This window comes from Geodermatophilus saharensis (assembly GCF_900188205.1).
In the GTDB taxonomy this organism is placed as follows: domain Bacteria; phylum Actinomycetota; class Actinomycetes; order Mycobacteriales; family Geodermatophilaceae; genus Geodermatophilus; species Geodermatophilus saharensis.
In genome coordinates this window covers 57,506-112,202 of record NZ_FZOH01000002.1, presented here as the reverse complement: position 1 = coordinate 112,202, position 54,697 = coordinate 57,506, and the positions used below count along the sequence as shown (strand labels likewise).

The window sequence follows — 54,697 nt, the reverse complement described above, 5'->3', positions numbered from 1 at the left end:
CCCGCCGGCGCTGCTCGGCCGGGTGTCGAGCCTCGACTTCTTCGTGTCGCTGGCGTTCATGCCGCTGTCGATGGCGCTGGCCGGCCCGGTCAGCGGCGTGGTCGGGCTCACCGGCACCTTCCTGCTCGCCGGGCTGCTGCCACCGGTGCTCGGCGTCGTCGCGGTGCTGGCCTGGCGGCTGCACGTCGACGAGCTGGCCCACCCGCTCGACGTGCCCGCCGAGGATCCGGCCGTCGCCGACCCGGACGAGGCGGTCAGCGGGACGGTCGCAGCACTCGGGCCTCCCAGGGCCTGAGCACCGCGGGGTCGTCCTCGGCCAGGTTCCCGAGGACGACCCCGGCGGCGACCGCCTCGGGCAGCAGGTCGGCCAGCGGCTGCGCGGTGCCACTGAGGTTGCAGACGACGAGCAGCGTGTCCCCGTCGAGGCAGCGGGTGAACGCGTACACCTCGTCGTGGTCGGGCAGCAGCATGGTGAAGTCCCCGAGCGCCACCACCGGGTCCTCGTGCCGCAGCGCGACGAGCCGCCGGTGGTGGGCGAGCACCGACGCCGGCTCCTCGAGCTGGGCCGCCACGTTCCACTCGGCGTGGTCGGGGTTGACCGCGATCCACGGCGTGCCGGTGGTGAAGCCGGCGTTCGGCGAGCCGTCCCACTGCACCGGCGTGCGCGCGTTGTCGCGGCTCATCCGGCGCATCGCGGCGAGCACCTCGTCGGCGTCGGCGCCGTGCGCGACGGCCTGCACGTGGTGGTTGAGCGACTCGACGTCGCGGAACTGCGCGAGGTCGGTGAACGGGAAGTTCGCCATCCCGATCTCCTCGCCCTGGTAGACGTAGGGCGTCCCGCGGTGCAGGTGCAGCAGCGTGGCCAGGCAGGTCGCCGAGTCGCGGCGGAACCGCGGCGAGTCGTCGCCGAAGCGGGACACCGCCCGCGGCTGGTCGTGGTTGTCCCAGTAGAGGGAGTTCCAGCCGACGTCGGCCAGCCCGGCCTGCCAGCGGCCGAGGGATGCCTTGAGGTCGCGCATCCGCAGCGGCCGCGGGTGCCACTTGTCGCCGTCGAGGTCGAGCTGCACGTGCTCGAACTGGAACACCATGTCCACCTCGGCCCGCGCCGGGTCGGTGTAGAGCCGCGCCTGCTCCGGCGTGACGCCGGGCATCTCCCCGACCAGCAGCAGCGACTCCCGGCGGCCGTCGAACACCTCGCGGTGCATCTCCTGCAGGTACTCGTGGATCCGCGGGCCGTTGGAGAAGTGCGGCGTCCCGTCGCCGTAGGGCAGGCCGGGCAGTGGCGGCCCGTCGGGCAGCGACCCGTCCGGCCCGACCGCCTTGCTGATCATGTTGATGACGTCCATGCGGAAGCCGTCGACCCCGCGGTCGAGCCACCAGCGCATCATCGCGTAGACCGCCTGCCGGACCTCGGGGTTCTCCCAGTTCAGGTCGGGCTGCTTGCGGTCGAACAGGTGCAGGTAGTACTCGCCGCTGGCCTCGTCGTACTGCCAGGCCGAGCCGGAGAAGTGCGAGTGCCAGTTGGTCGGCTCGGCACCGGGCTGCCCCGCCGTCATCCCCTCCCGCGGCGGCCGCCACCAGTACCAGTCGCGCGTGGGGGAGTCCGTCGACGACCGGCTCTCGACGAACCAGGGGTGCTCGTCGCTGGTGTGGTTGACCACCAGGTCCATGACCAGCCGGATGCCGCGGTCGTGCAACGCGGCGATGAGCTCGTCGAGCTGCGCCAGGGTGCCGAACGCCGGGTCGACGTCCTGGTAGTCGCTGATGTCGTACCCGTTGTCGGCCTGCGGGGACCGGTAGACCGGCGAGAGCCAGACGACGTCGACGCCGAGGTCGGCGAGGTGGTCGATGCGCTGCAGGATCCCGCCGAGGTCGCCGACGCCGTCGCCGTCGGAGTCCTGGAAGGAACGCGGGTAGACCTGGTAGACGACGGCACGGGTCCACCACGGCGCCTGCTCGGGGGTCACCGGACCACCCCAGCACGGCCACCGACGCCGCGCACCCGCGCCGGCCCGGGTCCGTATGGTCGGCACCCGCCGGGACCGTCCCGGCACCGACCCGAGGAGCACCGATGTCCCAGCCCACCCGCCCCGACGTCGAGCCGCCCACCGGCCCCGCGCCCGACGACCTGGTGATCGAGGACATCGCGGTCGGCGACGGTCCTGAGGCGAAGGCCGGCGACCTGGTCAGCGCGCACTACGTCGGGGTCACCCACGACGGCGGCGAGCAGTTCGACGCGTCCTGGGACCGCGGCGACCCGCTGGAGTTCCGCCTCGGCGTCGGCATGGTCATCCAGGGCTGGGACGAGGGCATCCAGGGCATGCGGGTCGGTGGCCGGCGGCGGCTGACCATCCCCGCGCACAAGGCCTACGGCGACCGTGGCGCCGGCGGCGTGATCCGGCCCGGCGCGACCCTGGTCTTCGTGGTCGACCTCGTCGGCATCCGCTGATCCGCGGGGGGCGTCGATGACCGGGTGACCTGGTCGTCGCCCACCCGGTGGTTGTGTCCGGCAACGGTGGGGCACCGGTGGGGCCATGAGCGAGCCGGTGCCCACCCGCGACCACGCCCTGGCCCAGGCGGGCACCGAGGAGGCCGGCGGCGAGTCCACCGGCACCGTGGTCGTCGCCGGCCTCGCCAACCTCGGCATCGCCGTCGCCAAGCTGGTCGGCGGGCTGATCAGCCACTCGTCGGCGATGCTGTCCGAGGCCGCGCACTCCCTGGCCGACACCATCACCGAGGTGCTGCTGTTCGTCGCGCTCAAGCGCGGGGACAAGGCGCCCGACGCCCGCCATCCCATCGGCTACGGCCGGGAGACCTACTTCTGGGCGCTGCTGGCCTGCCTGGCGACCTTCACCCTCGGCGCGGGGTTCTCCTTCTACCAGGGCGTCGAGACCATCCTGGAGGGCGAGGAGCAGGGCTCCCCCACGGTCGCCTACGTCGTCCTCGCCGTCTCCTTCGTCCTCGAGGGCGCCTCCTGGCTCAAGGCAGTGCGCCAGGTCCGCGGTGCGGCCCGCCGGTGGGGGACCACGCCCCGGCGCTACCTCGCCGAGACCACCGACACCACCGTCAAGGCCGTCACCTTCGAGGACAGCGCCGCCCTGGTGGGGCTGGTGCTGGCCGCGCTGGGGCTGTTCCTGGAGCAGGTCACCGGCGACCCGGTGTGGGACGGGATCGCCGCACTGCTCATCGGCGTGCTGCTGCTGGTGGTGGCCGGCGCGCTGGCCCGGGCCAACGTCTCCCTGCTCATCGGCCAGTCGATCCCGACCCGGCTGCAGGACCAGCTGCGGCAGGAGATCGCCGGGCTGCCGCAGGTCGACGACGTCCCGGTGCTGCTCACCACGGTCATCGGTCCCGGGCAGCTGGCCGTGATGGCCAAGGTCGACTTCGCCGACACCGCGACCGTCGCCGACATCGAGCGGGCCTCCGACGAGGCCGAGCGCCGGCTGGTGGCCCGGCACGAGGGCGTCCGGTTCGTCTTCCTCGACCCGACCCCCGGCGACGGCCGCGCGCGGGCGGGGGTCCACCGTCCGGAATGACGGCCGCCGGGGTGCGGTTGACCGGGCCGTGCGCATCGAGGTCTGGTCCGACGTCGTCTGTCCGTGGTGCTACATCGGCAAGCGCCGGCTGGAGGCCGCGCTCGCGCGGTTCCCGCACCGCGACTCCGTCGAGGTGGTGTGGCGGTCCTTCCAGCTCGACCCGTCGGTGCCCGAGGGCGAGACCCACCCGACGCTGCCGGCGCTGGCCGCCAAGTACGGCCGCCCGGTCGAGGAGATGCGGGCGATGATGCGGCACGTCGAGGAGACCGCCGCCGGCGAGGGCCTGCGGTACCGCCTCGAGGACGGCGTCGGTGGCAACACGCTGCTCGCTCACGAGCTGCTGCACCTGGCCGCCGACCGCGGGGTGCAGGGCGAGGTGAAGGAGCGCCTGCTGCACGCCTACTTCGAGGAGGCGCGCCCGGTCTTCGACGTCGACTCGCTGGCCGCGCTGGCCGTCGAGGCCGGGCTGGACGAGGCGGAGGTGCGCGCCGCGCTGGCCGACCACCGGTACCGGCCCGCCGTGCTCGAGGACGCCCGCACCGCCCAGGCGCTGGGCGCCACCGGGGTCCCGTTCTTCGTCGTCGACCGCCGCTACGGCGCCGCGGGCGCCCAGCCGGCCGACCTGCTGCTGCAGCTGCTCGAGCGGGCCTGGGCCGACGCCCACCCGCTGGCCACCGTCCCCGCCGCCGAGGGCTGCGAGGGCGACAGCTGCGTCGTCTGCTGAAGGACCCCCTCCTCCCCACCCCTCGCACGCTCGGGGCGGTGCCCTGGAGGGGGCCGAACGGCAGGAGGCCCCCCACCCGCGCGGGTGGGGGGCCTCCGCCGTCTCACTTCGTGGCCGGGCCGCCCTGGTCGGTGCCGGAGATGTTCCGGAGCAGCTCGTGGCAGCGCCGCGCCCGGGCGGAGTCCTGCTCCATGACCTCGCGGAAGAAGGCGGCGACGTCGTCCAGGCCGGCGTTCTCGGCGTCCCGGACGTACTGGCCGTAGTCGTGCCCGGCCTTGAGCGAGTGGTACTGCACGGAGATCAGGTCGAAGGTGACGTCCTCGAAGCCGGTCTCACCGGTGGCCATCGGGTCCTCCTCGTCGTCGGGGGCTGGGCGTCCGGACGGGTTCCCCGCTCCTCCGGCATGAAACGAGCCCGTCCGTCACGGCGCGTTCGAGAACGCCCCTCCCGTGACGTCCCCGCCGCCGGCGTCGTCGGCCAGGGTCTGCCCGGCCGTCGTCTCCGGGTCGTCGGCGCCGAGCTCGTCCTCGCCGGCCGACACGGGGTCGTCGCCGGCCGAGGCCAGGTCGGCCCCCTGGCCGACGGTGCCGGGATCGGCCTGCGTCGTCCGGGGGTCGTTCAGCGGGTCCGGGGCGTCGGGGTCGGTGACGGTCATGCGCCGTCCCTGCCCGCCGTGTCCCGGCGGCAACCGCTGGCCCAACGCGTAACGCTTGTGTTACACATCCCGGGTGGAGGCGCTCGCGGCACTCGCCGACCCCACCCGGCGGCGGCTCCTGGCGCTGCTGCGGGACGGGGAGCTGCCCGCCGGTGAGCTGGCCGGCCGGTTCGCGGTCAGCCGCCCGGCGATCAGCCGGCACCTGCGCGTGCTGCGCGAGGCCGGCCTGGTCCGCAGCCGGGTGGAGGGGCGCCGGCGGCTGTACGCGCTCGACCCGCGCCCGCTGCGGGAGCTCGACGACTGGCTGGGGTTCTACCGCGACCTCTGGGCCCAGCGGCTCGACGCCCTCGACACCGAGATCGCCCGCGGCCGCCGGGCCCGGGCCCACCGACCGACGGACGGAGACCTGCCGTGACCCAGCCCGAGACCCCCGCCGACCCCCCGACCGGCCGACGCGGCGTGGTGACCGAGCTCCCCGACGGCCGCCTGCGGCTGGAGTTCCGCCGCTCCTGGCCCGAGGGCCCCGACGACGTCTGGGCGGCGCTCACCGAGCCCGACCGGCTGGCCCGCTGGTTCGGCCGCTACGAGGGCGAGCGCGCCCCCGGCGGCCGCGGGACGCTGACGATGACGCACGAGGCCGAGCCGGTCGGTGAGCCGGTGACCGTCGTGGAGTGCGACCCGCCGCGCCGGCTCGTGGTCGAGTGGGTCGACCAGGCCGACTGGCGGGTGGAGCTGGCGCTCGCCGTGGAGAGCGGCCGCACCACCCTGCACTTCGTGCAGGTCTTCGCCGCCGGCACCGACGTCGTCGACTTCGCCCTCGGCTGGCACTGGTACCTCGACAAGCTCGACGCCGAGGCCGGCGGTCGCCCGGCGCCCGGGGACTGGGACTCCTTCCTCGCCGCGACCGGCCCGGACTACGGGCGCACCCCGGAGGCCTGAGCCCTCAGCGGCGCCGGCCGAGCACGACCATCGCCGCGGCCAGGCCCAGGCCGCCGGCGACGACGGCCGTCTCCAGCGGCTGCGTCCCGCCGGGGGTCAGCCGCTGCCGGACCAGGCGCTCCAGCAGGTAACCGGGCACCATGCCGGCACCGAGCAGCCGCAGCACCGGCCGGGCCCGCTCGTCGCCCGCGGCCAGCCGGGCGACGGCCCAGCCCTGCAACCCGAGCATCCAGGCCGGCGCGCTGAGCGCGGTGCCGGCCCACAGCGACTCCCGGCCCACGGCCGCCGGGTCCCCGGCGGCGAGCGGGATCTCGAAGGCGTGCCGCCGGCGCAGCGCGAGGGCCTGCCCGGTGAGCCCGGCGGCCAGCTGCAGGGCGGAGACGGCGAGGAGTCCGGGGCGGGAGGTCATGGCCCGCGGACGGTACGCGGACGCCGTCGCCACGGGAGTGAGGCTCGTCACGTCGGACCGCCGGCGCCGTGCTGACCTGCGCGTCTCCGGGTCGCGCTGTGCCCGCCCCCTAGACGTCCTAGACGTAACATCTCTCACGGTTACAGGCAGGTGTCCCCGCTTGTACGCTGACGCGACCCGGACGGCCGGACTCGTTCCGCCGGACCCGGGACGCAGCACACCGGCGCCGGTGTTCTCCCACCCGGCGTGCGCCGCACAGGATGGAGACGCCGTGACTTCCGTGGCCACCCCCGGTCTCGAGAACGCCCCCACCACGCACGCCCGGCTGCTGGCCTGGGTGCAGGAGATGGCGGAGCTGACCACCCCGGACCGGGTCGTGTGGGTCGACGGCAGTGACGAGGAGTGGGAGCGCCTCACCCAGCGGCTGGTCGACGCCGGCACGTTCACCCGGCTGGAGAAGAAGCCCAACTCGTTCTGGTGCGCCTCCGACCCCAGCGACGTCGCTCGCGTCGAGGACCGCACCTTCATCTGCTCGGTCGACGAGGCCGACGCGGGGCCCACCAACAACTGGATGGCCCCCGACGAGATGAAGTCGGTGATGACCGAGTTGTACCGCGGCTCGATGCGCGGCCGGACGATGTACGTCATCCCGTTCTGCATGGGCCCGGTCGAGGCCGAGAACCCGATGTTCGGCGTCGAGCTCACCGACTCGGAGTACGTCGTCGTCTCCATGCGGGTCATGGCCCGCATCGGCAGCCGCATCCTCGAGGCGATGGGCACCGACCGGCCGTTCGTGCCGGCCATGCACTCCCTCGGCGCGCCGCTGGAGCCGGGCCAGGAGGACGTCCCCTGGCCCTGCAGCCAGACGAAGTACATCGTGCACTTCCCCGAGGAGCGGGCCATCTGGTCCTACGGCTCGGGGTACGGCGGCAACGCGCTGCTGGGCAAGAAGTGCTACTCGCTGCGGATCGCCTCGGTCATGGCCCGCGACGAGGGCTGGCTCGCCGAGCACATGCTGATCCTCAAGCTGACCAGCCCGCAGCAGAAGACGTACTACATCGCCGCCGCCTTCCCCAGCGCCTGCGGCAAGACCAACCTGGCGATGCTCGAGCCGACCATCCCCGGCTGGCAGGTCGAGACCCTCGGCGACGACATCGCCTGGATGCGCTTCGGCGAGGACGGCCAGCTCTACGCGCTCAACCCCGAGTACGGCCTGTTCGGCGTCGCGCCCGGCACCGGCTGGGACACCAACCCGAACGCGATGCGCACGATCGACAAGGGCAACTCGGTGTTCACCAACGTCGCGCTCACCGACGACGGCGACGTCTGGTGGGAGGGCATGACCGAGGAGCCCCCCGCCCACCTGACCAGCTGGAAGAAGCAGGACTGGACGCCGGACTCCGACGAGCCCTCGTCACACCCGAACTCGCGGTTCTGCACCCCGATCACCCAGTGCCCGATCCTCGCGCCCGAGTACGACGACCCGAGGGGCGTGCCGATCTCGGCGATCCTCTTCGGCGGCCGCCGCAAGACCACCGTCCCGCTGGTCACCGAGGCCCGGGACTGGAACCACGGAGTCTTCATGGGCGCCACGCTGTCCTCGGAGACGACGGCCGCGGCCACCGGCGCCGTCGGTGTGGTGCGCCGCGACCCCTTCGCCATGCTGCCGTTCATCGGCTACAACGCCGGCGACTACTTCCGGCACTGGGTCGAGACCGGCAAGGCGCACGACGCCGTCAAGCTGCCGAGGATCTTCTACGTGAACTGGTTCCGCCGGGACGAGGACGGCGGCTTCCTGTGGCCGGGCTTCGGCGAGAACAGCCGGGTGCTCAAGTGGGTCGTCGAGCGCATCGAGGGCACTGCGGCCGCGGAGGAGACGCCGGTGGGGCACGTCCCGACGCCGGACTCGCTCGACGTCTCGGGCCTGGACATGACCGAGGACCAGGTGCGCCAGGCGCTCGCCGTCGACCGCGACGAGTGGCGCGCGGAGATCCCGCAGATCACCGAGTGGTTCGAGAAGTTCGGGGACAAGCTGCCCAGCACCATGTGGGACGAGCTCGCCATCCTCGAGAGCCGCCTCGCCTGAGGGAGGACCTCCTCGCCCCCCACCGCTCGCACGCTCACGGCGGGTCCCTGCGAGGAGGCCACCACGACTCCCGTCGCGTTCGCACGCGATGGGTCCGCGCGGGCTCCGCGCCGGACAGCGTCGTCCGGGGCGGAGCCCGTGTTCGTCCGGACACGGAACGCAAGCCATCGCCTGCCCGCCGTGCCGACGTCGGTTAGCGTGGGTGAACCCGCGTCCCCCTGACGACAGGTCCCCCTCGTTGCTCACTCCCTACCTGCACGTGCTGCGCACGCCGCACGCACTGCCCATGGTGCTCGCCGCCTTCGTCGGGCGGCTCCCGCTGTCGATGGTGGGCCTGGGGTGCGTGCTGCTGGTGGCCTCGGAGACCGGCTCCTACGGGCTCGGCGGCACCGTGGCGGCCGCCGGCGCGATCACCACCGCGCTCGTCGGCCCGGTGCTGGGGCGGCTGGCCGACACCTTCGGGCAGCGCCGCGTGCTCCTGCCGGTGACCGCGGTCTTCGCCGCCGCCGGCGCGGCGTTCCTGGCCGCGGTCAAGGACGACTGGCCGCGCTGGACGCTGTTCGTCACCGCGGGCATCGCCGGCGCGTGCATCCCGCCGGTCGCCTCGATGATCCGCGTGCGCTGGACGCACCTGCTGCGGGGGACCAGGCGGTTGCCGGCGGCCCTGGCCATGGAGTCGGTGGTCGACGAGCTGGTGTTCATCGTCGGGCCGGTGCTGGTCACCTTCCTGTCCACCACCGGGCACGCGACCTCCGGCGTCGTCACCGCCTTCACCCTCGCCGTCGTCGGGGCGCTGCTGTTCGCTGCGCAGGGCCGCACCGAGCCGCCGCCGCACGGCCACGAGGCGCGCCGCGGGCCCTCGGCCATCCGCACGCCGGGCCTGCGGGTGCTCTTCGTCGTCGGCGCCGCCGTCGGCTCGGTGCTCGGCACGCTGGAGATCGCGCTGGTCGCCTTCGCCGACGAGGTCGACGCCATGGGCCTGTCCGGCGTGCTCATCGCCGGCCTCGCGGTCGGCTCGATGATCAGCGGGATCGGCTGGGGCGCGGTGCACTGGCACCACCCGCTGCGGCACCGGCTGCTGGTCGTCCTCGTGGTGCTCGCCGCGCTCACGGTGCCGCTGACCCTCGTCGACGACATCTGGGTGATGATCCCGTTCGTCGTCGTGGCCGGGGTGGCGGTGTCGCCGTCGCTGATCAGCTCGTTCACCCTCGCCGAGCTCATCGTGCCGCGGACCGCCGTCACCGAGGCCTTCACCTGGATCGGCACCGCGCTGGGGCTGGGGGTCGCCGTCGGCACGTCGGTCGCCGGCAAGATCGTCGACACCGTGGGCGCCAACGCCGCCTTCCTCGTCGCCACCGTGTCGGCCGGCCTGGCCGCGCTGGTGGTCGCAGCCGCCCAGCGGCTGCTGCACGTCCCCGCCGAGAACATCGCCGAGCCGGTCCTGGCCGGTGAGGTGACCGGCTGAGCCGGTGACCCGCCCCCGGCCGGCGGCCGGCGGCGGCCGCGTCCTCGGCGTCGCCCCGGAGCGGCTGGGCCGCTGGCTGGACGGCGTCGCCGCCCGGCACGGGACCTTCGCCGAGGTGACCCGCACCGACGACGGCGGGGTGGCCGTGACCTGCGACGACGGCACCACGCTGACCCTGCGCCCGCCGTTCGCGTGGACGCCGGGGCCGGCGCTGCTGACCTCCCTCACCGCCGCGGCCCGGCGGCCCCGGCGCGCCGCCGTCCTGCTCGTGCGCCGCGGCCGCTGGGCGACCGGGGTCTTCGACGGCGCCGACCTCGTCGTCTCCAAGGTCGACACGCGGCTGGTGCAGGGGCGCAGCGCGGCCGGCGGCTGGAGCCAGCAGCGCTTCGCCCGCCGCCGCGCGAACCAGGCCGACGCGGTCGTCGGGGCCGCCGTCGAGACCGCCGTCCGGGTGCTGCTCCCGCACGCCGCCGGCGTCGAGGCGCTGTTCACCGGCGGCGACCGGGCCATGGTCGACGCCGTGCTCGCCGACCCCCGCCTGGCCCGGCTCGCCGCGCTGCGCCGCGAGCCGGCGCTGGAGGTCGGCGAGCCGACGAAGGAGGTCCTGCTGGCCACCCCGGCGCAGTTCCGGGCGGTGCGGGTCCACCTCGTCGAACCCGGCGACCGGAGCCATTAGCGCGACAAAGGCACCCGCGGGCCGGGCACTTCCGCGGAAGTGCACCCGCGGGCCGGGCACTTCCGCGGAAGTGCACGGAGGCGGGAAGGGGCGTGACGTGACGCACGGACCGGCGTAGCGTCCACCGACCGTGTCCGCGACACCGACCGACACGACCGCCACGACCACCACCCACACCTCCACCGATCCCGTGCTCGCCGCCGAGCGCGCGCACCTGGTCCTCGCCGCTGACTGCCTGGCCGGGATGCGGGCCGCCGCGAGCGCCGTCGTCGACGCCGTCGTCGACGCCGGGGTCGACGCCTGGGCCTCCGAGCGTCTCGGCGCCGCCCGCGCCGAGCGGCTGCGCGCCCTCGCCGCCGACCCCGGCGTGCCGCCGTTCTTCGGCCGCACCGACACCGGCGCACCCCACGGCGCCGGAGAGACCTTCCACATCGGCCGCCGGCACGTCCGCGACGCCGCCGGCCGGCCGGTGGTCATCGACTGGCGCGCGCCGATGAGCCGGCCGTTCTACCGCGCCACCGCCGCCGATCCGCAGGGCCTGGTGCGCCGCCGCCGGTTCGGGTTCTCCGGCGGCGAGCTGACCAGCTACGAGGACGAGCTGCTGGCGGCCGGCCAGGAGGGCGACGGCGCGCTGCTGCGGGCCGAGATCGAGCGCCCGCGCAGCGGTCCCATGCGCGACATCGTGGCCACGATCCAGCCGGAGCAGGACGAGATCGTGCGCGCCCCGCTGGCCGAGTCGGTGTGCGTGCAGGGGGCGCCCGGCACCGGCAAGACCGCCGTCGGCCTGCACCGCGCGGCCTACCTGCTGTACACGCACGGCGGTCAGCTGGCCCGCACCGGTGTCCTCGTCGTCGGCCCGAACCGGGCGTTCCTGCGCTACATCGAGCAGGTGCTGCCCACGCTCGGCGAGGTCGACGTCGACCAGACGACGGTCGCCGAGCTCACCGCGCACGTTCCCGTCCGCGCGCAGGACGCCCCCGACGTCGCCGTCCTGAAGGGCGACGCCCGCATGGCGCAGGTGCTCGAGCGGGCGCTGTGGGGCGCGATCGCCAAGCCCGCCGACGACGTCCTGGTCCCGCTGGCCGGCCGGCGGTACCGGGTGCCGGTCGAGCGGCTCAAGCGCCACGTCGACGACCTGCGCCGCCGCGGCCGCGTCGCCGACGACCAGCAGCGGCTCCACTACGCCGCCGGGCGCGAGCGGCTGGCGCTGCTGCTGGCCGAGGACGCCCGCCGGCAGAAGGAGGAGTCCGGCGGCAGCCCGACCGACGCCGAGACCCGCCGCGCCGCCCGCAGCGCCGAGGTCCGCGCCTTCTGCGACGTCGTCTGGCCCGCCCGCGACCCCGCCGCACTGGTCGCCGCGCTGCTCAGCGACCCCGCCGTCCTCGCCCGGGCCGCCCGTGGCGTGCTCGACGACGACGAGCAGGCGCTGCTGCTGCGCCTCCCGGCCCGCTCGGTCCGCGCCACCGCCTGGACCGCCGCCGACGCCGTCCTCGTCGACGAGGCCGCCGGGCTCGTCGAGCGCACCGCCGGCTACGGGCACGTGGTCGTCGACGAGGCGCAGGACCTCTCGCCGATGCAGTGCCGGGCGATCGCCCGCCGGCTGGCCGCCGGGTCGCTCACCGTGCTCGGCGACCTGGCCCAGGCCACCAGCCCCTGGTCACCGGCCGAGTGGGCGCCGACGCTCGCGGGCCTGGGCCGCCCGCAGACCGCCGTCCGGCCGCTGACCCGCGGGTACCGGGTGCCGGGGGAGGTGCTCGACTACGCCAACCGGCTGCTGCCGCTCATCGCCCCCGGGCTGCACCCGGCCACCGCGGTGCGCCGCGACCCCGGCGCGCTCGAGGTCCGGCCGGTCGCCGACCTCGCCGGTCCGCTGGCCGAGGTGGTGGGCGCGCTGGCCGCGGCGCCGGGGTCGGTGGGCGTGGTCTGCGCCGACGACGCGGTGGCCCGGGTGGCGCGGCTGCTGGCCGACGCCGGGCTGCCCGCCGCGGTGCTCTCCGACGACGGCGCGCCGGCCGACCGCGTCGCCGTCGTCCCCGCGTCGCTGGTCAAGGGCCTGGAGTTCGACGCCGTCGTCGTCGCCGACCCGGCGGCGATCGTGGCGGCCGAGCCGCGCGGGCTCAACCGGCTCTACGTGGTGCTCACCCGCGCGGTGAGCACCCTCGTCGTCCTGCACCGCGACGACCTGCCCGTGCCGCTGACCGGCTGATCACACCCGGCTCGCCCGCCCCCGGGCGGGACCCGCACCCGGCGCGGGTGGTTGTGGCCGGCGCACATCTCTGTTGCAGTGAGCGGCCGAGGAGGGAGCTCATGGACCGGATGGGTCCGGCTGGGACGCTGCTGCGTCTGGCAGCCACCGTGGTGGTCGCCGGGGCGCTGGTGGCGGGTCTCCTCATCCCGTGGATCGGCGGTCCGACGGTGGCCGCCCAGCGGTCCACCGGCCTGCTCGGGGACCTCCCCACCGAGTTCACCGCGGAGACCCCGCCGGGCAACACCGTGCTGCTGGCCGCCAACGGTGAGCCGATCACGTACTTCTACCGGGAGAACCGCCAGCCGGTGGCGCCCGAGCGGATCGCCGACGTCATGAAGCAGGCGATGGTGGCCATCGAGGACGCCCGTTTCTACGAGCACAACGGGCTCGACGTGCAGGGGACGCTGCGCGCGCTGGCCACCAACATCGCCGCCGGCGGGGTGGCCGAGGGCGGCTCGACGATCACCCAGCAGCTGGTCAAGCAGACGCTGCTGCAGGCCGCCGACACCCCGGAGGAGCGGGCGGCGGCCACCGAGCAGACGGTGGGCCGCAAGCTGCGCGAGGCCCGCCTGGCCCTGGCGATCGAGGACGAGCAGACCAAGGACGAGATCCTCACCCGCTACCTCAACACCGTCTACTTCGGCTCCAACGCCTACGGCGTGCAGCCCGCCGCCCGCGCGTTCTTCGGCGTCGACGCCGCCGCGCTCACCCTGCCGCAGGCCGCGCTGCTGGCGGGCCTGGTGCAGAGCCCCACCGAGGACGACCCGTTCACCGACCCCGAGGCCGCCACCGCCCGCCGCGACGAGGTCCTCTCGCGGATGGCCGAGCAGGGGCGGATCACCCCGGAGGAGGCCGCCGCCGCGCAGGCCGAGCCGCTGGGGCTCGCGCCGGGGCCGGCTCCTCCCCGGGGCTGCGTCGAGGCCAGCGTCGGGCCGTTCGTCTGCGACTTCGTGCAGCGCTACCTGATCCAGGAGCTGGGGCTGACCCAGGAGCAGCTCGACGGCGGCGGCTACGTCGTGCAGACGACGCTGGACGTCGAGCTGCAGCGGGCGGGCGACGCCGCGGTGCTGCGCACCCTGCCGCGCGAGGACTCGCTGGCCGGCATGTTCACCGCCGTCGAGCCCGGCACCGGCCACCTGCTGGCGATGAGCGTCAACCGGACCTTCGGCTACGACCGGACCGACCCGACGCAGGAGTCCTTCAACCTCAACGTCGCCGCCAGCCAGGGCTCGGGCTCGACCTACAAGGTCTTCGTGGCCGCCGCCGCGCTGGCCCGCGGCTACTCGTCCCACTACACGCTCAACGCCCCCGACCCCTACGTCTCGCGGGTCTACAGCGGCCCCTGCCAGGGCCGCGACACCGACGGCCGGTACTGCGTGCGCAACGCCGGCCGGTACCGCTCGACGCTGGACCTGACGACGGCGCTGTACCAGTCCTCCAACACCTACTTCCTCGCCCTCGAGGACGCCCTCGGCAGCGTCGAGGAGCCGGTGCGGATGGCCGAGGCGGCGGGCCTGTTCCAGTTCAGCCCGCCGGAGCTGCCGCAGCAGATCATCGACGAGAACCGCGGCTCGTTCACCTTCGGCGCCGAGGCCACCAGCCCGTTGGCGCTGGCGAGCGCGTACTCCACGTTCGCCGCGAACGGCACCCAGTGCGACGTCGTCCCGGTGACCGCCGTCCTGGACGCCACCGGGCAGCCGGCCGTCGGCGCCGACGGCGAGCCGCTGCCGGTGGGTGACCGGTGCACGCCCGAGGCCATCCCGCCGGGCGTGGCCACGACGATGAACCAGATGCTGCGCCGGGACGTCGAGCCCGGGAACCCGGGGCAGACCGGGTCGCGGGCCTACGTCCGCGGGCACCAGATCGCCGGCAAGACCGGCACGTCGCAGGACAACTACTCCGTGGCCTTCGTCGGCTACACGCCCGAGATCACCGCCAGCGTCATGGTGCTCAACCCCAAGCAGAACGAGGACGTCGGCGGGTTCGGCGGCGGCAAGGGCGCCACGATCTGGCACGACGCGATGGAGCCGATCCTCACCGCCCGGGGCAGCGGGGAGTTCCCGCCGGCCGACGAGACGGTGCAGAACGGCAACACCCGCCCGGTGCCCGGCTGCGGGGGCGTGCGCGCCTGCGAGCGGGCCCTGCGCGAGGCCGGCTTCACCCCGCAGACGCTGCGGGTCGACAGCGACGAGGCGGCCGGCGCCTTCCTCGGCACCAGCCCGCCGCGCGGTGCCCGGGCGGTGCCCGGCCAGGTCGTGTCGATCCTGGTGAGCAACGGCAGTGACTACGTCGAGCCGGAGCCCGACCCGGCTCCGGCGCCGGCGCCGGACCCCGCGCCCGCTCCCGAGCCGGAGCCGGCACCCGAACCGGCCCCGGAGCCGGAGGCGCCGGCTCCCGAGCCCGAGGCCCCGACGGAGCCCGCCCCGCCCGCGCCCGAGGTGCCCCCCACGGCGCCCGCGGAGCCCGCACCCGCGGCGCCGCCTCCACCCGTCGAGCCCCAGGTCCCCCCGGAGTGGGGCGGCGCGCCGGCCGCGTGACGGCGGCCGAGCCGCTCGTCGAGTGACTGGGTGAGCAGCCACCCGGCCAGCAGCACCAGGTGCAGCAGGAACAGCCACAGGCCGACGGCGACCACGGCCCCGACGACGACCAGGCCGCCGAAGGGCGCGCCCAGGTCCAGCGGCAGGGACAGGAACACCACGAAGCCCTGCAGGAAGCCCGACAGGCAGGCCGCGGTGAACAGTGCCCCGCTGGTGAGCGCGCCCCAGCGCAGCTGGCCGCCCGAGACCACGCCGAACCCCCACAGCACCGGCACGGTGAGGACGAACAGCACGGTGTAGTAGCCGACGGCGAAGCGGCCCAGTGCCGCCCCGGCGCCGTCCTCACGGGCCAGGTCGGCCATCACCCGGGCGGCCAGCAGCACCGGGTAGAGCAGCAGCGGCGTGGCGACGACCAGCGGCAGGGTGAGCAGCCGGCCGCGCCAGCCGGTCAGGTTCTCCCGGCGCTGGCTGAAGCGCAGCAGCGCGCGGCGCAGCCCCTCGCCGTAGAAGGTCAGCGGGACCAGCGCCAGCACGAAGCCCAGCAGGTCCAGGTGGGTGCCCGCCTCGACCAGCCGCTCGACCGCCTCCGGTGCGCCCAGCGGCGTGGGCAGCAGCTCGGTCAGCCGCGCGGTGAGCGCGCGCACCTCCTCCGCCGAGGTCACCAGCGCGGTCAGCCGCACCGCGACCAGCAGCAGCGGCACCACCGCGATGCCCGCGTAGAAGGTCAGGCCGGCGGAGATCAGGGCGAGGTCGCGGCCGCGCAGCAGCCGCTGGGCGCCGCGCAGCAGGGTGAGCGCCTCGGCGCGCAGGCGGGCCGCGGTCCACCTGCGTTCCGAGGTCACCCGACCATGGCACCAGTCCCCGCGGGCGCGCGCCCGTCGGGGCGGGCCGGTGCGGTGCTCAGTCCTCGGAGGTGTCGTCGGTGGTCGGCGCGTCGTTGCCGGGGTTCGGGCCGGTCTCCTGGCAGCTGGCGTCGTTCTCGTTGCTGGCGTTCTCGCTGCTGGCGTCGCAGTTGGTGGGCCCGCGGGAGAAGTCCGTGTTGTCGCCGCAGGCGGTGAGGGAGCCGAACAGCGCGAGCACGACGAGCGGCCGGGCCAGGCGCATCCGCGTGGAGGAGGACATGCCCTGACTCCTACACGCCCCGGCGGCCGGTCAAACGGGCGGGGCCCCGCGTGTCCGTAGCCGCACCAATACGGAATGTCACCGATGTGACTACACCACGGTGATTGTCACGGGCCCGTCACGCCCCTTACTGTGTGTACGTCCAACGGGGCGCTCCGTCACTGACCTGGGTGACACCCCGAGGACGCCGTCGAGCCGGTGTGCCCCTCGGGTGCGCCGGGCCGGGGACCCACCGCAGTCCTGGGGTGCAGCGCGTGTCCGCACGCGCCGGGCGAGTCCACGCCCGAACCCGTCAGCTAACCCGGTAGGCGGCCTGGGAAGAGGAGAACCACCGCGTGGCGTCCCTGCGCACGTCCGTCCCCGGCGCGACCGGCCGCCCGCAGCGTCGGCCCGGCCGCCGCGCCGCCCTCGTCCTCGCCGGGGCCCTCGGTCTCGGCGTGGCCGTCGGGGTCGTCCCGTCCGCCGCCCTGGCCGAGGAGCCCACCACGGCGGCCGAGGCCGCGCAGCTGGTGGCCGCCCGCGGGCACGACCTCGAGGTCGTCACCGAGCAGTTCAACGAGGCCCGTGAGGCGCTGGCCGCCCAGCAGGCCGCGGCCGCGGCCGCCGCCGCGTCCCTCGCCCAGGCGCAGGCCGAGGTCGACACCGCCCGCCGGCAGGTCGTGGGCATCGCCCGATCGGCCTACACCGGCGACGGCATGGGCTCGTTCCAGGCGCTCATGACCAGCGAGGACGCCGACGAGTTCGTCAACCGCGTCAGCCTCCTGCAGGGCGTCGCCGGCTACCAGGGCGAGCTGCTCGGCCAGGCCGTCGCGGCCACCGAGACCGCCACCGCCGCGCAGACCGCGGCCGCCGAGGCCGCCGCCGAGGCCCAGCGCCAGTACGACGCCGTCGCCGCCCAGCAGGCCGACCTGGAGGGGCAGATCGCCGCCTACCAGGCCGACTTCGCGCGGCTCAGCGCCGAGGAGCAGCGCGCCGCGCTGGAGGCCGCCGCGGCCGCGCACGCCGCCGGCGACCAGCGGGCCAGCCGTGACGAGGACCGGGAGGAGCCCGCCGCCGAGGAGGCCCCCGTCGCGTCCTCCGCGCCGGCCGCGGCCCCGGCTCCGGCGAGCGGTGTCGCCGGCACCGTCGTGGCCACCGCCATGGCCCAGCGCGGCGACCCCTACGTGTGGGCCGCCGCGGGCCCGGACTCCTTCGACTGCTCGGGCCTGACCCAGTACGCCTTCAAGGCCGCCGGGATCAGCCTCCCGCACTCCAGCAAGATGCAGTCGCAGATGGGCACCGCGGTCGCGAAGTCGGACCTGCAGCCCGGTGACCTGGTCTTCTTCTACAGCCCGGTCAGCCACGTGGGCATCTACATCGGCAACGGCCAGATGGTGCACGCGCCGACCTCCGGCGACGTCGTCAAGGTGGCCGGCATCGACTCGATGGGCAGCTACTCCGGAGCCCGCCGCATCGGCTGAGGAAGGCCCACCCTCGTCCCCACGCCTCGCTCCCGCTCGGCGCGGGCCCCTGGAGGGCGGCCGTTCCACGACGTCACCGGGGTCACACCGGGACGGGGAGACCGGGGACGGGGTGCCGCGTTGGTCCCCGCGGAGCTGCCGCCGACGCCTGAGGACCGCGCACCGATGAACCCCCGCACCGTCGCCACCGCCTTCCGCGCCGTCGCCGTCGCCGAGGCGCTGTCGTGGGTGGGCCTGCTCGCCGGCATGTACGTCAAGTACGTGCCCGAGACCTCCGAGGTCGGCGTGCAGGTGTTCGGGCCGGTCCACGGCGCGGTGTTCGTCGCCTACGTCGTCGTCGCGCTGGTCGCGTCCCGGGTGCTGCGCTGGTCGCCGTGGACGACGCTGCTCGCGCTGGCCGCATCCGTCCCGCCGCTGGCCACCGTGGTGTTCGAGCGCTGGGCCGGCCGGACCGGGAGGCTCGCGGCACCCGCGCGGGCCTGACCTACCGTTCCGGGCATGCCCGAGCCCGTGCTGCCCGCCACCGCCCGCACCCTGCTGGCCCGCACCGCCCGCGTGCAGCGCGACGGCCGGGCGCCGAGCCTGGTCGCCGGCGTCGTCCGCGACGGCGGGCTCGCCTGGTCGGCCGGCCGCGGCGACGTCGACGAGCCGCACACCGACGTCCAGTACCGCCTGGGCTCGATCAGCAAGACGGTCACCGCGGTCGTGGTGCTGCGGCTGCGCGACGAGGGCCGGCTCGGTCTGGACGACCCGCTGGACCGGCACGTCCCGGGCACGCCGCTGGGCGACCGGTCGATCGGGCAGCTGCTGTCGCACCTGGCCGGCGCGTCGGCCGAGAGCCCCGGCGGCTGGTGGGAGCGGGTGCCCGGCGGCTCGCTGGCCGACCTCGCGCTCACCGGCGGCGACGTCGTCCTGGGCGAGGCCCGGCGCTTCCACTACTCCAACCTCGGCTTCGGCCTCCTCGGCGAGCTCGTGGCCCGGCTGCGCGGCCGGCCGTGGGACGACGTCGTCACCGCCGAGGTGCTGGCCCCGCTGGGCATGACCCGGACGACGCCGCGCCCGTCGGGCCGCGCCGCGCAGGGGTACGCCGTGCACCCGTGGGCCGACGTCGTCCTGCCCGAGCCCGAGCACCACGCCGGGGTCATGGCCGCCGCCGGGCAGCTGTGGGCCACCCTCGCCGACCTCGGCCGCTTCGCCGCCTTCCTGCTCGGCGACACCGGCGACGTGCTGTCACCGGCGACGCTGGAGGAGATGGCGGTGCCGGCCGGCGTCGACCCGTCGTCGCCGGCCTGGTCGGCGTACGGGCTGGGGCTGCAGGTGCTGCGGGTCGACGGCCGCACGCTCACCGGCCACGGCGGCTCGATGCCGGGGTTCCTCGCCGGGGTCTTCGTCGACCGCGAGGAGGGCACCGGCGGGGTCTCCCTGGCCAACACCACCAGCGGGCTGGACTCGGCGCTGGTCCCGGGCCTGCTCGCCGACCTGCGGGCCGCCGAGCCGCGGGTGGTCGAGCCGTGGCGCCCGGCCGGATCCCCGGTGCCGCTCGAGCAGCTCGGCGTCTGGTACTGGGGGCCGTCGCCGCTGGCCCTCCGGGCGGTGGCCGGCGGGCTGCTGCACCTCGGGCCGCTGCCGGGACGGGCCGGGCGGTCCAGCCGGTTCCGGCGCCGCGACGACGGCACGTGGGTCGGGCTGGACGGCTACTACGCCGGCGAGACGCTGCGGATCGCCGCCGACCACCTCGACCTGGGCACGTTCGTGTTCACCCGCGAGCCCTACGACCCCGCCGCGCCCGTGCCCGGCGGCGTCGACCCCCGCGGCTGGGCGGTCCCCTGAGCGGGCACTTCCGCGGAAGTGCACGGGTCTACGGGCGGTCGAAGGCGTCCATGGTGGTCTTGACGACGGCGCCGTAGGCCAGGTGCGGCACCACGTCGGCGGCCCAGTCGGCCGCCGACCAGGTGCGCGGGTCGGTGACGCCCAGCACCGTCATGGGCCCGTTGGCGGCCACCAGCACCGCGAGCGTGGTGAGCAGCGTGCCCACCAGCGGCTGCGACCGGAACCCCGACGCCCGCAGCAGCCCGACGCCGACCCCGACCCCGACCCCGGCGACCAGACCCGTGATCGGGCCCAGGCCCTGCACCCGGTTCTGCCGGTGCTCCTCGTCGCCCGGGATGGGCACGTGCGCCTTCTCGGCGAGCCTCTCCACCGTCTGCTCGGGCGTGGAGCTGGTGCCGCGCCCGCGGACGGTCATGTCGAGGTAGGTGACGGCGTTGAGCGCGGTCGACCCCGCCGCCCCCGCCGCCGCGCCGCGCAGCGCCCAGCCGAGGGTGCTGATGCCCCGCTTGCCCTTGCCGAACGTCCCCACGGGGGTGCGCTTCGCCATGGGCGGCGCCCTACCCGTCGCGCTCACCAGCGCAAACGGGCGCATGCTGGAGAGGTGGACGACGTCGGCGCGGCCCTCGAGCGGGCGATCGGCGCGCTGCTCGACGTCCGCGCGCCCGGCGCCACGATCTGCCCGTCGGAGGCCGCGCGCGCCGTGGACCCGGAGGGCTGGCGGGAGCTCGTGCCGCGGGCGCGCGATGTCGCCGGGCGGCTCGCCGAGCGGGGCGAGGTCGAGGTGACCCAGCGCGGCGCGGTGGTCGACGTCGCCACCGCCCGCGGCCCGGTCCGGATCCGGCGGGTCAGCCGCTGACCGGCAGCGGCCGGGCCAGGAACGCCGCGAGCAGCCGGGCGGTGCGGTCGACGGTGCAAGAGTGGAGCGGCTCGAGCTCGCGCCGGACGACGTCGCGCACCGACTCCTCCTGCCCGCCGGGGCCGTAGGTGCGCAGCGGCTCGTCGAGCAGGACGGGCAGCGGGGTCGGGGCCTCGGAGGTCACCCGGGCCCCTCCTACCCGGACGCCGGCTCCTCTCCCGCCGCACGCCGCAGCAGCGGGTCGACCCGGTGGTCGACGTAGCGGCGCAGCGCCAGGGCGGTGTCGGTGCGCTCCACCCCGGGCAGCGCGAGCACCTGCTCGGTCAGCCGCCACAGGTCGTCGGCGTCGACGGCGACCACGCGCACCAGCAGGTCCGCCGCGCCGGACAGCGCGGTCACCTCCAGCACCTCGGGCATCGCGGCCAGCGCGGCGGCGACCTCCTCGAGGCCGCGCTGCACGACCTGCACCGTCACGTAGGCGCTGAGCCGGTAGCCGAGGGCCTCCGGGCGCACGCGCGAGGCGAAGGGGGCGAGCAGCCCGCCGGACTCCAGCCGGGCCAGCCGCGCCTGGACGGTGTTGCGGGCCAGCCCGAGCTGCTGGGAGAGCGCCAGCACCGTGGCCCGCGGGTCGGCGTCCAGCGCCTGCACCAGCCGGGCGTCGGTGGCGTCGAGGCGCTCGGGACCGGCAGGCACGGCGCCAGTCTGGCACGTGCCGGCCGCCCGGGAAACGCATCCTGCTCAATCCACCGTGGCGGCCTTGCGCATCCCGATCGGGGGGTGGTGTGCTCCCTACCGGCGGGGGACGTGTCACGATGTGTGAGTGGAGCCACAACCCCGGCGCCACAGGACGTCCAGCACCGCGACCGGCCGGTGACCCCGGCAGCGCGGACGACGGCGAGGAGCAGCGCGTGAGCGTGTCGAGCGCGACCACCGAGATGGTCGACCCCGTACCCGGGGCGGCCGCGCCCCACCTTCCGCAGCAGCCCGACCTGGTGCAGCTGCTGACCCCCGAGGGCGAGCGGGTCGAGCACCCCGACTACCCGCTCGACGTCTCCGCCGAGGAGCTGCGCGGCCTCTACCGCGACCTCGTGCTGGTCCGCCGCTGGGACGTCGAGGCCACCGCGCTGCAGCGCCAGGGCGAGCTGGGCATCTGGGCCTCGCTGCTGGGCCAGGAGGCGGCCCAGATCGGCGCCGGCCGGGCGATGGCCGACGGCGACATGGCCTTCCCCACCTACCGCGAGCACGGCGTGGCCTGGACCCGCGGGGTCGACCCGCTGCACGTCATCAGCCTCTTCCGCGGCGTGGACAACGGCGGCTGGGACCCGATCGCCACCGGCTTCAACCTCTACACCGTCGTCATCGGCGCGCAGTGCCTGCACGCCACCGGCTACGCCATGGGCCTGCAGCGCGACGGCGCCGAGACCGCGACGCTGGCCTTCCTCGGCGACGGCGCCACCAGCCAGGGCGAGGTCAACGAGTCCTTCATCTGGGCGGCGAGCTTCTCCGCCCCGGTCGTGTTCTTCTGCCAGAACAACCAGTACGCGATCAGCGTGCCGCTGGAGCGGCAGTCGCGGGTGCCGCTGTACCAGCGCGCGGCCGGCTTCGGCTTCCCCGGCGTCCGGGTCGACGGCAACGACGTCCTCGCCGTCCTCGCCGTCACCCGGGCCGCCCTCACCGCCGCCCGCGAGGGCCAGGGCCCCACGTTCATCGAGGCCTTCACCTACCGGATGGGCGCGCACACCACCTCCGACGACCCCACCCGCTACCGGCTGGCCAGCGAGCTGGAGGAGTGGAAGCTGCGCGACCCCATCGCGCGGGTGAAGGCCCACCTCTCGCGCACCGGCATCGCCGACGCCGACTTCTTCGACGCCGTCGAGGCCGAGGCCGACGAGCTGGCGCAGCGCATCCGCTCGGGCACCACCGAGATGACCGACCCGCCGGGGACGGCCATGTTCGACCAGGTCTACGCCGAGCAGACGCCGCTCGTGGCCGCGCAGCAGGCGCAGTTCGAGGCCTACCAGGCCTCCTTCGAGGGGAGCGAGCACTGATGGCCGAGACGCTCACCATCGGCAAGGCCCTCAACCTCGGCCTGCGCCGCGCGCTCGAGGACGACGCGAAGGTCGTCCTCATGGGCGAGGACATCGGCCGCCTGGGCGGGGTCTTCCGGATCACCGACGGCCTGCAGAAGGACTTCGGCGAGGACCGCGTCGTCGACACCCCGCTCGCCGAGGCCGGCATCCTCGGCACCGCCGTCGGGCTGGCCATGCGCGGCTACCGGCCGGTCTGCGAGATCCAGTTCGACGGGTTCGTCTTCCCCGCCTACAACCAGATCGTCACGCAGGTCGCCAAGATCCACGCCCGCTCCCGCGGCCGGCTGCCGATGCCGATCGTCATCCGGATCCCCTTCGGCGGCGGCATCGGCGCGGTCGAGCACCACAGCGAGAGCCCGGAGGCGTACTTCGCGCACACCCCGGGGCTGAAGGTGGTCGCCGTCAGCAACCCGGCCGACGCCTACTGGGGCATCCAGCAGGCCATCGCCTCCCCCGACCCGATCGTCTTCCTCGAGCCCAAGCGGCGGTACTGGGAGAAGGCGGAGGTCGACACCGAGGCCACGCCCGGCCCGCTGTTCGCCTCGCGGGTGGTCCGCGGCGGCGACGACGTCACCGTGCTGGCCTACGGCCCGATGGTGAAGACGGCGCTGCAGGCCGCCGAGGCCGCCGCCGAGGAGGGCCGCTCGCTGGAGGTCGTCGACCTGCGCACCCTCTCGCCGCTCGACCTCGACCCGGTGTTCGACTCGGTGCGGCGCACCGGGCGCTGCGTCGTCGTCCACGAGGCGCCGGTGACCCTGGGCCTGGGCTCGGAGATCGCCGCCCGGGTGACCGAGACCTGCTTCCACTCCCTGGAGGCGCCGGTGCTGCGGGTGGGCGGCTACGACACCCCGTACCCGCCGTCGAAGCTCGAGGAGGAGTACCTCCCCGACCTCGACCGTGTCCTCGACGCCGTCGACCGCGCGATGGAGTTCTGACCGATGGCACTGCGCCAGTTCAAGCTGCCCGACGTCGGGGAGGGCCTCACCGACGGCGAGATCCTCCAGTGGCTGGTCTCGGTCGGCGACTCCGTGACGGTCAACCAGCCGCTGTGCGAGGTCGAGACCGCCAAGGCCGCCGTCGAGCTGCCCTCCCCCTACGCCGGCACGGTGACCGAGCTGCTGTTCGAGCCGGGCACCACCGTCGACGTCGGCACGCCGATCATCACGATCGACACCGGCGGGGACGCGCCGGCGCCCGCGCCGGCCGGGGACGGCGCCGCGCCGGCGGCGGAGTCCGCCGAGCCCGCCGCCGGGCTGATCGGCGGGGCGGCCCCGGGCGGGCGGACGGCGGTGCTCGTGGGCTACGGCCCGCGGAACACCGAGGCCCGCCGCCGGCCGCGCCGGGCGGTGCACGACGCGCCGGCCCCCGTCGGGGCCGACTACGGCTCCGGCGGTCAGGACCGGCCGCCGCTGCTGGCCACCGCGCCCGACGCCACCGTCAAGCCGGTGCGGCACGGCGGGCTCGAGGTGGGCCGGCAGGCCGAGGCGCACGCCCGCGCCGAGGCGGCCGCCCCCTCCCGGCCCGTCTCGCCCGGCCACGGGCGGGTGCGCCCGCTGGCCAAGCCGCCGGTGCGCAAGCTGGCCCGCGACCTCGGTGTCGACCTGGCCGCGCTGACCGGCAGCGGCGCCGGCGGGGTCATCACCCGCGAGGACGTCACCGCCGCGGCCGCCGGCCCGCGGACCGCCCCCGCGCAGGTCGAGGAGCAGGCGCCCGAGCAGGTCCTCGAGCAGGTCCCCGACCTCGCGGCGGTCCCGACGCCGGCCGCCGCCCCGGTCGCCGGCGAGCGGGTGCCGGTCAAGGGCGTGCGCAAGGCGACGGCGGCGGCGATGGTGGCCAGCGCCTTCACCGCGCCGCACGTCACCGAGTTCCTCACCGTCGACGTCACGCGGATGATGAAGCTGCGGTCGGAGATCGCCGCCCGGCCGCAGTTCGCCGGGGTGAAGGTCAGCCCGCTGCTGTTCGTCGCCAAGGCGCTGCTGCTGGCCGCGCGCCGGCACCCGATGGTCAACAGCTCCTGGGACGAGCAGGCGCAGGAGATCGTCGTCCACGGGCAGGTGAACCTCGGCATCGCCGCGGCCACCCCGCGCGGGCTGATCGTGCCCAACGTCAAGGGCGCCGACCGGCTGTCGATGGCCGAGCTGGCCGCGGCGCTCACCGAGCTGACCGAGACCGCCCGCGCCGGGCGCACCGCGCCGGCCGACATGACCGGCGGGACGATCACGATCACCAACGTCGGCGTGTTCGGCGTCGACACCGGCACGCCGATCCTCAACCCCGGCGAGTCGGCGATCCTCGCCTTCGGCGCCGTCCGCGAGATGCCGTGGGTGCACAAGGGCAAGGTGCGGGTGCGGCAGGTGACCCAGCTCGCGCTGTCGTTCGACCACCGGGTCATCGACGGCGAGCTCGGCAGCCGGTTCCTCGCCGACGTGGGCGCCCTGCTCTCCGACCCCCGGACCGCGCTGGCCTACTGAGCGCACGACCAGCGGGCCCTGCCGGATCTCCCGGCAGGGCCCGCTGGCGTTCCCGGAGGGGTCAGGCCCGGCGGTCGAGCTGCCCGCGCAGCAGCAGCCAGCCGACGACGGCCAGGTAGGCGCCCACGGGCACCCCGCCGCCGGTCTGGGACAGGAACAGGAAGACCGGCGTCACCAGCGGCAGCAGCGCGACGAGCGGGCGCGACACCCGCCGCGAGCGCCACAGCGCGACCGCCAGGGCCAGCGAGCCGAGGAACCACAGGGCGTTGGCGACGAGGGCCACGGCGGGGAAGAAGGACAGGTCCTCGCCGTTGACCGCGCTCGAGAGCATGCCGCCGCTGAGCAGCACGGTGCCGGCCGAGGCGGCGACGGCCGGCCAGCGGGTGCCGGCCAGCGCGGCCAGCCGCAGGTAGAGCACCGGCAGCGCCCAGAGCATCAGGCTCGTGGCGACGAGCAGGGCGGCGGTGCGCGGGTCGATCGCCGGGTCGGTGTCCTGCGGGTACAGCACCTGGGTGACGCCGACGGCGACGGAGATCCCCGCGGCGACGAGGGCCGCGGCGCCGGCCCGGGAGTCGGGCGGGGAGCCGGCCGGGGCGGTGGCGGGGGTGGGCAGCGTGGTGGTCACGAGAGCTCCTCGGGTGCAGGGAGTCGCCTGGTCAGGCGGTCGCCGAGGACGCTAGGGACGGCGGGGACCGGCCGGCATCGGCCTGCGGTCCACATCCGCGCCGCGGCCGGTCGCGACCGCGGTGTCGACCATCGTCGAACCCCGTGTCGCCCCGGGGTGGACGCGCGACCGCGCCGGTGACCCGTAGGTTCGGCGGCCGTGACCACGACCGCCGGGGCCGCCCGGCACCCCGCCGTCGCGGCGGCGTCGGTGCCCCGCTGGACCAGCGGGCTGGACCTCGCGGTCGCGGCCGGGCTCGCGCTGTGGGGACTGGTGGAGGTCGCCCTCTCCCCGGGGCTGGCCCCCGTCCCCGGCGCGCTGTTCGTCCTGGCCGCGACCCTCCCGCTGGCGCTGCGCCGCCGTTTCCCCGGGACGGTCACCGCGGTGGTCGCGGCCGCGCTCGTCGTGCACGCGGCGACCGCGGAGCCGGCGGCGACCTTCACGCCCTTCCCGAGCCTGCTGCTGGCCGCCTTCACCGTCGCGGTGCACGTCCGCTCCCTCCCGGCGGCCGTGGGGCTGGGTGTGCTTCCGGTGGCCGCGATGGGGGTGGCCGGGCAGCTCGGCTACTTCGGCGTCGAGGCCGCCCGGCCGCGCTCGCTGGTGCTGCTGCTCTTCTTCGTCGCCGGCGCCTGGACCGGCGGGCGCGTCGTCCACCACCGGGCGCTGGCGGCGCTGCGGGCCGAGGAGGACTCCGCCGCCGCGGCCGGCGAGGCCGTCGCGCTCGAGCGCGCCCGCATCGCCCGCGAGCTGCACGACGTCGTCGCCCACTCGGTCTCCGTCGTCGTGCTGCAGACCGGCGCCGCGGAGGCGTTCGTCGTCCGCGACCCCGACCGCGCCCTGGCGCACCTGGGCATGGCGCGGCGCACGGCCGCCGAGGCGATGCGCGAGATGCGCCACCTGCTCGACGTGCTGCGCGAGGGCCATCCCGACTACGCCCCGCAGCCGGGGATCCCGCGGCTGGCCGACCTCGTCCGCGACGCCCGCGACGCCGGCCTGGACGCCGAGCTGACCGTGGACGGCGACGTCGACGCGGTGCCCGACGGGCCCTCGCTGGCGGTCTACCGGCTGGTGCAGGAGTCCCTGACCAACGTGCTCAAGCACGCCCCGGCCGCCCGTGTCCGCGTGCAGGTGGCCGCCGACCCGCAGGAGGTGCGGCTGGTGGTGCGCGACGACGGCGGGCACCGCGACCGCGGGGTGCCCGCCGCCCCGGGCGGTGACCTCGCCGACGGCGGCGGCGGGCACGGCCTGCCGGGGATGCGCGAGCGGGTGCGGGTCTACGGCGGGTCGCTGACCGCGGGCGCGGTCGAGCCGGCCGGCTGGGAGGTCCGCGCGGTGCTGCCGCTGGTGGGGCCGTGAGCGCGCCGGGCCCGCTGCGGGTGGTCGTGGCCGACGACCACGCCCTGGTCCGGTCGGGGATCGCCGGCGTGCTGGAGGGCGCGGGGCTGGAGGTGGTGGCCGAGGCCGCCGACGGCCAGGAGGCCGTGGAGCAGGCGCTCGCCCACCGGCCCGACGTCGTCGTCATGGACGTGCGGATGCCGCGGACCGACGGCATCGAGGGCACCCGGCGGCTGCGCCGTCTCGCCGAGCCCCCGCAGGTGCTGGTGCTGACCACCTTCGACCTCGACGAGTACGTGTTCCGCGCGCTGGAGGCCGGCGCCGCCGGGTTCCTGCTCAAGGACGCCCCGCCGGAGCGGCTGGTCGAGGCGGTGCGGGTCGTGGCCGCGGGGGAGGCGCTGCTGGCGCCGGTGGTGACCCGGCGGCTCATCGAGCGCTACCTGGCCTCGCCGCCGCCCACGGCGGGGCCCGACCCGGCCGCCGACCTCAGCCCGCGCGAGCGCGAGGTGTGGCTGCTGCTGGCGCAGGGCCTGTCCAACACCGAGATCGCCGCCGCGCTCGTCGTCACCGAGGCGACGGTGAAGGCCCACGTCACCCGGCTCCTGGCCAAGCTCGGGGTGCGCGACCGGGTGCAGGCGGTGGTCCGCGCCTACGAGAGTGGCCTGGTGCGCCCCGGGCGCCCAGGATGACCGGGTGACCGACCTGGACCGGCTGCTGGCCTTCGCCGCGCGCTCGCGGCTGCCCGGCGGTGGCTTCGGCTACCTCGGCTCGGACGGCACGGTCGAGCCCGGCCGGCCGCAGGAGACCTGGATCGTCGCCCGGATGACCCACGTCTTCGGGCTCGCCGCCCTGCTGGGCCGGCCCGGCGCGGAGGAGCAGGCGGCCGCCGGGGTGGCCGCGCTGCGCGGGGGGCCGCTGCACGACGGCGCGCACGGCGGCTGGCACAGCACCGAGGACGACGACACGAAGGCGGCCTACGTGCACGCCTTCGCCGTCCTGGCCGGGGCGACGGCCACCACCGTCGGGGTCGAGGGCGGGCGCGCGCTGCTCGACGAGGCGCTCCACGTGTGGGACCGGCGGTTCTGGGACGACGCCGAGGGGCTCGCCGTCGAGGAGTGGACCGCGGACTGGTCCCGGCTGTCGGACTACCGCGGCGCCAACGCCAACATGCACGGCGTCGAGGCCACCCTCGCCGCGGCCGACGCGCTGGGCGGCGCGGGGGCCGACCGGTTGCGGCAGCGGGCGTTGCGCAGCCTCGAGCGGGTGGTGCACGGGTGGGCGCGGGAGCGGGACTGGCGGCTGCCGGAGCACTTCACCGTCGACTGGACGCCGCTGCCCGGCTTCAACCGCGACCGGCCGGCCGACCCGTTCCGGCCCTACGGCGTCACCGTCGGCCACCAGTTCGAGTGGGCACGGCTGGCCCTGCACGCCCGTGCGGTCCTCGACGACCCGCCGGCCTGGCTGCTCGAGGACGCCGTCGCGCTGTTCGACGCCGCCGCGGTGCGGGGCTGGGCGGCCGACGGCGCGCCGGGTTTCCCGTACACGCTCGACTGGGACGACCGCCCGGTGGTGGCCGCGCGGATGCACTGGGTGCTGTGCGAGGCGGTCGCGGCCGCGACCGTGCTGGCCGCCGTCACCGGGGAGACGCGCTACGGCGAGCTGGCCAGCACCTGGCGGGCGCACGGCGAGGAGCGGTTCGCCGACCCCGCCACCGGCAGCTGGCACCACGAGCTGACGCCGTCGGGGGAGGTGGCCACGGGGACCTGGACCGGCCAGCCCGACGCCTACCACCTGGCGCAGATGCTGCTGCTCGACGGCCGGCCGGTGCGGGGGAGCGTGGCCGCCGCGCTGCGGTGAGCGGTGTGTCCGCTCCCGCGGGGAGGGGTAGGGCGAGGTCACCGCAACGACATCCCGAGCAGCGAGGAGCGTTCCCGTGGCCAGCGTGCAGGAATCCGTCGACGTCGACGTCCCGATCCGTGTCGCCTACGACCAGTGGACGCAGTTCGAGTCGTTCCCGCAGTTCATGGGCGGCGTCGAGCGCATCACCCAGGTCGACGACACGCACACCCACTGGATCACCAACATCGACGGCGTCAAGCGCGAGTTCGACGCGGAGATCACCGAGCAGCACCCCGAGGAGCGGGTCGCGTGGGCGAGCACGGGCGGTGACGCCAAGCACGCCGGGGTGGTCACCTTCCACCGCCTCGCCGACGACAGGACCCGCGTGATGATCCAGATCGACTGGGAGCCGACCGGCGTCGTCGAGAAGGTCGGCGCCGCGCTCGGCTTCGACGACCGGCAGGTCAAGGCCGACGCCAAGCGGTTCAAGGAGTTCATCGAGAGCCGCGGCGGCGAGACCGGTGCCTGGCGGGGCGACGTCCCGCGCCCCGACCAGCGCTGAGCGCGCCGGCGCGATGACCAGGTGAGCTGATCGTCGCGCGGTGTGGACCCCGGACGGACGACGGCGCCCGCCCCTCTCTCGCGGAGGGGCGGGCGCCGTCGGTGTGCGGGCTGCGCTACTCGGCGTCGAGGTCGGCGGCCACCATGCCGGCGATCTGCTCGACGACGGCCTGGTCGTCGCTGGTGACGGTGACCTCGGCGCCCTTCTGGGCGCCCAGCGTCATGATCATCAGCGGCGAGCCGGCGTCGACGGGGTTGCCGCCGGGGGTGGCCAGGGTGACCGGGACGCCGGCCTTGCCCACGGCCTCGGCGATGAGCGCGGCCGGGCGGGCGTGCAGGCCGACCCGGGAGCCGACGGTGACGGTCTGACTGGGCATTCGACGTCCTCGCTTCTCGGGGTATCGGTGGGTGTCGGGGTCGAGCCTGCCCTGTCAGGCGCGAGCGGGCGCGCTGACGGTGGAGGCGGGGGCGGCGTTGTGGGCGTGGGCGAGGTCGACGGCGTCCTCGGGGACGGCGTCGGCCTTCTGGCGGCCGATGCTCTTGGCGACGGTGACCGCCAGGCCGGCGACGACCATGCCGGCGATGAGCGCCAGGACGAACACCAGCACGTTGTTCATCGCGAAGAACACGAAGATCCCGCCGTGCGGGGCGCGCAGCTCGACGCCGGAGGCGGCGACGATCGCGCCGGTGGTCGCACCGCCGAGCATCATCGAGGGGATGACCCGCAGCGGGTCGGCCGCCGCGAACGGGATGGCGCCCTCGGAGATGAACGACAGGCCCAGCAGCCAGGCGGCCTTGCCGTTGTCCCGCTCGGCCGGGGTGTAGAGCTTCGGCCGGATCGCGGTGGACAGCGCCATCGCGAGCGGGGGCACCATGCCCGCGGCCATGACCGTGGCCATGATGACCAGCGAGCCGCTGGTCTGGGAGGCCAGGCCGGCGGTGGCGAACAGGTAGGCCGCCTTGTTCACCGGGCCGCCGAGGTCGAAGCACATCATCAGGCCGAGGATGATCCCCAGCAGCACCGCGGAGGTGCCGCTGAGCCCGTTGAGCCAGTTGCCCAGGCCCTCGACGGCGGCGGCCAGCGGGCGGCCGAGCACCGCCACCATCAGCCCGCTGGAGATCAGCGTGGCCAGCAGCGGGATGATCACGACCGGCTGCAGCCCCCGGACGCCGGTGGGCAGCCGCCACGAGGCGATCCAGCGGGCCACCAGGCCGGCGAGGATGCCGCCCACCAGGCCGCCGATGAAGCCGGCGCTCATGGTCACCGACACGGCGCCGACGACGAAGCCGGGCGCGATGCCCGGGCGGTCGGCGATCGCGTAGGCGATGTAGCCGGCCAGCGCCGGGACGAGGAACCCGAACGCGGCCTGGCCCAGCACGGTGCACAGGGCCCCGAGGTAGCCCAGGAAGCCGTCGTTGAGGCCCTCGAGGGGTGCCGCGGAGGGCAGGTCGAGGAAGGAGTTGTTGAGCACCCAGCTCAGCGCGAAGCTCTGGCCCTCGACGTCGGGGTTCGGGTTGACGATCTGGTACCCGCCGAACAGGAAGCCCAGCGCGATGAGCAGCCCGCCGGCCGCGACGAACGGGATCATGTAGCTGACGCCGGTGAGCAGCCAGCGGCGGATCTCGGTGGCGGTGCTCGGCCGGCCCGCGGGGGCGGCCGCGGCGGCGCCGGCCGCTCCGCCGCCCGGCACGCGGCGGGCGTTCGGGTCGTCGGCGGCGGCCAGCGCCTCGCGGATCATGACCTCGGGCTCGTTGATCGCCCGCTTGGTGCCCGACTGGACGACCGGCTTGCCGGCGAACCGGTCGCGGTCCCGGACCCCGACGTCGACGGCGAAGATCACCGCGTCGGCGTCACGGATGACCGCCGGGTCCAGCGGGGTGGACCCCGAGGAGCCCTGCGTCTCGACGGCGAGGTCGACGCCCTCGGCCTGCGCGGCCGCGGTGAGCTTGTCGGCGGCCATGTAGGTGTGCGCGATGCCGGTGGGGCAGGCGCTGACCGCGACCAGCCGGCGGCGGGCCGGGGCGGACTCCGGCGCCGGGGCGGTGGCGGGGACGGGGGTGCTGGTCGCCGCGGTGGCGCCGGTGGCCGGCGTGGGAGAGACGACCTCCTCGACCAGCGCGACGACGTCGGCGGGTGTGGCGGCGGCGCGCAGCGAGGCGACGAAGTCCGGCCGCACCAGGGCCCGGGCCAGCGCCGACAGCAGCGTCAGGTGGTCGGCGTCGCCCTCCGCGGGCGCGGCGATGAGGAACACCAGGTCGGCCGGGCCGTCGGCGGCACCGAAGTCGACGCCGGGCGCCAGCCGGGCGAACGCCAGCGACGCCTGGGTGACCGCGGCCGAGCGGCAGTGCGGGATGGCGATGCCGCCGGGCAGCCCGGTCGCGGCCTGCGCCTCGCGGGCCAGGGCGTCACCGGCGAGCGCCTCGGCGCCGGTGGCCCGGCCGGCGTCGGCCACGAGACCGGCCAGCCGGCGGACGACGGCGTCCTTGTCGGAGCCGAGATCGGCGTCGAGGACGACCAGCTCTGGGGTGATCAGTGCTGACATGACGGACCTTCCGGGGCGTCAGGGGACGTCCCGGCCGGCGGCCGGGACGGGTTCGGGGGAGGGGACGGGCAGGCCGGGGGTGACGGGGACGGCGGCCGGGTCGACCAGCTCCGGTGTCGGCACGGCCGAGCCGGGCAGCGCCGCGGCGGCCGAGCCGGTGGCGACGGCGCGCCGCAGCCGCTCGGCGGCGGGCGCGCCGGCCAGGTCGGCCAGCAGGTGCCCGGCCAGGCTGGAGTCGCCGGCGCCGACGGTGCTGCGGACGGCGATCCGCGGGGCGCGCGCCGACCACACCTCGCCCGCGGCGGTGGAGAGGACCGCGCCGTCGCCGCCGAGGGTGAGCAGCACCTCGCCGACGCCGCCGTCGTGCAGCCGCGCGACCGCGGCCGACAGCGCCGCGGGGTCGGCCAGCAGTGCGGCCTCGGGGGTGCCGGTCACCTGGGCCAGCTCCTCGGCGTTGGGCTTGAGCAGGTCGGGCGCGGCGTCGGGGCCGGCGGCCAGCAGTGCCCGCAGCGGCGCCTCGGAGGTGTCGACGGCGACCCGCGCGCCGGTGCCGCGGACGGCGCGGACCAGCTCGGCGTACCAGTCCTCGGGCGTGTCCGGCGGCAGCGAGCCGGACAGCACGACCCAGCGGGCGCCCGCGGCGGCGGCGGCCACGGCGGCGGCGAGCGCGGCGCGCAGGCCGGCGTCGAGCGGAGTGCCGGGCTCGTTGAGCTTGGTGGTGGTGCCGTCGGGCTCGGTGAGGGAGTAGTTGGTGCGCACCGGGGCGCCGGTGGGGACGGTGACCAGCGGGAGCCGCAGCGCGTGCAGCGCGGTGACCAGCGGGTCGGTGGGGTCGGCGGGCACCACGGCCAGGGCCTCGGCGCCGGCCGCGGCCAGCGCGCGGGCGACGTTGACCCCCTTGCCCCCGGGCTCGGTGGAGCTGACGCCGAGGCGGGCCACCTCGCCGCGCAGCAGGGGGCCGGGCAGGGCGAGGGTGCGGTCGAGGCTGGGGTTGGCCGTCAGCGTGACGACGCGGCCGCCGCTCACGCGATCACGACCTCGACGCCGGCGTCCTCGATGCGCCCGACGACGGCGGGGTCGGCCTCGCCGTCGGTGACCACCACGTCGACGTCGTCGAGCGCGGCGAAGCGCACGAGCTGCTCGCGTCCCAGCTTGCTGCTGTCGGCGAGCACGACCACCCGCTGGCCGGCCCGGACCATCGCCCGCTTCACCGAGGCCTCGGCCTCGTCAGGAGTGGTCAGGCCGTGGCCGGGGGCGATGCCGTTGGTTCCGAGGAAGGCGACGTCGGCGCGCAGGTCGGCCAGGGCGCGCACGGGCGTCTCACCCACCGCGCACTGGGTGAGCCCGCGGACCCGCCCGCCGAGCACGTGCAGCGTGAGGCCGGCGACGGTGGCCAGCCGGGCGGCGATCGGCACCGAGTTGGTGGCGACGAAGAGGTTGCGGTCGGTCGGCAGGACCTCGGCCAGCGCCGCTGTGGAGCTGCCGCCGTCGAGCAGGATGCTGCCACCCGGGCCGGGCAGCAGGTCCAGCGCGGCCGCGGCGATCTTCCGCTTGGCCTCCGCCCGGGTGCCGTGGCGCTCGGCCAGCGCCGTCTCCACCAGGCTCAGTGCCGCGGCCGGCACCGCACCACCGTGCACGCGGCGCAGCACGCCGGCCCGCTCCAGGACGGCGAGGTCGCGGCGGACGGTCTCGGTGGTGACGCCGAAGTGCTCGGCGACGGCGGTGACCGCGATGCGGCCCTGCTCGACGACCAGCGTGGCGATCGCCTGCTGTCGCTCCTCGGCGTACACGTCCACCTCGCTCCATCCGGTGCATGGCTGCCCGATCGTGTGGGGCGCCACTTGTGTCTGTGTTGTTCTACGTGGGATTCATTGACAAGTCAACACGCATCCGTGAGGCTGGTCACCGACGGACGACGGCGTCCCCCTGTTCCCACCGACGTGGAGGTCCGCATGTCCACCACCGCTGCTCCCGCCCCCGGCGCGTCCGCGACCGCTCCCGTGCTCACCGGCACGCCCGTCGTCCCGGGGGTCGTCCTCGGGCCGGTGGTCCGCCCGGCCGGTGCGGTCCGGCTGCCCGACGCCGAGTCCGCGGAGACGCTCCCGGAGTCCGCGCGGGCGGAGGAGCGGGCGCGCTTCACCGCGGCCGCCGAGGCCGTGGCCGGCCGGCTGGCCGCGCGCGCCGCGGCGGCCACCGGGATGACCGCCGAGGTCCTGTCGGCCACCGCGGGCCTCGCCCGCGACCGTGGCCTGCTCTCCGCCGCCGAGCAGCGCATCGACGCGGGCACCCCGGCCGCGGTCGCCGTCGTGCAGGCCGCGCAGCAGTTCGTCGACGTCTTCACCGCGCTGGGCGGGGTGATGGCCGAGCGCGTCACCGACGTCCGCGACGTCCGCGACCGCGTCGTCGCCGAGCTCACCGGCCAGGGGGAGCCGGGCGTGCCCGCCCCGGAGACGCCGTCGGTGCTGCTGGCCGACGACCTGGCGCCGGCCGACACCGCCGGGCTCGACCCCGCCCGCATCGTCGGGCTGGCCACCCGGCTGGGCGGCACGACCAGCCACACCGCGATCATCGCCCGGCAGCTGAACCTGCCCCTCGTGGTCGCCGTCGAGGGGCTCGACGCCGTCCCCGCGGGCGTGACCGTGCTGCTCGACGCCGAGGAGGGCACCGTCACCGTCGACCCGGAGCCGCGGTCGGCCGCTGCCCAGGTCGCCGCCGCCCGGCGCCAGGCCGAGGCACTGGCCGGCTACCGCGGACCGGCCGCGACCCGCGACGGCGTGGCCGTGCCGGTGCTGGCCAACGTCCAGGACGGCGCGGGGACCCGCGCCGCCGTGGCCGCCCACGCCGAGGGGGTCGGGCTGTTCCGCACCGAGCTGGCCTTCCTCGGGCGGGCCGCCGAGCCCACCGTCGAGGAGCAGGCGCGGGGCTACGCGGAGGTGTTCGAGGCCGCGGCCGGCCGCCGCGTCGTGCTCCGGACCCTCGACGCCGGGTCGGACAAGCCGCTGGAGTTCGCGACCCCGCCGGAGGAGGCCAACCCGGCGCTCGGCGTGCGCGGCCTGCGGGTGGCCCGCCGCGACCCCGGGCTGCTCGACCGCCAGCTCGACGCCGTCGCCGAGGCCGCCCGCCGCACCGGCGCCGCGCCGTGGGTGATGGCGCCGATGGTGGCCACCGTCGCCGAGGCCGCCGACTTCGCCGGCCGGGTGCGCGAGCGCGGGCTGGTGCCCGGGGTGATGGTCGAGGTGCCGTCGGTGGCGCTGCTGGCCGACCGGTTCCTCCGGCACGTCGACTTCCTGTCGATCGGCACCAACGACCTGTCGCAGTACGCGCTGGCCGCCGACCGGCTCTCCGCCGACCTGGCCGACCTCACCGACCCGTGGCAGCCGGCGCTGCTCGCGCTGGTGGCCGCCACCGCGGCAGCGGGCCGGCGGGCCGGCAAGCCGGTCGGGGTCTGCGGGGAGGCCGCCGCCGACCCGCTGCTGGCGTGCGTGCTCGTCGGTCTGGGGGTGACCTCGCTGTCCTGTGCGGCCCCGGCGGTCGCCGGCGTCGGCGCCCGGCTGGCCGGGGTGGACTCCGGCGCCTGCCGGGAGGCGGGGGAGGCGGCGCTGGCCGCCGACGACCCGCGCGCCGCGCGTGCGGCGGCCCGGGCCGTGCTCACCCGCGGCTGAGACCCGCCCGCACGGCGCTACCGCTCGAGCAGGGCCTCCAGCCGGGCGGTGCCGGTCAGCAGTGCCCGCGACCGGCGGTCGACCTCCCGGGAGCGGGCGGCCAGCGCGGCCGTGGCCTCCTCCCGGCGGGTCGCCCGCCGCAGGGCGGGCAGCAGCTCGCGCAGCGCGCCGATCCCGTAGCCGGCCAGGCGCAGCTGGTGCACGAGGCGGGCGTCGCGGACGTCGTCGGGCGCGTACGTCCGCGCTCGGCCGGGCAGCACGCGGCGGGGGACCACCAGGCCCTCGGCGTCCCAGTGGCGCAGCGTCGAGGGCCGCACCCCGAGCGCGTCAGCGAGCTCGCCGATGCCCATCGCGTCCGCGGGGCGGGGCTCGTCGATCGGCTCGGCGGCGATCGCCCGCGCCGCCTCCTGTGCCAGCCGCAGGTCCCGGCGCTCGGTGTGCAGCCGCGCGTGGGCGCCGTCGAGGAGGGCGAGGAGCTCCCCGAGCGGCCCCCGGTTCGCCGTCCGCACGATGCGGACGGCCTCGCCGGGGCCGACCGCCGCGGCGAACGCCCGGTGGGCCAGGGCGGCCTGCACGTGGGTCGCGGTGAGGACGCGGTGGCCCGCCGCGGTCCGCGCCACCGGGGGCAGGACGCCCTCGCGCTCGAGGTCGCGGACCTGCTGCACCGAGCACCCGGCCTGCCGCGCGACGTCGACCGTGCGCAGACCCGATCTGCGACTCCGCACCGCGTCCTCCCTGGTCGACCGCGCCGGACCCTCCACAGGGACCTGAGTGTCACGCTCGAACCCGTGAGCGCCGGACGCATGAGCATCGACGACGTCGTCGGCCTGGTCGAGTCGCTGGGCGGGGTGCTGACGCTGCGCCCCGGTCCCGGTGACGGCTCGCCCGAGGCCGCGTGGGGTGACCTGTTCTTCCACTACGCGCCCGACGGGGTCGTGCCGCGCACGCAGCCCTTCGCCACCGTGGTCACCAAGGACCTCCCCGGGGAGCCGGCGGCGGGGCTGGACCGTCCCGGGGCGTTCCGGCTCAACATCGCCGCGAGCGCTGCCGACCACTCCCGGTGGACCGGACGGGCGCCAGGGGAGCCGGTGCCGGGCGACGCCGGCCCCGCGGTGCCCGACACCGTCCTCGCCCACCCCGTCTACGGGCACCTCGGCTGGGTCGCCGTCGTGGACCCGGGACCGCGGACCGCCGGGGCGGTCGGCGACCTGCTGCGGGCGGCCCACGCCCGCGCCCGCGCCCGGCGCGAACGCCGCCTGTCGGTGCAGCCCCGGTCGCCCGAACTCCCTCCCTCGGGTGAACGATCGTCGGAAATGTGATGACGCTCCCTACGGATCGACGGAACAATCAGTGCCGCGCCTGCTTTACTACTGGTGCACCCCGCGACGGCACCGAAGAGGAGACGGACATGACGATCACCACCACCTGGCGCAAGCGCCGGCAGGCCACCCGCACGCGGCGCGCCCTCGAGCGCGCGCTCGCCCGTTCCAGCAGCCCCGCGATGCGCGACGAGCTGCTGACGATGGCCAACAACAGCGGCTTCTGACGAAGGACCTCCCCACGGAGGCTCCTCCAGCGCGTCACCTGGCCCCGGTCTGCTCCGCAGCCCGGGGCCGTCCGCTGTCCGGGGCCACCTCCCCCCTTCGGGTCGGCGGCTCAACCCCGGACCGGGCGGTGCCGATCCCCCTCGTGTGACTGCACGACGCCGGGGCGGCCCGTCCCCCAGCCGGCCGGGGGACGACGACGCGCCGGTCGAGGCCCACGAGACCTCCGGAGCGACGACCGGGCTGCTGCTCGCCTTCGTGCGCGAGCAGAGCGGTGAGGCCGCGGTGCAGGAGCTGCTGCGCCGGGCGGGCGTGCCGTTCACGGCCGAGGAGCTCGCCGAGCCCTCGACCTGGACCAGCTACGACACCCGCATCCGGCTGTTCACCGCCGCGACCGACGTCCTCGGGGACCCGGGCGCCATGTTCCGGGTGGGCGCCGAGTCGCTGCGCACCGGCATGAACCCCAGCGTGGTCGTGCTGGTGCGCGCGATGGGCTCACCGCGCCAGGTCTACGCCCGGCTGCCGCGCGCCGTCGCCAACTTCTCCACCACCTCCACGATGGAGGTCCTGCACTCCGACGCGACGTCGGCGACCATCCGGTACCGGCTGCACGAGGGCTACGTGCACTCGCGGCTGGACTGCGACTACGCGCGGGGCCTGATCAGCATGGTCCCCACCGTCTTCGGCCTGGCGCCGGCGCAGGTGGTCCACGACGAGTGCGAGTCCTCCGGCGCCGACGCCTGCGTGTACCGGCTCTCCTGGGACCGCCGGTCGCGCCTGCCGTGGCGGCGCCGCAGCGAGGTGGCGGCCGACGCCGAGCTCGTCGCCCTGCGCAGCCAGGTCCGCGCCCTGCAGTCCGCGGCGACCGACCTCGTCGACGGCGAGGACCTCGACAGCGTCCTGCCGCGCATCGTCGAGCGCGCCGCCGCCGCGGTGCTCGCACCCGCCTACCTGCTCGCCGTCTCATCCCCCCGCGGCGGCCCGCCGCTGGTGCACAGCTCCGGCCTGCCCGCCGCCGACGTCCCCGCGCTGGCCGCCCGGCTCCTGGCCGGTGAGGACCTCGGTCCCGGCTCGGTCGTGGTCGACGTCGCCTCCGCGCGGCGGACCCACGGCCGGCTGGCCGCGCTCGGCCGCTCCGCCGAGGGAGGGCTCGGGGACGAACGCCAGATGCTGGCCGCGTACGCCGGCCACGCCGCGGCGGCGCTGGACCTGGTGATGGCGGTGGAGGCCAGCCGGGCGGAGGCGCGCCGCGCCGGTGCGCTGCTCGAGCTGGCCCACGGCCTCGCGCAGGCCGCCGACGCCACGGGGATCTGCCAGGTCGTCGCCGGCGCGCTGCCCGGCATCGTGGGCTGCGGCAACGCCGCCGTCATGCTCTGGGACCCCGCCACCGGGACGCTCGCCACGGCTGCCACGGTCGGGCTGCCCCCGCAGCAGGACGCGATCATGCGCGCCACGTCGCTGCGGGCCGAGGACGTGCCCGAGCTGTTCGGCATGCTCACCGACCGCACCCCGCAGGTCGTCAGCACCGCCGGCGCCAGCGCCCCGCTGCGCGACCTGCTCACCGCGCTCACCCTCACCGACGTCGTCGCCGTCCCGCTGCTGGCCGGCAGCACCTTCCTCGGCGTCGTCACCGCCAGCTGGACGACCGGGGAGGTCAGCGGCGCCCTGGACGCCGACGTGCTCACCCGCCTGCGCGGTGCCGGCGACCAGGCGTCGACGGCGCTGCAGAAGGCCCGGCTGCTGGAGACCGTCCGCCACCAGGCCACCCACGACGCCCTCACCGGCCTGCCCAACCGGGTCCTGTTCCGCGAGCGGCTGGTCTCCGCGCTGGCCGCCTCACCGGGGTCCGGGCACGTCGGGGTGCTGTTCTGCGACCTCGACCGGTTCAAGGCGGTCAACGACACCCTCGGCCACGCGGCCGGCGACGAGCTGCTGCGGCAGGTGTCGGCGCGGCTGCGCGCCGCCGTCCGGCCCGGGGACACCATCGGGCGGCTCAGCGGCGACGAGTTCGCCGTCCTGGTGCCGCGCCTGTCGGGAGCCCGCGCCGCGGACGCGGTGGTCGCGCGGGTGGCCGGGGCGTTCGCCGAGCCGTTTCGGCTGGAGGGCACCCCGGTCGACGTCGGCACCAGCACCGGGGTGGCCGTGCACTCCGGCGTGGCGGACGACCCGTCGGCGGTCGCCGAGCGGCTGCTGCGCGACGCCGACGCCGCCATGTACCGGCACAAGCACCGCGAGCGGCCGACGGCCCCCGCTCCCCGCCCGGCGGACTAACCGCGCAGGCGCGACCGGAGGGCGGCCTGCTCGTCGGGGCCGAAGCCGTGCTCGGTGAGCCACCCCAGCGGGCCGCCGTGCCGCTCGTCGAGGATCTGCAGCAGCCGCCGCATCGTCCCCGCGCGCGGGGTGTGGCTGGCGACGTCGCGGTTGGTCATGTCCTCGGCGTAGGTGGGCGAGGTCCGCAGCTTGGCCACCAGCGCGTCGATGACGTCGGCGGTCATCGCGTAGTCGGCGACGATCTCCTCGTGCGGCACCCCAGCCGCGGCCAGCGCGAACACCACCACCACGCCGGTGCGGTCCTTGCCCGCGGCGCAGTGCACCACCGCCGCGCCCTCGCCACCGGCGATCACCCGCAGCGCCGCGAGGACGTTCTCCGGCCGGTGGTGCAGGTAGCCCAGGTAGGAGCGCACCGCCGGCGGCTCGACCTCGTCGGCCTCGGTGGTCTGCCGCGGCAGCACGGTCTCCGCCCAGTCCGCGGGCAGGTCGGGGACGTCGTCCTCCTCCACGGCGAAGACGTCGGTGTGGTGGCCCTTCTCCGGCAGCAGGCTCAGGTGCCGGTGGGTGACGCCCTCCACCGCGCGCAGCGGACCGCGGCCCTCCAGCAGCACCTCCGCGGTGGTGCGCAGGTCGATGACGTCGCGCAGCGGCAGCTCGGCCAGCCGGCGCAGGTCGTCGTCGCTGAGGGTCTGCAGGTTGTCGCTGCGCAGCACCCGGCCGAAGGCGGTGGTGCCGCCGTCGGTGGTGGGCAGGCCGCCGAGGTCGCGCGTGTTCGTCGTCCCGTCGAGTCTCAGCCAGCGGTCCGGGCGCGGTGGGGTCACGCCCCGACCGTACGGTGCGCCGGCGGACGGTGCGGCCGGCGCACGGGTGACCGTGGGAGGCGATCCAGGCCACGCGGCGGTGAGCTGGGACGTGAGCAGGGTGTCGCAGAGGTCGACCAGCCGCTGCCGCAGCGGGGCGGCGCGGCGGGCGAACCCCCGCTGCGCGGCCACGTACTCCGCCTTGCCCTCCGGCGTCTCGATCCGCACCGGCGGGTACCCGCGGTCGGCGAGGTCGTAGGGCGAGGCCCGCATGTCCAGCTCGCGCACCTCGACGGCGAGCTCGAAGCAGTCGGCCACCAGCTCCCCGGGGACGGCGGGGGAGAGCTTGTAGGCCCACTTGTAGAGGTCCATCGTCGCGTGCAGGCAGCCGGGCTGCTCCATCGCCACCTGCGTCTGCCGCGTCGGCCGCAGCCGGTTGAGGCCGACGGCGTCGGGGGTGAAGAACCGGTAGGCGTCGACGTGGCTGCAGCGGACGGGGTGCGACTCCACGACGGCGTCGGTGCCCGCCCGGCCCAGCCGCAGCGGCACGGCGTGCCGGCGCTCGTCGGCGCGGTAGACCATCGCCCACTCGTGCAGGCCGAGGCAGCCGGTCTGCGGCGGCCGCGAGGCGGTGGCCGCCAGCAGGTCGCGTACGAAGCGCACGGTGCTCCCGCGCTCGGCGAGGTAGCCGGCGACGTCGAGGCCCACCGTGCCGTCGTCAGCGGTGGCGTAGGACCGCCAGGCGGCGTGCGGTGCCGGCCCGTCGGGGGACGGCGCCAGCGCGGCTGCCGGCCCGGGGTGCCAGCGGCGCAGCCGACCGGGCGTCTCGGAGTAGTAGGTGAACAGGAAGTCCAGCACCGGGTGGCTCTCGCCCCGCTGCCGGCGCTCCCGGTGCGGTGCGGTCCACCGCTGCACCCGCGCCTCGTGGGCGGCGGCCCGCGCCGTCCACTCCTCGGCGGGCAGCACGACGGCGACGGCGGGCACCGGACCAGGGTAGGTGCCGCCGGCGCGCGTCCGGGGCTCCCACGGGGAGGCCGCCGGTGCCACCCTGGGTGTCCCGACGAGGAGGCGATCGCCATGGCCGGCGACGCGAGCACCGTCCGCAAGCCCCTGTCGTGCCGGTTGGGGTTCCACGCCTACGTGCAGCGCCGTCCCGAGGACGAGCGGCTCCGCGGCCCCGACCACAAGATCTGCCGGCGCTGCGGCAGGCACCAGGACATCGACACCACGATCATCCCGCCCGGGGTCGTCGGCTGACCGGTCGGCGCCCCTCCGGAGGTCAGTGGGCGGTCCAGCCGCCGTCCATCCGCAGGGACGTGCCGGTGACCGACGCCGCCGACGGCGAGCACAGCCAGGCGACGGCGTCGGCCACCTCGGCCGGCTCGATCAGCCGCCGGATCGCCGCGGGCGCGAGCATCACCCGTTCGACCACCTCGTCCTCGGAGATGCCGTGGGTGCGGGCCTGGTCGGCGATCTGTCCCTCCACCAGCGGCGTGCGCACGTAGGCCGGCGCCACGCAGTTGGAGGTGACGCCGTGCGCCGCGCCCTCGAGCGCGATCACCTTCGACAGCCCCTCCAGCGCGTGCTTGGCGGTGACGTAGGCGGACTTGTACGGCGAGGCGATGTGGCCGTGCACCGAGCTGGTGTGCACCACCCGTCCCCAGCCGCGGCCGTACATGTGCGGCAGCGCGGCGCGGACCAGCCGGAACGGCGTCTCGACCATCAGCCGCAGGATCATGGAGAAGACCTCCGGCGGGAACTCGTGCAGCGGGGCCACGTGCTGGAAGCCGGCGTTGTTGACCAGCACGTCGACGTCGAGGTCCAGCCCGCCGAGGGCGTCGAGGTCGGACAGGTCGGCGGCGACGGCGGTGCCGCCCACCGCGCGGGCCACCTCCTCGGCGGCCGCGGCGTCCCGGTCGACGACGACCACGGCGGCGCCGGCCCGCGCCAGCCGCGCCGCGACCGCCCGGCCGATGCCCGAGCCGCCGCCGGTCACCATCGCCCGCCGTCCTGCGAGGTCGTCTGCGCTCATGGCCGCGACGCTAGCGGTCCCCGCGGCGCCGGCACGGGACACCCGTGACACGCGTCATGGCCGGCCCGTGCACCGGGCGCGCCAGGTCGTGAGGGACGGCACCTGTCCCGGACCCGGTCCGGCGGGAGCGTGGGGACGTGCCCCGGAGGACCGGCCGACCCGCGGCCGGCGGGGCACCGAGAGGAGGCCCCGTGCAGCTCACCCGCCCGGCTCCCGCCGCCGGACCGCTCCCCGCCGGCGCCGCGGCGCCCGTCGTCGAGGTCACCGACCTGCGCCGCCGCCACGGCGAGGTCGAGGCCGTGCGCGGCATCAGCTTCGAGGTCCGCCCCGGTGAGGTGTTCGCGCTGCTCGGCGTCAACGGCGCGGGCAAGACCTCCGCGCTGGAGGTGGTGGAGGGCCTCGCCCCCGCGTCCGGCGGCACCGTCCGCGTGCTCGGCGCCGACCCGGTCACCGAGCGCGCCGCCGTCCGCCCGCACCTGGGCGTGCTGCTGCAGTCCAGCGGCCTGCCCGCCGACCTCACCGTGCGCGAGACCGTCGCCCTGTGGGCGGCGACCCTCACCGCCCCCCGCCCGGTCGACGAGGGGCTCGCCCAGGTGGGCCTGACCGACCGGGCCGGCCTGCGGGTGCGCAGCCTCTCCGGCGGCGAGCGGCGCCGGCTCGACCTCACGCTCGCGCTGCTGGGCTCCCCGCGGGTCGTCGTCCTCGACGAGCCCACCACCGGCCTGGACCCCGAGAGCCGCCGCACCGTCTGGGCACTGGTCCGGCAGCGGGTGGCCGAGGGCGCCGCGGTGGTGCTCACCACCCACCACCTCGAGGAGGCCGAGGAGCTCGCCGACCGGATCGCGGTCATGCGGGCCGGCCGGATCGTGCTGTCCGGCACCGCGGCCGAGATCGCCGCCACCCAGCCGGCCACCGTCCGTTTCACCCTCCCCGCCGGCGCCCCCGCCCTGCCGGCCGTCCCCGGCGCGCAGGTCGTCTCCGCGGTCCCGCGGGTCGAGCTGCACACCCGGGCACTGCAGCCGGTGCTCACGGCCCTGCTGGCCTGGGCCGACGCGCACGACCTCGTCCTGGGCGGGCTGCAGGCCCGTGCCGCGTCCCTCGAGCAGGCCTTCCTCGCCGTCGCCGACGGCGCCGACCCGTCCTGACCGCAGCCCCACCCCTGGAGGTCCCCATGACCGCCCTGACCGCACCGGCTCCCGCCCCGTCCGGCCTGCGACGGGTCCGCGCGCTCGCCGCCGCCGAGACCCGGCTGCTGCTGCGCAACCGCACCGCCGTCGTCAACTCGGTGCTGCTGCCGCTGTTCCTCGTCGCCGTCGTCCCGGCCGCCGGGCTCGGCGGGGACGGCCCGCTGGGCCCGCGCCTCGCCGTCACCGCCGTCGCCGTGACGCTGGTCTTCCTCACCTACTACAACCTGGTCACCACCTACGTCGCCCGCCGCGAGGAGCTGGTGCTGCAGCGGATGCGCAGCGGCGAGCTCACCCCTGCCGAGGTGCTGCTCGGCACCGCCGCCCCGACACTTCTGGTCACGCTCGTGCAGGTGGCGCTGGTGCTCGCCGGCACCGCCGTCATCGGCGAGTGGTCGACGCCGACCGACGTCGTCCTGCCGGTGCTCGCGCTGCTGGGCGGGGCGGCGCTGATGACGCTGCTGGCCGCGGCCAGCACCTCGTTCACCCGCACGGCCGAGAGCGCGCAGATCACGACCCTGCCGCTGGTGACCCTCGCCTCGGTCACCTCCGGCGTCCTCGTGCCGCTGACGGCCTTCCCGGAGCAGGTGGCCCAGGTCCTCCGGCTGACCCCGGTCGAGCCCGTCGTGGAGCTGGCCCGGCTGGGCCTGGCCGGGCAGACCTGGGACGGCCGGACCGTCGACTGGGCCGGCGCCTGGGCCGCCGCACCGCAGCCGCTGCTGGTGCTGGCCGGCTGGATCGCCCTGGCGACGCTGGTCGCCCCGCGGGTCTTCCGGTGGGCACCCCGCCGGTGAGCGGTGGGGGACCCGACGGCCGGTACGGCAGCATGGGCGCCGTGCCGACCGTCGCGCGCTGGTGGCGGGACCGCTCCGACCCCCAGCGCCTCGACCTGTACACGCGCTGGTCGTTCTACGGCTGGCTGGCGATGACGCCGCTGCTCGCGCTCCTCGTCTCGGGGTCCGCCGAGGGCCCCGCCTCCGGTGCCGGGGTCGCCGCGTTCGTCGGCGGGTCGGCCGCCGTCGCGGTCACCACGGTCGTGCTGGCCCGGGCCTGGCTGGACGCGCGCCGGGAGGACCGCCCTCCGGCGCGCGGGCCGCTGGTCGCCGCCGCGTTCGCCGGCCTGGTGACCGCGGCGCTGGGGGTGCTGGCGTTCGCCGGACAGGAGGACCGCACGCCGGCCCTGTCCTGGGGGGTGGCGATGCCGCTGGCGATGGTGCTCACCGCGGTGACGCCGGTGTGGCCGACCCGCGCGCTCGCGCGATGGGGCTTCGGGATCGGCGGGGCCACGGCGGCCGTCGTCCTCGCCGCGGGGACCCCGTTCGCGACGGCCGCCGTCCTCGCCGTCGTCCTGGGGTCCGCGGTGACCGGGCTGGCCCTCGCCTTCCGGTTCACGGTGTGGGTGCTCGACGTCGTCGTCGAGATGGAGCGCAGCCGCGCGGTGCAGGCGCAGCTCGCCGTCGCCGAGGAGCGGCTGCGCTTCGCCCGCGACCTGCACGACGTCATGGGCCGCAACCTCTCGGTGATCGCGGTGAAGAGCCAGCTGGCCGCCGAGCTGGTGCGCCGCGGGCGCGACGGCGCGGCCGAGGAGCTCGCCGACATCAGCCGGGTCGCCGAGGAGTCGCTGCGGGAGGTGCGCGACGTCGTCCGCGGGTACCGCGGCAGCGACCTGCCCGGCGAGCTGGCCGGTGCCCGGTCGGTGCTGCGCGCCGCCGGGGTGGACGTCACGGTGACCGGGGACGACGACGCCGTGGCCCTGCCCGGGCCGGTGCAGACGGCGCTGGGCTGGGTGGTGCGGGAGGCGGTGACCAACGTGCTGCGGCACAGCCGGGCGACCCGGTGCACGGTGGAGCTGTCCACCGACGGCGGCACCGCGGCGCTGCGGGTGGTCAACGACGGCGTGACCGCGACGGCCGGCGGCGGGGGCAGCGGGCTGGCCGGCCTGGCCGAGCGGCTGGCGGCCACCGGCGGCCGGCTGGCCGCGGGCCGGGACGGCGACCGGTTCGTGCTCACCGCCACCGTCCCGGTCGGGGTGCGCGTGTGATCCGGGTGCTGCTCGCCGACGACGAGAACCTCATCCGCTCGGCGCTGGCCGCGCTGCTGGCGCTCGAGGACGACCTCGAGGTGGTCGCCCAGGCCGCCTCCGGCGACGAGGCGCTGGCGATGGCCCGCCGGCACGCCCCCGACGTCGCCGTGCTGGACCTGCAGATGCCCGACCTCGACGGCATCACGGTGGCCGCGCAGCTGGGGTCGCTCGCGCCCGACTGCGCGGTCGTCATCGTCACCGGGCACGGCCGCGCCGGGCACCTCAAGCGCGCGCTCGCGGCGGGGGTGCGCGGGTTCCTGCCGAAGACGGTCAGCGCGCCGGTGCTCACCGACGTCGTCCGGACCGTCGCCCGCGGCGGCCGCTACGTGGACCCGGAGCTGGCCGCCGAGGCGATCAGCGCCGGGGACAGCCCGCTCACGCCCCGCGAGGCCGACGTCCTGGAACTGGCCGCCGGCGGCGCGCCGGTCGAGGAGATCGCCGCCCGGGCGCACCTGTCACCGGGGACCGTGCGCAACCACCTGTCCTCGGCGGCGGGCAAGCTCGGCGCGGCCAACCGGCACGCGGCCGTGGAGGTCGCCCGCCGCCACGGCTGGATCTGAGCCCGGGCGCTCAGCCGGCCTGGTTGCCGCCGCGGACGACCGAGTCGTCGCGCTGGGCGTCCTCGTCGGTGGTGAGGGTGACGTCGCGCTCGCCGCCGTCGGACCGGTCCTGGCCGGGGACGCCGTCGACCATGTTCGCCTCGGTCGGGCCGTCGGTGGTGTCGGGGGACTCCCCGTAGCCGCTGTGGTCGGTCTCGCTCATCAGTCGTTGCCTCCTCCGGATCGGGGCGTGGGCCCCGCGACCTCGCCGGACGCACCGGCCCCCTTGGCGCGGGCGACGTCGCCGTCGGCGCGGGCGGGCAGGTCGTCACCGGAGGCCGCGTCGCGCTCGATCGCCTCGTCGGCGGTGAGCGGGACGTCGTCGAAGCCGGTGCCGGTGCTGCTGTTGTCGCCGGTGCCCGAGGCGGTCGGGACGCCCTGCTGGATGCGGTCGCTGCCCTGCGGGTCGGTCATGGTGCCTCCGGTCGGACGATGCCGTCCCGGAGGCCATGCCCCCCGTCGTCGCCCCGAAACGGCCGGCACCCCGCCGTCCTGGGGACGACGGGGTGCCGGTGCCGGGCACTTCCGCGGACGTGCCCGGACCTCTGCGGGCACTTCCGCGGAAGTGCCCGGCTCAGAAGGCGGCCTCGGGGACCTCCATCAGCGCGTTGTCGGTGGCCTCGACGATGGCCCGCTCGCCGGCCAGGCGCGGCAGCACCTGGGTGGCGAAGAAGCGGGTGGCGGCGAGCTTGCCCTCGTAGAACAGCCGGTCCTTCTCGCCGACCTCGCCGGCCAGTGCGGCCAGCGCGACCTCGGACTGGCGCACCAGCAGCCAGGCGGTGACCAGGTCGCCGACGGCGAGCAGCAGCCGGGTGGTGTTCTGGCCGACCCGGTACAGGCTGGTCATGTCCTCCTGGGCGCCGCTGAGCTGCCCGAACATGGCCGTCAGCATCGCCTGGACCTCGCCGAGGGCGGTGGCCAGGTGCGCCCGCTCCTCCTTGAGCCGGCCGTTGCCGGCCTCCGCGTCGATCGTGGCCTGAATCTGGCCGGCCAGCCAGGTCAGCGCGACCCCGCCGTCCTTGACGATCTTGCGGAAGAAGAAGTCCTGCCCCTGGATCGCCGTCGTGCCCTCGTAGAGGGTGTCGATCTTGGAGTCGCGGATGTACTGCTCGACCGGGTAGTCCTGCAGGTACCCCGAGCCGCCCAGGCACTGCAGCGACTCGCTGGTCAGCAGCTCGGTGGCCCGCTCGGAGCCGAAGCCCTTGACCACCGGCAGCAGCAGGTCGTTGACGCGGGCGGCGAGCCGGGCCGCCTCGCCGTCGGCGGTGCCGGCGGCCTCGGCCTCGGTGACCTGGTCGCGGAAGGTGGCGGTGTAGAGGTAGAGCGCCCGCATGCCCTCGGCGTAGGCCTTCTGCCGCATGAGCGAGCGGCGCACGTCGGGGTGGTGGGTGATGGTCACCCGCGGGGCGTCCTTGCTCGTCGCGGTGAGGTCGGCGCCCTGCACGCGGCTCCGGGCGTAGTCGAGGGCCACCTGGTAGCCGGCCGACAGCGTGGCGATCGCCTTGGTGCCCACGAACATCCGGGCGTGCTCGATGACCTTGAACATCTGCGCGATGCCGTCGTGCACGTCGCCGACCAGCCAGCCCTTCGCCGGCACGGGCCCGTCGCCGAAGGTCAGCTCGCAGGTCGTGGAGACCTTGAGGCCCATCTTCTTCTCGACGTTGGTCACGTACACGCCGTTGCGCTCGCCGAGCGCACCGGTGGCGAGGTCGACGTGGACCTTGGGGACGACGAACAGCGACAGCCCCTTGGTGCCCGGCCCCGCGCCCTCGGGCCGGGCCAGCACGAGGTGGACGATGTTGTCGCTGAGGTCGTGCTCGGCGCTGGTGATGAACCGCTTGACGCCGGTGAGGTGCCAGGAGCCGTCGGGCTGCTGCACGGCCCTCGTGCGGCCGGCGCCGACGTCGGAGCCGGCGTCGGGCTCGGTGAGCACCATGGTGGCGCCCCACCTGTGCTCGATCATGAGCTCGGCGAGCCGCTTCTGGTCGGCGTTGCCCAGCTCGTGCAGGACGGCGGCGAAGGCCGCCCACGCCCCGTACACGAAGACGGCGGGGTTGGCGCCGAGCACCATCTCGAAGGCACCCCACGTCAGCGCGTGCGGGGCGCCGAAGCCGCCGAGCTCCTCGGGCAGGTCCAGGCGGTACCACTCGCCGTCCTCGAGGGCCCGCACCGACCGGACGAAGCTCTCGGGCAGCGCCACCGAGTGCGTGGCGGGGTCGAACACCGGGGGGTTGCGGTCGGCGTCGGCGAAGCTCTCGGCGATCGGGCCCTCGGCCAGCCGGCGGATCTCGGCGAGCACGCCGCGCGCGGTCTCGGCGTCCATCTGCTCGAACGGGCCGGTGCCGAACCGGTCCTTGGTGTCCAGGAACTCGAACAGGTTGAACTCGAGGTCCCGCAGGTTCGCGGTGTAGTGGCTCATGGCGGTCTGGCTCCGTTGCTCCGTGCCGGTGGGCGGCGAGCAGTGGCTACTCGCCGGTAACCAACGTTATTACCGGCGGGTAACCAGGAGCAAGGCCGCGGCCCGGGACACGCTCGCAGGGGTCAGCTGCGGATGTGTCCCGGGCCGTCGGGGTGCCCGGTGGGTCCGGCGCGGGTCAGCGGCTGCGGCGGCGGGCGGCGAGCACGGCAGCCGCGAGCAGGCCGATCAGGGCACCGAGCCCCGCCGCGATGAGCAGCGCCACCACCAGCGGGGCGCGCACGTCGGTGAAGACGAGGCTGATCGGCACCGTCTCGCCGTTGAACACGATGAACAGCACGAGGACCACCGTGACGGTGATCAGCAGGGCCAGCGCCAGGCCCCTGCCCAGCGTGCGACCGGCCGACCGGGTGCGGGACGGCGTCCGGGCAGGGGCAGGGGTGGGGGTGGGCGCCGTCGGGGTGCCGCCCGTCGCGTACGGGGAGGTCCCGGTGGCGAACGGGTCGGTACCCGGGGCGGACGGCCGGGGCTCGGCAGGCGATCCGGGAGCGGTCACGCCCCGGATCTGTCCGCCGGGACGCGCACTCAAACCGCCGGCCGGCGCCGGTCAGTCGCGGCGGTGGGCCGCGGGCTCGGTCTCCGCGGGCGGGTAGGACGGGCCCGCGGCGCCGTCGGCCGGGCCGGTGCCCTCGGGGCCGTCGGAGTCGGGGGCCGGCGGGCCGGACGTGCTGCTGCCGAGGGGGCCGACCGAGCGCGGGGACTCCGGCTCGGGCATCTTCTGCTCGCGCGTGTTCACCGGTCCGAGTCTGCGGCCGCCGCGGGTCGGCGGCGACCGCAGGCGGTCACTCCGAGAGCGCCGGGCCGGCCTCGTGCGCGGGGTGTCCCTGGGTCCGCTCGCGCTGCTTCATGCGGGCCTCGTAGACGTGCCGGTCGCCGTCGGCGAGCTCGGTGCGTGCCCGCTCGTCGAAGGCGCGGAAGACCGACCAGTAGGTCGCGTCGTAGTCCTCGACGATCTGGAAGGTCCACCGGTCGGCGATGACGTTGCGGCCCACCAGGTCGCGGTCGAGGTCGTCGGCCAGCTCGGTGTGCCCGGCCTTGCGGAACAGCTCGACGGCGTCCTGCAGCAGCAGGTCGGCCTTCCCGGAGTGCTGGTGGAAGCCGTAGAGCTGCCCGCGCGCCTGCTCGATCGTCTCGAGGGCCTCGGAGAGCTTGCCCAGCCCCTCCACGGTCGTGTCGTCCAGGTCGGGGCGGCTGCGGTCGGCGCTCACCGGATCATCCTGGGGTCTGCCGGACGCCTCCGCCCGGCGAGCGGGGGAGCGGCCCTCAGGCGCCCGCCGCCGACCGGGCGACGGCGATGTCGACCAGCCGCTCGGCCAGGTCGCGGCCGTGCGCGGCCGGGCCGTCGGGCCCGAGCAGGCCGCCGGAGAGGTACATGCCGTCGATGATCAGGTGCACCTGCGCGGCGAGGTCCTCGCCGGTGCCGGGCGCGACGGCCTCGGCCAGCCGCTCCAGCCGGGCGTGCAGCTCGAACTTGTAGTCGGCGGCGGCGCTGCGGGCGGGGTGCTGCGGGTCGTCGTACTCGCTGCTGACGTTGGTGAACGGGCAGCCGCGGAAGCCGGCGCGGGTGACCTCGGCCTCGACGGACCCGACGACGGCGAGCAGCGCGGCACGCGGGTCGCGCTCGCGGCGGATGGTCTCGTCGATCCGGTTCAGCACGGTGGCCGCCTTGCGGGCCAGGTAGGCGCCGACCAGCTCGTCCTTGCTCCGGAACAGCCGGTAGACGGTCATCTTGCCCAGGCCGGTCTCGCGGACCAGCTCGTCCATGCCGACGCTGCGGGAGCTGCGGGTGGCGAACAACCGCTCCGCGGTGTCCAGGACGATCGCCTCGCGCTCCGCGCGGCTGCGGCGGACCGGGCCCGGGGCGTCGGCGTCGGCGAGGGAGAGGGCAGGGGCGGTCACGACCGCGATGCTGCCGTCTCCCGTGACGGATCAGTTCGCGGCACGCCGGATCTCCCGCACGACTGCTCGCTCCTGGGTGCCGAGGGGCGAACGCGCAGTTCGGGACGGTGGTGGGCGGTGGGACCGCTGTGACTGCGCCCCGGCGGGCCACGGGGCCGCCGCGCGTCCTCCCTCACCGCGGGCGTCCTCCCTCACCGCACACCGCGAGGGAGGACGCCCCACGATCAGGTCACCTGATCCCGGCGGGCGCGGACCGGACCGGTCCGTCCCGCCGTCAGGGGCCGGGCGTGTCCGCGCCCTCGCCGCCGACGTCGGAGCCCTCCGCGGGGTCCTCGGCGCGCGGCGTGCGGCCGTCGTCGGTCTGCTGGTCGCCGGGGTCGCCCTCCGCGCGCTCGGGCGTGCGCGGCGGCCGTTCGGGCTCGGTCACGGCGTCCTCCTCGGGTCTCGGGGCGGTGTCACCGGGGCCTTGCCCAGCGGGGGGCGGCGTCGAACCCGGCCGGCCGACCGGAACGGCCGCGGGCACCCGGGGCAGCACGTCGCGGACGGCGCCGGCGTCCGGCAGCGCGGCGCGCGCGCCCGCTCCGGTGGTCGACAGCGCCGCGGCCGCGACCGCCTCGCGCACCGCGGTGGTCAGCTCGGCACCGCGGGCGAGGGCGGCGCCCAGCGCGCCGGTGAAGCAGTCGCCGGCACCGGTGGTGTCGACCGCCTCGACCGGGGGCGGCGCCTGCAGCCACACCGGCCCGTCGCCGGGCACGACCAGCGCTCCCCGCGCGCCGAGCGTCACGACGACCGCCGGCAGGCCGAGCGTGCGGGCCAGCCCGGCCAGCTCCGCGGGGGAGCGCGCGCCCGGGCCGGCGCCGGCGAGGGCGGCCAGCTCGTGCTCGTTGGGCACCAGCACCGCCACCCGCCGCAGCAGCGCCGGCGGCAGCGGCACCGGCGGCGCGGGGGTGAGCACCACCGTCCCCGACGCGGCCTCCGCGGCCGCCTGCACCGTGGCCGGCGGCACCTCCAGCTGCAGCAGGACGACGGCGGCGTCGCGCACGGCGGGCACGTCGACGTCGGCCGGGGTCAGCGCGGCGTTGGCGCCCGGCACCACGACGATGAGGTTCTCCCCGCTGTCGTCCTCCACCGGGATCGTCGCCGAGCCGGTCGGGGTGCCCGCGGTGCGCCGCACCAGTGCGGTGTCCACACCCGCCCCGGTGAGCGCGGCCACCTGCCGCTCCCCGGCCGGGTCGTCGCCCACGCGGCCGACCATGGTCACCGCCGCGGCCGACAGCCGGCCGGCGGCGGCGGCCTGGTTGGCGCCCTTGCCGCCGGCGGCGAGGACGGCGCCGCGGCCGACGACGGTCTCGCCGCGTCCCGGCAGCCGCTCGACGGCGACCAGCACGTCCTCGTTCAGGCTGCCGACGACGGTGACGGACACGGGGACCCCCGGGGGACGCGGGACAGCGGGCTCCTCATCCTGCGGAACCGCTCCCCGGCTCCGGCGGGTCGGGGTGCCCGGCCGCGGACGCGCGCCGGGCCCACACCGGCAGCCCGTACCAGGTCACCGTCGCCACCAGCAGCACCCCCGCGCCGGCCACGATGCCCGGACCGCGCCCGAGGACGACGTCGAGGACGAGCAGCACGCCGCTGCTGATGGCGAGGACCAGCAGCGCCAGGCCGGCCACCAGCATCCGGTCGGCCACCACGATCAGGGCGGCCTTGAGCCGCCGCCGGAACACCAGCCGGTGGAAGGAGACCGGCGCGATGAGCAGCACCGTGGCCAGCGCGGTGGCCAGCAGCGTGACGGTGTAGACGGTGCGCGCGAAGCCGTCGAGGTCGGCGAAGCGCTGGGTGAAGGCCAGGCCGAGCAGGAACGCGAACAGCACCTGCACCCCGGTGATCGCCACCCGGAGCTCCTGCAGCAGCTCGGCGAGGTTGCGGTCGAGCAGCTGGTCGACGGTCTCGCCACGGGCCTCGGCGCTGCGCAGTGCCGAGGCCGGCACCGGCGGCTGCCGCCGCCCCTCCCGCGTCGCCGTCCCGTCCCGGGTCATCCCGACGCCGTACCCGAGCCGGCGTCCCGCCACCCGTTTCCCGAGGTCGGCGCGGAGGTACCGCCCCCGGGGACGCGACCGAGGAGGAGCCGTGGCCGACGACGACAGGGACACCGTCCGCAGGGAGTTCGACGAGGCGGTGAACATGAGCGCCGCGGAGCTGGAGAGGTGGCTGCAGACCGACGAGTCGCAGTCGGTCGGGCAGAGGAGCGGCGGGTCGGGGGAGTCGACGGGGCACGAGTCCGGCCGCCGGATCGTCGAGCTGCTGCGCGCGGAGGAGGGCGACCTCACCGACGACGACCACGCGCACATGCGCAAGGTCCACGGCTACGTCCGGCGGCACCTGGCCCAGGAGCCGCAGAAGGAGGACGTCGAGACGTCGAGGTGGCGGTACTCGCTGATGAACTGGGGTCACGACCCGCTGAAGAAGTGATGCGCATCGACGACCCCCGGCGCAACGACCCGGCGCAGTACGACGCGCTGGCCGACCAGTGGTGGGAGGCCTCCGGCGGCTTCGCGATGCTGCACTGGTTCGCCGCCTCGCGCGCCGAACACATCCCGCCCGCGCCGCGCCCCGGCGCCCTGCTGGTCGACCTCGCCTGCGGCGGCGGGCTCATGGCGCCGTACGCCGCCCGGCTGGGCTACCGGCACGTCGGGGTGGACCTCGGGGCGGCCGGGCTCGCCGTCGCCGCCCGGCACGGGGTCCTCCCGGTGCGGGCCTCGGTGCTCGCGGTCCCGCTGTGCGACGGCTGCGCCGACGTCGTCGTCGCCGGGGAGGTCCTCGAGCACGTCGACGACGACGTGGCGGTGCTGGCCGAGGCGGCCCGGCTGCTGCGCCCGGGCGGGACGCTCGTCCTCGACGCGATCGCCGCCACCCGGCTGGCCGAGGTGATCGCGGTCCGCATCGCCGAGCGGCTGCCCGGCGGGCCGCCGCCGGGCATCCACGACCCCGCCCTCTTCGTCGACCGGCGGCGGCTGCTGGCCGCGGCCGACCGGCTGGGGCTGGACCTGCGGCTGGTCGGGCTGCGGCCGTCGGTGCGCGACGTCGTCGCCTGGCGCCGGGGACGTCGCGACGTCGTCCGGATGCGGGAGCTGCCGACGACGGCCGTCATCTTCGCCGGGTACGGCCGCAAGCGTGAGGCGCCGCCGGACGGCGGACCACCCCTCCGGGAGCGGGTCGCGACCCCCGGTCGTACGGTCGGGTCGTGACCCCGCACGTGAGCAGCCCGTTCGTCCCGGGGCCGCGCGGGTGAGCGCCGCGGTCCTCACCGGGGCCGGTGCGGCGCTGCCGACGACGCTGGACCAGGACGCCGCGTGGGAGGGCTTCTTCGCCCGCCACTACGAGGGCGTCCGCGCCGCCCGCCGCATCTGGTCCAGCGCCGGGGTGCGCACGCGGCACGCGGTGGCCAACCCGGTCGACGAGGACCTCAGCTCGTGGGGCACCGGCGCGCGCATGGCCCGCTACGTCCAGGAGGCGCTGCCGCTGGGCAAGCAGGCGGTCGCCGGGGCGCTCGACGCCGCCGGGCTCGCCCCGGGCGACGTGGGCCTGTTCGCCGTCGCCACCTGCACCGGCTACGCCACCCCGGGCCTGGACATCCGGCTGGCCAGCGACCTCGGCATGCCGCCCGGGCTGCAGCGCCTGCTGGTCGGGCACATGGGCTGCTACGCCGCGATCCCGGGCCTGGCGGCGGTGGGCGACTTCGTCACCGCCCGCTCCCGCCCGGCGGTGCTGCTGTGCTGCGAACTGACCAGCCTGCACGTGCAGCCGGCGCAGCGGGACCTCGACCAGGTGGTCGCGCACGCGCTGTTCTCCGACGCCGCCGCGGCCGTCGTCGTCGAGCCCGGCGCCGGGCGCGGGCGGCGGCTGGCGGGGGTGGTGGCCCGGACCGACCCGTCCACGGCCGACCACATGACCTGGGACGTCACCGACCTCGGCTTCCGCATGGGGCTGTCCCCCCGTGTCCCCGACGTGCTGTCCCGGCACGTCGGGGACGTGGTCGCCGAGCTGCTCGACGGGGCCGGTCTGCGGGTCGAGGACGTCGCCGGCTGGGCGGTGCACCCCGGC

59 protein-coding genes, 1 pseudogene and 1 riboswitch (2 of these 61 cut by a window edge) are annotated in these 54,697 nt (G+C 76.1%); of the genes and pseudogenes, 34 read left to right on the top strand and 26 right to left on the bottom strand.

All coding sequences use genetic code 11. The features are described from left to right. On the top strand, window positions 1-295 hold the 3' end of the coding sequence (locus tag CHC04_RS04765) for an MFS transporter (RefSeq protein ID WP_089402772.1). Its footprint begins 1,025 nt before the window's first position; the window shows 295 of its 1,320 coding nt (coding positions 1,026-1,320); the start codon falls outside the window, past its left edge; it ends in the stop codon at window positions 293-295. On the opposite strand, the gene CHC04_RS04760 is transcribed toward CHC04_RS04765, so the two are convergent. Further along, window positions 255-1,967, bottom strand: coding sequence for a glycoside hydrolase family 13 protein (locus CHC04_RS04760; RefSeq protein ID WP_089402771.1), 1,713 nt, complete (start codon window positions 1,965-1,967; stop codon window positions 255-257). The genes CHC04_RS04765 and CHC04_RS04760 overlap by 41 nt on opposite strands. Before the next feature lie 104 nt (window positions 1,968-2,071). On the opposite strand from CHC04_RS04760, the gene CHC04_RS04755 reads away from it, so the two are divergent. The 3 genes from CHC04_RS04755 (at window position 2,072) to CHC04_RS04745 (ending at window position 4,260) form a co-directional block, all read left to right on the top strand. Beyond that, complete coding sequence (locus tag CHC04_RS04755; RefSeq protein WP_089402770.1) at window positions 2,072-2,449, top strand: FKBP-type peptidyl-prolyl cis-trans isomerase; 378 nt, start codon at window positions 2,072-2,074, stop codon at window positions 2,447-2,449. Between the two features lie 85 nt (window positions 2,450-2,534). Next, entirely contained in the window at window positions 2,535-3,536 is a 1,002-nt protein-coding gene (locus CHC04_RS04750; protein ID WP_089402769.1) for a cation diffusion facilitator family transporter, read from the top strand. A gap of 28 nt (window positions 3,537-3,564) precedes the next feature. Further along, window positions 3,565-4,260: a DsbA family oxidoreductase gene (locus CHC04_RS04745; RefSeq protein ID WP_089402768.1), complete on the top strand. Its 696-nt coding sequence runs from the start codon at window positions 3,565-3,567 to the stop codon at window positions 4,258-4,260. A 103-nt stretch (window positions 4,261-4,363) separates the two neighbouring features. On the opposite strand, the gene CHC04_RS04740 is transcribed toward CHC04_RS04745, so the two are convergent. Beyond that, complete coding sequence (locus CHC04_RS04740; RefSeq protein ID WP_089402767.1) at window positions 4,364-4,606, bottom strand: acyl carrier protein; 243 nt, start codon at window positions 4,604-4,606, stop codon at window positions 4,364-4,366. Between the two features lie 75 nt (window positions 4,607-4,681). Next, the gene (locus tag CHC04_RS04735; protein ID WP_089402766.1) at window positions 4,682-4,915 is read right to left on the bottom strand and encodes a hypothetical protein; all 234 of its coding nucleotides are present in this window, start codon (window positions 4,913-4,915) and stop codon (window positions 4,682-4,684) included. 73 nt (window positions 4,916-4,988) lie between these two features. Between CHC04_RS04735 and CHC04_RS04730 the strand changes: the two genes are divergently transcribed. Together CHC04_RS04730 and CHC04_RS04725 are read left to right on the top strand one after the other, a co-directional pair. Further along, the gene (locus CHC04_RS04730) at window positions 4,989-5,330 is read left to right on the top strand and encodes an ArsR/SmtB family transcription factor (protein WP_089402765.1); all 342 of its coding nucleotides are present in this window, start codon (window positions 4,989-4,991) and stop codon (window positions 5,328-5,330) included. Beyond that, complete coding sequence (locus CHC04_RS04725; RefSeq protein ID WP_089402764.1) at window positions 5,327-5,854, top strand: SRPBCC domain-containing protein; 528 nt, start codon at window positions 5,327-5,329, stop codon at window positions 5,852-5,854. The genes CHC04_RS04730 and CHC04_RS04725 overlap by 4 nt, the downstream gene beginning before the upstream one ends. 4 nt (window positions 5,855-5,858) lie before the next feature. Here the strand turns inward: CHC04_RS04725 and CHC04_RS04720 are convergent, their stop codons facing one another. Then, complete coding sequence (locus CHC04_RS04720) at window positions 5,859-6,263, bottom strand: hypothetical protein (protein ID WP_089403320.1); 405 nt, start codon at window positions 6,261-6,263, stop codon at window positions 5,859-5,861. Window positions 6,264-6,534: 271 nt separating this feature from the next. On the opposite strand from CHC04_RS04720, the gene CHC04_RS04715 reads away from it, so the two are divergent. The 5 genes from CHC04_RS04715 to CHC04_RS04695 all read left to right on the top strand — a co-directional run bounded on the left by CHC04_RS04715 (window position 6,535) and on the right by CHC04_RS04695 (window position 15,275). Then, window positions 6,535-8,349: a phosphoenolpyruvate carboxykinase (GTP) gene (locus CHC04_RS04715; protein ID WP_089402763.1), complete on the top strand. Its 1,815-nt coding sequence runs from the start codon at window positions 6,535-6,537 to the stop codon at window positions 8,347-8,349. Window positions 8,350-8,587: 238 nt separating this feature from the next. Then, complete coding sequence (locus tag CHC04_RS04710) at window positions 8,588-9,814, top strand: MFS transporter (RefSeq protein WP_089402762.1); 1,227 nt, start codon at window positions 8,588-8,590, stop codon at window positions 9,812-9,814. Window positions 9,815-9,818: 4 nt separating this feature from the next. Beyond that, window positions 9,819-10,490, top strand: coding sequence for an acVLRF1 family peptidyl-tRNA hydrolase (locus CHC04_RS04705; protein WP_089402761.1), 672 nt, complete (start codon window positions 9,819-9,821; stop codon window positions 10,488-10,490). A gap of 130 nt (window positions 10,491-10,620) precedes the next feature. Beyond that, window positions 10,621-12,696, top strand: coding sequence for a HelD family protein (locus CHC04_RS04700; protein ID WP_089402760.1), 2,076 nt, complete (start codon window positions 10,621-10,623; stop codon window positions 12,694-12,696). Between the two features lie 101 nt (window positions 12,697-12,797). Continuing rightward, on the top strand, window positions 12,798-15,275 hold the full coding sequence (locus CHC04_RS04695; RefSeq protein ID WP_089402759.1) for a transglycosylase domain-containing protein: 2,478 nt from the start codon (window positions 12,798-12,800) through the stop codon (window positions 15,273-15,275). 23 nt (window positions 15,276-15,298) lie between these two features. Here CHC04_RS04695 and CHC04_RS24735 read toward each other — a convergent pair. Both CHC04_RS24735 and CHC04_RS04685 read right to left on the bottom strand, forming a co-directional pair. Then, window positions 15,299-16,117, bottom strand: a pseudogene (locus CHC04_RS24735) (YhjD/YihY/BrkB family envelope integrity protein); the annotation flags it as partial. A gap of 58 nt (window positions 16,118-16,175) precedes the next feature. After that, the gene (locus CHC04_RS04685; RefSeq protein ID WP_089402758.1) at window positions 16,176-16,397 is read right to left on the bottom strand and encodes a hypothetical protein; all 222 of its coding nucleotides are present in this window, start codon (window positions 16,395-16,397) and stop codon (window positions 16,176-16,178) included. 191 nt (window positions 16,398-16,588) lie between these two features. Beyond that, a riboswitch (cyclic di-AMP (ydaO/yuaA leader) is annotated at window positions 16,589-16,725 on the top strand. A 7-nt stretch (window positions 16,726-16,732) separates the two neighbouring features. Here CHC04_RS04685 and CHC04_RS04680 point away from each other — a divergent pair. The 3 genes from CHC04_RS04680 (at window position 16,733) to CHC04_RS04670 (ending at window position 19,687) form a co-directional block, all read left to right on the top strand. Beyond that, window positions 16,733-17,857: a C40 family peptidase gene (locus CHC04_RS04680; protein WP_245816993.1), complete on the top strand. Its 1,125-nt coding sequence runs from the start codon at window positions 16,733-16,735 to the stop codon at window positions 17,855-17,857. Window positions 17,858-18,022: 165 nt separating this feature from the next. Continuing rightward, a complete protein-coding gene (locus tag CHC04_RS04675; protein ID WP_089402757.1) occupies window positions 18,023-18,340 on the top strand; it encodes a DUF3817 domain-containing protein in 318 nt (105 codons plus the stop codon). A gap of 15 nt (window positions 18,341-18,355) precedes the next feature. Further along, a complete protein-coding gene (locus tag CHC04_RS04670; RefSeq protein WP_089402756.1) occupies window positions 18,356-19,687 on the top strand; it encodes a serine hydrolase domain-containing protein in 1,332 nt (443 codons plus the stop codon). 28 nt (window positions 19,688-19,715) lie between these two features. Here the strand turns inward: CHC04_RS04670 and CHC04_RS04665 are convergent, their stop codons facing one another. Then, the gene (locus CHC04_RS04665) at window positions 19,716-20,234 is read right to left on the bottom strand and encodes a hypothetical protein (RefSeq protein WP_089402755.1); all 519 of its coding nucleotides are present in this window, start codon (window positions 20,232-20,234) and stop codon (window positions 19,716-19,718) included. 54 nt (window positions 20,235-20,288) lie between these two features. On the opposite strand from CHC04_RS04665, the gene CHC04_RS04660 reads away from it, so the two are divergent. Next, the gene (locus tag CHC04_RS04660) at window positions 20,289-20,543 is read left to right on the top strand and encodes a DUF3253 domain-containing protein (RefSeq protein WP_089402754.1); all 255 of its coding nucleotides are present in this window, start codon (window positions 20,289-20,291) and stop codon (window positions 20,541-20,543) included. Here the strand turns inward: CHC04_RS04660 and CHC04_RS04655 are convergent. Further along, the gene (locus CHC04_RS04655; protein ID WP_089402753.1) at window positions 20,533-20,727 is read right to left on the bottom strand and encodes a hypothetical protein; all 195 of its coding nucleotides are present in this window, start codon (window positions 20,725-20,727) and stop codon (window positions 20,533-20,535) included. The genes CHC04_RS04660 and CHC04_RS04655 overlap by 11 nt on opposite strands. 11 nt (window positions 20,728-20,738) lie before the next feature. Then, window positions 20,739-21,236, bottom strand: coding sequence for an Lrp/AsnC family transcriptional regulator (locus CHC04_RS04650; RefSeq protein WP_089402752.1), 498 nt, complete (start codon window positions 21,234-21,236; stop codon window positions 20,739-20,741). Between the two features lie 215 nt (window positions 21,237-21,451). Here CHC04_RS04650 and pdhA point away from each other — a divergent pair, with 215 nt between their 5' ends. From pdhA to CHC04_RS04635, 3 genes are read left to right on the top strand one after another with little or no spacing between them, the layout of a single operon-like run. Beyond that, window positions 21,452-22,591: a pyruvate dehydrogenase (acetyl-transferring) E1 component subunit alpha gene (pdhA, locus tag CHC04_RS04645; protein ID WP_217897177.1), complete on the top strand. Its 1,140-nt coding sequence runs from the start codon at window positions 21,452-21,454 to the stop codon at window positions 22,589-22,591. Then, complete coding sequence (locus CHC04_RS04640; protein WP_217897176.1) at window positions 22,591-23,568, top strand: alpha-ketoacid dehydrogenase subunit beta; 978 nt, start codon at window positions 22,591-22,593, stop codon at window positions 23,566-23,568. Before pdhA ends, CHC04_RS04640 begins: the two co-directional genes overlap by 1 nt. Before the next feature lie 3 nt (window positions 23,569-23,571). Next, on the top strand, window positions 23,572-25,104 hold the full coding sequence (locus tag CHC04_RS04635) for a dihydrolipoamide acetyltransferase family protein (RefSeq protein WP_089402751.1): 1,533 nt from the start codon (window positions 23,572-23,574) through the stop codon (window positions 25,102-25,104). A gap of 61 nt (window positions 25,105-25,165) precedes the next feature. Here CHC04_RS04635 and CHC04_RS04630 read toward each other — a convergent pair whose 3' ends face one another. Then, window positions 25,166-25,729, bottom strand: a complete 564-nt coding sequence (locus CHC04_RS04630) for a hypothetical protein (protein ID WP_089402750.1) — start codon at window positions 25,727-25,729, stop codon at window positions 25,166-25,168. A 198-nt stretch (window positions 25,730-25,927) separates the two neighbouring features. Here CHC04_RS04630 and CHC04_RS04625 point away from each other — a divergent pair, with 198 nt between their 5' ends. The 4 genes from CHC04_RS04625 to CHC04_RS04610 all read left to right on the top strand — a co-directional run bounded on the left by CHC04_RS04625 (window position 25,928) and on the right by CHC04_RS04610 (window position 29,504). Then, window positions 25,928-27,124 (top strand): sensor histidine kinase, encoded by a 1,197-nt coding sequence (locus tag CHC04_RS04625; RefSeq protein WP_089402749.1) that lies wholly within the window; start codon window positions 25,928-25,930, stop codon window positions 27,122-27,124. Next, window positions 27,121-27,792 carry a response regulator gene (locus CHC04_RS04620; protein WP_089402748.1) on the top strand — a complete coding sequence of 224 codons (672 nt, stop codon included), beginning with the start codon at window positions 27,121-27,123 and terminating at the stop codon, window positions 27,790-27,792. Before CHC04_RS04625 ends, CHC04_RS04620 begins: the two co-directional genes overlap by 4 nt. A gap of 4 nt (window positions 27,793-27,796) precedes the next feature. Continuing rightward, complete coding sequence (locus CHC04_RS04615) at window positions 27,797-28,960, top strand: AGE family epimerase/isomerase (RefSeq protein WP_089403316.1); 1,164 nt, start codon at window positions 27,797-27,799, stop codon at window positions 28,958-28,960. 76 nt (window positions 28,961-29,036) lie between these two features. Beyond that, window positions 29,037-29,504 carry an SRPBCC family protein gene (locus CHC04_RS04610; protein ID WP_089402747.1) on the top strand — a complete coding sequence of 156 codons (468 nt, stop codon included), beginning with the start codon at window positions 29,037-29,039 and terminating at the stop codon, window positions 29,502-29,504. 115 nt (window positions 29,505-29,619) lie between these two features. On the opposite strand, the gene CHC04_RS04605 is transcribed toward CHC04_RS04610, so the two are convergent. The 4 genes from CHC04_RS04605 to CHC04_RS04590 are packed head-to-tail and all read right to left on the bottom strand — an operon-like array spanning window position 29,620 to window position 33,842. Continuing rightward, window positions 29,620-29,880 (bottom strand): HPr family phosphocarrier protein, encoded by a 261-nt coding sequence (locus CHC04_RS04605; protein WP_089402746.1) that lies wholly within the window; start codon window positions 29,878-29,880, stop codon window positions 29,620-29,622. Between the two features lie 54 nt (window positions 29,881-29,934). Continuing rightward, window positions 29,935-32,046: a PTS fructose transporter subunit IIABC gene (locus CHC04_RS04600; protein WP_089402745.1), complete on the bottom strand. Its 2,112-nt coding sequence runs from the start codon at window positions 32,044-32,046 to the stop codon at window positions 29,935-29,937. An 18-nt stretch (window positions 32,047-32,064) separates the two neighbouring features. Then, complete coding sequence (locus CHC04_RS04595) at window positions 32,065-33,072, bottom strand: 1-phosphofructokinase family hexose kinase (RefSeq protein ID WP_089402744.1); 1,008 nt, start codon at window positions 33,070-33,072, stop codon at window positions 32,065-32,067. Continuing rightward, window positions 33,069-33,842 carry a DeoR/GlpR family DNA-binding transcription regulator gene (locus CHC04_RS04590; RefSeq protein WP_245816992.1) on the bottom strand — a complete coding sequence of 258 codons (774 nt, stop codon included), beginning with the start codon at window positions 33,840-33,842 and terminating at the stop codon, window positions 33,069-33,071. Before CHC04_RS04590 ends, CHC04_RS04595 begins: the two co-directional genes overlap by 4 nt. A gap of 156 nt (window positions 33,843-33,998) precedes the next feature. On the opposite strand from CHC04_RS04590, the gene CHC04_RS04585 reads away from it, so the two are divergent. Beyond that, window positions 33,999-35,708 (top strand): putative PEP-binding protein, encoded by a 1,710-nt coding sequence (locus CHC04_RS04585; protein ID WP_089403314.1) that lies wholly within the window; start codon window positions 33,999-34,001, stop codon window positions 35,706-35,708. Window positions 35,709-35,725: 17 nt separating this feature from the next. On the opposite strand, the gene CHC04_RS04580 is transcribed toward CHC04_RS04585, so the two are convergent. Then, window positions 35,726-36,433, bottom strand: a complete 708-nt coding sequence (locus tag CHC04_RS04580) for a MerR family transcriptional regulator (protein WP_089402743.1) — start codon at window positions 36,431-36,433, stop codon at window positions 35,726-35,728. 63 nt (window positions 36,434-36,496) lie between these two features. Here CHC04_RS04580 and CHC04_RS04575 point away from each other — a divergent pair, with 63 nt between their 5' ends. From CHC04_RS04575 to CHC04_RS04570, 3 genes are all read left to right on the top strand, one after another. Continuing rightward, window positions 36,497-37,027, top strand: a complete 531-nt coding sequence (locus CHC04_RS04575; RefSeq protein ID WP_217897175.1) for a DUF6194 family protein — start codon at window positions 36,497-36,499, stop codon at window positions 37,025-37,027. 89 nt (window positions 37,028-37,116) lie between these two features. Beyond that, window positions 37,117-37,254, top strand: a complete 138-nt coding sequence (locus CHC04_RS23905; protein WP_176449831.1) for a hypothetical protein — start codon at window positions 37,117-37,119, stop codon at window positions 37,252-37,254. A gap of 145 nt (window positions 37,255-37,399) precedes the next feature. Beyond that, entirely contained in the window at window positions 37,400-39,523 is a 2,124-nt protein-coding gene (locus CHC04_RS04570) for a diguanylate cyclase domain-containing protein (RefSeq protein ID WP_089402742.1), read from the top strand. Here the strand turns inward: CHC04_RS04570 and CHC04_RS24730 are convergent. Beyond that, window positions 39,520-41,307: a tyrosine-protein phosphatase gene (locus CHC04_RS24730; RefSeq protein WP_245816991.1), complete on the bottom strand. Its 1,788-nt coding sequence runs from the start codon at window positions 41,305-41,307 to the stop codon at window positions 39,520-39,522. The two genes, CHC04_RS04570 and CHC04_RS24730, sit on opposite strands and share 4 nt — an antisense overlap. Window positions 41,308-41,400: 93 nt before the next feature. Between CHC04_RS24730 and CHC04_RS04555 the strand changes: the two genes are divergently transcribed. Beyond that, complete coding sequence (locus CHC04_RS04555) at window positions 41,401-41,580, top strand: hypothetical protein (protein WP_089402741.1); 180 nt, start codon at window positions 41,401-41,403, stop codon at window positions 41,578-41,580. A gap of 22 nt (window positions 41,581-41,602) precedes the next feature. Here CHC04_RS04555 and CHC04_RS04550 read toward each other — a convergent pair whose 3' ends face one another. Then, window positions 41,603-42,355 carry a 3-hydroxybutyrate dehydrogenase gene (locus CHC04_RS04550; protein WP_089402740.1) on the bottom strand — a complete coding sequence of 251 codons (753 nt, stop codon included), beginning with the start codon at window positions 42,353-42,355 and terminating at the stop codon, window positions 41,603-41,605. Window positions 42,356-42,546: 191 nt separating this feature from the next. On the opposite strand from CHC04_RS04550, the gene CHC04_RS04545 reads away from it, so the two are divergent. The 4 genes from CHC04_RS04545 to CHC04_RS04530 are packed head-to-tail and all read left to right on the top strand — an operon-like array spanning window position 42,547 to window position 46,182. Further along, entirely contained in the window at window positions 42,547-43,500 is a 954-nt protein-coding gene (locus CHC04_RS04545) for an ABC transporter ATP-binding protein (RefSeq protein WP_089402739.1), read from the top strand. A 26-nt stretch (window positions 43,501-43,526) separates the two neighbouring features. Continuing rightward, window positions 43,527-44,333, top strand: a complete 807-nt coding sequence (locus CHC04_RS04540; protein WP_089402738.1) for an ABC transporter permease — start codon at window positions 43,527-43,529, stop codon at window positions 44,331-44,333. A gap of 41 nt (window positions 44,334-44,374) precedes the next feature. After that, complete coding sequence (locus tag CHC04_RS04535) at window positions 44,375-45,580, top strand: sensor histidine kinase (RefSeq protein WP_176449830.1); 1,206 nt, start codon at window positions 44,375-44,377, stop codon at window positions 45,578-45,580. Then, window positions 45,577-46,182, top strand: a complete 606-nt coding sequence (locus CHC04_RS04530; RefSeq protein ID WP_089402736.1) for a response regulator transcription factor — start codon at window positions 45,577-45,579, stop codon at window positions 46,180-46,182. The genes CHC04_RS04535 and CHC04_RS04530 overlap by 4 nt, the downstream gene beginning before the upstream one ends. Before the next feature lie 10 nt (window positions 46,183-46,192). Here CHC04_RS04530 and CHC04_RS04525 read toward each other — a convergent pair whose 3' ends face one another. The 9 genes from CHC04_RS04525 to CHC04_RS04485 all read right to left on the bottom strand — a co-directional run bounded on the left by CHC04_RS04525 (window position 46,193) and on the right by CHC04_RS04485 (window position 52,632). Further along, window positions 46,193-46,384 (bottom strand): hypothetical protein, encoded by a 192-nt coding sequence (locus CHC04_RS04525; protein ID WP_089402735.1) that lies wholly within the window; start codon window positions 46,382-46,384, stop codon window positions 46,193-46,195. Further along, window positions 46,384-46,635 (bottom strand): hypothetical protein, encoded by a 252-nt coding sequence (locus tag CHC04_RS04520; RefSeq protein ID WP_089402734.1) that lies wholly within the window; start codon window positions 46,633-46,635, stop codon window positions 46,384-46,386. The genes CHC04_RS04525 and CHC04_RS04520 overlap by 1 nt, the downstream gene beginning before the upstream one ends. Before the next feature lie 160 nt (window positions 46,636-46,795). Then, window positions 46,796-48,640, bottom strand: coding sequence for an acyl-CoA dehydrogenase (locus CHC04_RS04515; RefSeq protein WP_089402733.1), 1,845 nt, complete (start codon window positions 48,638-48,640; stop codon window positions 46,796-46,798). 175 nt (window positions 48,641-48,815) lie between these two features. Further along, window positions 48,816-49,193: a lipopolysaccharide assembly protein LapA domain-containing protein gene (locus tag CHC04_RS23385; protein ID WP_245816990.1), complete on the bottom strand. Its 378-nt coding sequence runs from the start codon at window positions 49,191-49,193 to the stop codon at window positions 48,816-48,818. Window positions 49,194-49,244: 51 nt separating this feature from the next. Continuing rightward, window positions 49,245-49,433 carry a hypothetical protein gene (locus CHC04_RS04505; protein WP_089402732.1) on the bottom strand — a complete coding sequence of 63 codons (189 nt, stop codon included), beginning with the start codon at window positions 49,431-49,433 and terminating at the stop codon, window positions 49,245-49,247. 46 nt (window positions 49,434-49,479) lie between these two features. After that, window positions 49,480-49,905 (bottom strand): hypothetical protein, encoded by a 426-nt coding sequence (locus CHC04_RS04500; RefSeq protein ID WP_089402731.1) that lies wholly within the window; start codon window positions 49,903-49,905, stop codon window positions 49,480-49,482. 55 nt (window positions 49,906-49,960) lie between these two features. Further along, entirely contained in the window at window positions 49,961-50,596 is a 636-nt protein-coding gene (locus tag CHC04_RS04495; RefSeq protein WP_089402730.1) for a TetR/AcrR family transcriptional regulator, read from the bottom strand. A gap of 274 nt (window positions 50,597-50,870) precedes the next feature. Further along, on the bottom strand, window positions 50,871-52,019 hold the full coding sequence (locus CHC04_RS04490; RefSeq protein ID WP_089402729.1) for a PfkB family carbohydrate kinase: 1,149 nt from the start codon (window positions 52,017-52,019) through the stop codon (window positions 50,871-50,873). A 34-nt stretch (window positions 52,020-52,053) separates the two neighbouring features. Then, a complete protein-coding gene (locus tag CHC04_RS04485; protein ID WP_245816989.1) occupies window positions 52,054-52,632 on the bottom strand; it encodes a DUF6328 family protein in 579 nt (192 codons plus the stop codon). A 91-nt stretch (window positions 52,633-52,723) separates the two neighbouring features. Between CHC04_RS04485 and CHC04_RS04480 the strand changes: the two genes are divergently transcribed. The 3 genes in view from CHC04_RS04480 to CHC04_RS04470 are tightly spaced (at most 40 nt apart) and all read left to right on the top strand, a layout consistent with a single transcriptional unit that may run on beyond the window. Further along, window positions 52,724-53,065, top strand: coding sequence for a DUF3140 domain-containing protein (locus tag CHC04_RS04480; RefSeq protein ID WP_089402728.1), 342 nt, complete (start codon window positions 52,724-52,726; stop codon window positions 53,063-53,065). Continuing rightward, window positions 53,065-53,841, top strand: a complete 777-nt coding sequence (locus CHC04_RS04475) for a methyltransferase domain-containing protein (RefSeq protein ID WP_176449829.1) — start codon at window positions 53,065-53,067, stop codon at window positions 53,839-53,841. The genes CHC04_RS04480 and CHC04_RS04475 overlap by 1 nt, the downstream gene beginning before the upstream one ends. Window positions 53,842-53,881: 40 nt before the next feature. Continuing rightward, window positions 53,882-54,697 carry the 5' portion of a type III polyketide synthase gene (locus tag CHC04_RS04470; RefSeq protein ID WP_089402727.1) on the top strand. Its footprint extends 213 nt past the window's final position, so 816 of the gene's 1,029 nt are visible here — the first part of the coding sequence; it begins with the start codon at window positions 53,882-53,884; its stop codon lies off the right edge, out of view.

Excerpts from the sequence above, each read along its gene's own strand:
- CHC04_RS04755 (WP_089402770.1), top strand. The coding sequence starts at position 2,072 with ATGTCCCAGCCCACCCGCCCCGACGTCGAGCCGCCCACCGGCCCCGCG.
- CHC04_RS04750 (WP_089402769.1), top strand. The coding sequence starts at position 2,535 with ATGAGCGAGCCGGTGCCCACCCGCGACCACGCCCTGGCCCAGGCGGGC.
- CHC04_RS04740 (WP_089402767.1), bottom strand. The coding sequence starts at position 4,606 with ATGGCCACCGGTGAGACCGGCTTCGAGGACGTCACCTTCGACCTGATC.
- CHC04_RS04735 (WP_089402766.1), bottom strand. The coding sequence starts at position 4,915 with ATGACCGTCACCGACCCCGACGCCCCGGACCCGCTGAACGACCCCCGG.
- CHC04_RS04720 (WP_089403320.1), bottom strand. The coding sequence starts at position 6,263 with ATGACCTCCCGCCCCGGACTCCTCGCCGTCTCCGCCCTGCAGCTGGCC.
- CHC04_RS04695 (WP_089402759.1), top strand. The coding sequence starts at position 12,798 with ATGGACCGGATGGGTCCGGCTGGGACGCTGCTGCGTCTGGCAGCCACC.
- CHC04_RS04685 (WP_089402758.1), bottom strand. The coding sequence starts at position 16,397 with ATGTCCTCCTCCACGCGGATGCGCCTGGCCCGGCCGCTCGTCGTGCTC.
- CHC04_RS04675 (WP_089402757.1), top strand. The coding sequence starts at position 18,023 with ATGAACCCCCGCACCGTCGCCACCGCCTTCCGCGCCGTCGCCGTCGCC.
- CHC04_RS04670 (WP_089402756.1), top strand. The coding sequence starts at position 18,356 with ATGCCCGAGCCCGTGCTGCCCGCCACCGCCCGCACCCTGCTGGCCCGC.
- CHC04_RS04665 (WP_089402755.1), bottom strand. The coding sequence starts at position 20,234 with ATGGCGAAGCGCACCCCCGTGGGGACGTTCGGCAAGGGCAAGCGGGGC.
- CHC04_RS04640 (WP_217897176.1), top strand. The coding sequence starts at position 22,591 with ATGGCCGAGACGCTCACCATCGGCAAGGCCCTCAACCTCGGCCTGCGC.
- CHC04_RS04635 (WP_089402751.1), top strand. The coding sequence starts at position 23,572 with ATGGCACTGCGCCAGTTCAAGCTGCCCGACGTCGGGGAGGGCCTCACC.
- CHC04_RS04605 (WP_089402746.1), bottom strand. The coding sequence starts at position 29,880 with ATGCCCAGTCAGACCGTCACCGTCGGCTCCCGGGTCGGCCTGCACGCC.
- CHC04_RS04600 (WP_089402745.1), bottom strand. The coding sequence starts at position 32,046 with ATGTCAGCACTGATCACCCCAGAGCTGGTCGTCCTCGACGCCGATCTC.
- CHC04_RS04585 (WP_089403314.1), top strand. The coding sequence starts at position 33,999 with ATGTCCACCACCGCTGCTCCCGCCCCCGGCGCGTCCGCGACCGCTCCC.
- CHC04_RS23905 (WP_176449831.1), top strand. The coding sequence starts at position 37,117 with ATGACGATCACCACCACCTGGCGCAAGCGCCGGCAGGCCACCCGCACG.
- CHC04_RS04555 (WP_089402741.1), top strand. The coding sequence starts at position 41,401 with ATGGCCGGCGACGCGAGCACCGTCCGCAAGCCCCTGTCGTGCCGGTTG.
- CHC04_RS04550 (WP_089402740.1), bottom strand. The coding sequence starts at position 42,355 with ATGAGCGCAGACGACCTCGCAGGACGGCGGGCGATGGTGACCGGCGGC.
- CHC04_RS04540 (WP_089402738.1), top strand. The coding sequence starts at position 43,527 with ATGACCGCCCTGACCGCACCGGCTCCCGCCCCGTCCGGCCTGCGACGG.
- CHC04_RS04525 (WP_089402735.1), bottom strand. The coding sequence starts at position 46,384 with ATGAGCGAGACCGACCACAGCGGCTACGGGGAGTCCCCCGACACCACC.
- CHC04_RS04520 (WP_089402734.1), bottom strand. The coding sequence starts at position 46,635 with ATGACCGACCCGCAGGGCAGCGACCGCATCCAGCAGGGCGTCCCGACC.
- CHC04_RS04515 (WP_089402733.1), bottom strand. The coding sequence starts at position 48,640 with ATGAGCCACTACACCGCGAACCTGCGGGACCTCGAGTTCAACCTGTTC.
- CHC04_RS04485 (WP_245816989.1), bottom strand. The coding sequence starts at position 52,632 with ATGACCCGGGACGGGACGGCGACGCGGGAGGGGCGGCGGCAGCCGCCG.
- CHC04_RS04475 (WP_176449829.1), top strand. The coding sequence starts at position 53,065 with ATGCGCATCGACGACCCCCGGCGCAACGACCCGGCGCAGTACGACGCG.